Genomic DNA, 57671 nt, shown 5'->3' with positions numbered 1-57671 from the left:
AACAATTATCTTCTAGAATGCAAGCTAAAGTAGTAGAAGAGATAGAAATTACTCCAGAGGAAGTTCGTCAATGGTATGCTAAGCTTTCTGAAGATGAATTACCAGTATTTGGTGATGAGGTAGAAATTTCTCAGATTGTAAAAGTTCCTGAGCCTTCAGAAAAAGAGGTTAAGGAAGTTGTAGATAAATTAAATGAGTATAAAAGAGATGTAGAGGAGAATGGAGCTAGTTTTGCTATAAAACAAACATTATATTCTGAAGATCCAGGAAAAAATCAAGATGGAGGAATTTATAAGATTTCCAAAAGCTCTGGATTTGTTCAAGAGTTTAAGGATGCTGCATTTAGTTTAAAGCAAGGAGAGATATCTGAGCCTTTTAAGTCTGATTTTGGATATCATATTGTTTTTGTTGAAAAAATAAGAGGACAAGAAAGAGATGTGCGTCATATATTACTGCGTCCAGAAATATCTCAGGAAGCTATTGATGATACTAAAGCAGAATTAGATAGTATAAGAACTAAGGTTATTGAAGGGAAATTTACTTTTGAAGAAGCTGCTCGTAATTTTTCAGATGAAAAAGAAACTCGTTTTGATGGTGGGGTTTTAAGAAATCCACAAACATTTGACACGAAGTTTGAGCTTACCAAAATGGATCCTACATTATACAGTCAAATTAGTCCTTTAGAGGGAGATGAGATTTCTCAGCCATTAATGGAAGAAACAAGAACAGGAGTTCAGTTTAAATTATTAAAAGTAGCTGAAAGATATAAATCTCATAAAGCAGATTACTCTCAAGATTATGTAAAAATTAAAGAGCTTGCTTTAAAAGAAAAGCAGTTTGATGAGATTGGGAAATGGATGGACGAGAAGATAAAAGACACATACATAAGTGTATCTTCAGGAAGTAGAGACTGTGATTTTGCTAATAATTGGTTAAAGAAATAATAATCCATGTCTGACGTTGCCGCTGTAGAAAACCTAGTTAAGAAGCATAAAGCCTTAAAGCAAGAAATTGCAAAAGTGATTATTGGGCAAGAAGAAGTTGTCGATGAAATTTTATTGGCGATATATTCTGGAGGGCACGCCCTTTTGATAGGTGTTCCTGGGTTGGCGAAAACGTTAATGGTTAATACAATTGCGACTGCCTTAGGTTTAGATTTTAAGAGGATTCAATTTACTCCAGATCTTATGCCTAGTGATATTTTAGGAAGTGAAATTCTCGATACAAATAGAGAGTTTAAGTTTCTTAAAGGACCAATTTTTGCTAATATTATCTTAGCAGATGAGATTAATCGTACGCCTCCTAAAACGCAAGCTGCACTTTTAGAGGCAATGCAAGAAAGATCGGTTACAGTAGCTGGACACCAATACCAGTTAAATTTACCATACTTTGTTTTAGCAACACAAAATCCAATTGAGCAAGAAGGAACTTATCCGCTGCCAGAGGCTCAATTAGATCGTTTTATGTTTGCCATCGAACTTGGTTATCCTTCTTTTGAAGAGGAGGTCGCTGTAGTGAAAGCAACAACTATAGATGTAACTACAAAAGTGAAGCCTTTATTTTCAGCTTCAGAAATTATAGAAATACATCATTTAATTCGCCGTGTTCCTGTAGCAGATAATGTTGTGGAATACGCAGTGAGATTAGTAGGTAAAACTAGACCTAATTCAGAATTGGCTACAGATTTGGTTAATGAGTATGTAGACTGGGGAGCGGGACCTAGAGCTTCTCAGAACTTAATTCTTGCGGCAAAAACACATGCGCTAGTAAATGGTAAATTCTCTCCAGATATAGAAGATGTACAAGCTGTGGCGACTGGAATTCTAAGACATAGAATTTTGAGAAATTATAAGGCCGATGCTGAAGGGTTGTCTGTTGAGAAAATCATAACTTCCTTATTTTAATCTAATCGTTTTACTTCATTTAAAAAAGCTTATTTCTTAATGATAAGCGGGGTTTTTCTATAAAATAGAATATATTTTTTTAACAAAATACTACGACTTTGGTAGTCAATCTATTTATTTACTAAGGGGTTCTAATTTTTAGAGTTCATATTTTGACTATATCATAAAAAACGATATTTTATTTTACATTAAATTTATTGAAAATTATTTTTTCATGAATTATTTCTAAAATAAGATAGACTCCTGAATGTTTTCTTAAAAACTTTAATAACTCTTTGGTTTTTCGTATTTTCGCAGGACTTTCAAATTAAATAATATACAAAATAATATGGCTTTTGATATTGATATGATTAAGAAGGTTTATGCTACTATGGCTGAACGAGTAGACAAAGCTCGTGAGCTAACAGGTAAGCCACTAACCTTATCGGAGAAAATTCTTTATTCTCACCTTTGGGAAGGGAAACCAACAGAGGCTTTTACAAGAGGTAAAGATTATGTTGATTTTGCACCAGACAGAATTGCGTGTCAAGATGCAACTGCTCAAATGGCACTTTTACAGTTTATGCAAGCTGGAAAACCAAAAGTAGCGGTTCCAACAACGGTACATTGTGATCACTTAATCCAAGCGAAACAAGGTGCTGCACCAGATTTAAAGCGTGCAAATGAAACAAGTAATGAAGTATTCGATTTTCTTGGTTCAGTATCTAATAAATATGGAATTGGTTTCTGGAAACCAGGAGCTGGAATTATTCACCAAGTAGTTTTAGAAAACTATGCATTCCCAGGTGGAATGATGATCGGTACCGATTCTCACACTGTAAATGCAGGTGGATTAGGAATGGTAGCTATTGGTGTTGGTGGAGCTGATGCTGTAGATGTTATGGCAGGAATGGCATGGGAGCTAAAATTCCCTAAGCTAATTGGAGTAAAATTAACAGGAAGTCTTAACGGATGGACTTCAGCAAAAGATGTAATTCTTAAAGTAGCTGGAATCCTTACTGTAAAAGGAGGAACTGGAGCAATTATAGAATATTTTGGAGAAGGGGCAAAAAACCTTTCTTGTACTGGTAAAGGTACTATTTGTAACATGGGAGCTGAAGTAGGAGCTACAACTTCTACATTTGGTTATGACGATTCTATGGAGCGTTATTTACGTTCTACAGATAGAGCAGATGTTGCAGATGCAGCTAATGAAGTACGTGAATACTTAACAGGAGATGATGAAGTTTATGCTAATCCTGAGCAGTATTTTGATGAAGTTATTGAAATCAATTTAGATGAATTAAGACCACATTTAAATGGACCTTTTACACCAGATTTAGCTACTCCAGTTGGACAGCTAGGTGAAAAAGCTAAAGAAAATGGTTGGCCTTTAAAAGTTGACTGGGGATTAATCGGATCTTGTACAAACTCTTCTTATGAAGATCTAACAAGAGCTGCTTCTATTGCAAAACAAGCGGTAGATAAAAAGATTAAAGCGAAGTCAGATTTTGGGATTAATCCAGGTTCGGAGCAAATACGTTTTACTGCTGACCGTGACGGAATCCTAAAAATATTTGAAGACTTAGATGCTACAATATTCACAAACGCTTGTGGACCTTGTATTGGTCAATGGGATAGAAGTGATTTAAAAGGAGAAGAGAAAAACACTATTGTACATTCATTCAATAGAAACTTCTCGAAACGTGCGGATGGTAATCCAAATACGCACGCTTTTGTAGGGTCTCCAGAGATGGTTGCTGCAATTGCAATTTCTGGACGCTTAGACTTCAACCCGATGACAGACACACTTCTTAATGAAGATGGAGAAGAGGTAAAATTAGATGAGCCTAGAGGTATAGAGTTACCACCAGAAGGATTTGCTGTAGAAGATGCAGGATATGTAGAGCCTTTGGTTGATGGTACTGGAGTTAACGTTTCTGTAAGTCCAGATTCAGAAAGACTACAGTTATTAACACCTTTTGAGCCAATAGGAAGTGAAATTAAAGGAGCTAAATTGTTAATTAAAGCTTTTGGTAAATGTACAACAGACCATATTTCTATGGCTGGACCTTGGTTACGTTACCGTGGGCATTTAGATAACATTTCTAATAATATGCTTATCGGAGCTGTGAATGCTTTTGGTAAGAAAACAAACTTTGTGAAAAATCAATTAACAGGTGAGTTTGGAGGAGTTCCAGATGTAGCTCGTGATTATAAAGCAAAAGGAGTTTATTCTGTAGTAGTTGGAGATCATAACTATGGAGAAGGTTCTTCTAGAGAGCACGCAGCAATGGAGCCTAGACATTTAGGTGTTGCCGCTGTAATTGTAAAATCTTTTGCTCGTATTCACGAAACAAACCTTAAGAAACAAGGGATGTTAGGATTGACTTTTGCAAGTGAAAACGATTATGATCTTATTCAAGAAGATGATACTTTCAACTTTTTAGATCTTAATGAGTTTGCGCCAGACAAGCCTCTTACATTAGAGATTGTTCATGCAGATGGATCTAAAGATGTTATTAAGTTAAATCATACTTATAACAATTCTCAGATTGCATGGTATAATGAAGGATCTGCATTGAATCTTATTAAAAAAGAAAATGCTTCTTAGGTAAGTATTCAGAATATATATTTAAAGCTCTCGAGAAATCGGGAGCTTTTTTTTTGTAAGTACTTGATCATTTTATCGACTTTATTACTAACCAGTAACTTAAAATCATCAAAATGGCATGTACATGGTCACTAATAGACGTAAATCTTTTTAATATTCTATGTCCGCATAAGTTTGATAATTATAAAGAGGCACATGTTTTTCAGGAATATTCTAAGGAAGATTATATATATTTTGAAAAAGATAATTCAGATAAGATCTTTCTGATAGAAAGTGGAAAAGTGAAAATTGGTTACTATACAGAAGATGGAAGAGAGATTGTAAAAAGTATTCATGGAAAAGGAGATGTTTTTGGTGAAAAAGCAATTATAGGCGAAGAAAACAGAAATGAGTTCGCAATGGCATTGTCCGACACAAGTATCTGTTGTTTGTCTTTGGATACAATTTTGGACTTAATGAGAGACAATCAACACTTCAGCTTAAAAATATATAAGTTTATAGGACTTCGTTTTAAAAAGATTGAAAGACGCTTGTCAATACTGCTATTTAAAGATGCTAAATCTAGACTTGTAGAATTTCTAAAAGAACTTTCAGAGGAATACGGATATGATTGTAAATACACAGGGAATCGTATTATAAAACATCCCTATACACAAAAAGATATGGCTAGTTTACTGGGAACTTCTAGGCCTACTCTTAATTGTTTGTTTAATGATTTAAAGGATGAAGGACTGCTAGTTTATGATAGAAAAGAGATTATTTTATCTAAAAATCGAGAAATGTTAGCTAGCTAACATTTCTTGGGTTTTACAATTCATAACTTAGACTTATAATAATTAAATCAAAATGTTATGAAAAAAATTATAAGAAATGGTTTGGCAGCATTGCTTGTGGGATCTCTTTTGTTTGTATCGTGTAGTGATGATGACGATAATAATGGTGTAGATGTAGATACACTTACATTAAATATTGATGGCCTCGAAGACCTTGGAGCTGATTATATGTATGAAGGTTGGATTATAGTTAACGGAAGTCCAGTGAGTACTGGAGTATTTTCGGTGAATGCAGACGGAGAACTCTCTCAGACAGATTTTGCTATTGAAGAGTCTATATTGGACGCTGCAACTACATTTGTTCTTTCCATAGAGCCAACAAATGATTCTGATCCTGCTCCAGCAGATACTAAAATATTAGTGGGTGATTTCTCTAATGACAGTGCCTCATTAACAACAGGAATTGTGGGAGACTTCAGTGGAGCTACAGGTAGTTTTTTCCTAAGAACTCCAACTGATGAAACTGGAACTAATAACGGGAATGATGAAAATGGAATTTGGTTCGGAATTCCTGGTGCACCTCCTGCAGCAGGACTAGATTTACCAACACTTCCAGCTGGTTGGGTTTATGAAGGATGGGTTGTAGCAGAAGAAGGCCCTTTAAGTACGGGGACGTTTACAGAATTTGATGCTGTAGATAGTGGAAACCCTTTTAGTGGTACAGAGGCAAATGCTGGCCCACCAGTGCCAGGTGAAGATTTTTTCTTAAACGCACCTGATGGTTTTACTTTTCCTTTAGATGTGAGAGGGAAGACGGTTGTTATTTCTGTTGAGCCTTCTCCAGATAACTCTCCTGCGCCATTTACTTTAAAACCTTTGGCAGGAGCTGCAGGAACAGAGACTGCACCGACTACACATGATTTAGGGTTGAATTTAGGTAGTTTACCTACAGGATCTGTAACTAGATAAATTAACGTAATATTAAATATATCATTGCTGAAAAAGTGTACTTTCATAAATTGTGAAGGTGCACTTTTTAATTTATAAGTTTTGAAGATAGATAAATCAAAGATTAGTAATTTACTTTTCCTAGTACTAATATTAGTAATTTTATTTACTCCTATTGGTACGCATGTTAAGGTTTTTGTTAATAGAATTTTTGCTTTTACACCAGGGATTGAGTCTGTTGAAAGTCGTGAAGTACTGAAGGACTATAATTGGAAGTTGCTTAATCAGAATGGAGAGCATTTTAATTTAGAAAGTGCTAAAGGGGAGATTTTATTGATTAATCTTTGGGCTACTTGGTGTCCTCCTTGCATTGCAGAAATGCCTTCTTTTCAAAAATTGTATACCGATTATGGTGATCAGGTTACTTTTTTGTTTGTAAGCAATGAGAAGCAAGAAGTAACAACAAGTTTTGTTGAAAAGCATAATTATACTTTTCCTGTTTATAGCGCTTTAGCAAATGCACCAGCACAATTATCATCAAGCTCTATTCCGGCTTCTTACCTTATAAATAAGAGCGGTGAGATTGTTATAAATGAAAAAGGAGCAGCTAATTGGAACAGTGATAGCGTGAGGGAGCTTTTAGATAATCTAATAAAAGATTAGTGCTATAATCTTTCTATCGCTTCATTTATTTTATGAAACAGCGTTACGTTATCAAATTTCTCAGAGAGCTCTAAGTTTATGATTTGATGCCCTAGAACCCAAATATCATGCTTTTTATCAGTATTGATGCAATCATTTAACTCTTCTAGATAAGTTTCTACTAGTTCTTTTGCTGGGCTGATTGTAAAATAAGAAAGGAAAATAATATTCTCATGATGATTGGCTATGTTTTGAAGCCCATGAATAGGAAGTGTTTGTCCCAGATAAATAGATTTGTATCCACGGAGCATAATTTCATAGTTCAAATAAAGAAGTCCAATTTCATGAATTTCATTATCAGGAAGAAATAAAACAAACACCTTGCTATTATTTGTTGGATTAGCTTGCTGAAGCTTTTCGGTGTTTATAATAATCTTCTGTTTGATAAGATGTGTTATAAAGTGCTCATGAGCGGGCGTTATTGTAGCCGTTTGCCATAACATTCCCAATTCTTCTAAAAAAGGAATGAATACATCAAAAAATACTTCACGAAAAGATCTCTCTGCTAAAAGGTTATTATAAACAGCATAGAAAAGTGCTTGATCAAAATTCATCATAGCCATTTTCAAATCATTTAAAATATGGCTTTCATTAGTGTTTTTAGAAGAGATTTCTCTTACCAATATTTGAATATCAGCATCAGAAATTTTAGCAATTTTAGATATTTTATATCCGTTGTTATATAATGAAGTTATGTTTAAGAGTTTTTGTAAATTTTTCAGAGAGTAAAACCTAATATTAGTTTCAGTTCTTTCAGGCTCTAATAAGTTGTAGCGTTTTTCCCATATACGTATGGTGTGAGCTTTTATACCTGAAAGATTTTCTAGGTCTTTTATACTGAAATTTTCCTTTACAATGTTCATGCTAAATAAGAAATTCTTTAAACAAAAGTAATGATTTTATAGATTCGATGACTAGCTTTGTCGTAAAAAAGTATCAGCCTACTAATTAGGCATATTTTAGGTGGATTATTTCTTTAAAAAAATGTTATTTGTAGGGATAATCTTTTAAAAATTAAAGATATTTGCGAAAATGAAAATTTAAACTTTTCAAAAGATTATTTTTTAAGAATTTTTAAATATATATATGGTCAAAATATTAATTACAGGAGCAGGAGGACAACTAGGATCTGAACTTACAGCAGCTTTAGCAGATAAGTACGGAGGGGATGCTATTATTGCTACAGATATCAACGAGGCTGCAAAAGCGAAGTTTGATTACTGTACTTTTGAAGTATTAGATGTTTTAGATAACGATCGTTTAGAAGCTCTTGTTGAGAAATATAAAATAACTCAAGTGTACCATTTGGCAGCTATTTTGTCTGCTGTAGGAGAGAAGAATCCATTGTTTACTTGGAAATTAAATATGGATAGTCTTCTAAATATACTTGAGCTTGCAAAGGCAGGGAAGATAGATAAAATATATTGGCCATCTTCGATTGCTGTTTTTGGGAAAAATACACCTATGGATAATACACCTCAAGATTGTATTATGGATCCAACTACAGTATATGGAATCTCAAAACTTGCTGGTGAACGTTGGTGTTCTTATTACTTCGAAAAGTATGGAGTAGATGTGCGTAGTATTAGGTATCCTGGTTTAATTGGATATAAATCTGCTGCCGGAGGTGGAACTACAGATTATGCTGTAGAGATTTTTGGAGCTGCTATAAATAATGAAGAGTTTGAATGTTTCTTGAAGGAAGATATGTATTTGCCTATGATGTATATGCCAGATGCAATTAAAGCGACATTAAATCTTATGGACGCTCCTAAAGAGGATATCAGTGTACGTTCTTCATATAATGTGTCTGCGGTTAGTTTCTGTCCAAAAGACATGTATTCTGTGTTGTTAAAATACTATCCTGATTTTAAAATTAAATATAATCCAGATTTCCGTCAAGAAATTGCGGCTTCATGGCCAGATAGTATTGACGATACGAGAGCTAGATTAGACTGGGATTGGCAGCATGACTATGATCTTGAAAAAATGGCTAAAGATATTTTAAGTCATATGGTAGCTGAAAAGGCATAGTCTTTTTTAATTATCAACTATTTACATGATTTTGTTTGATTATTTCAATTTATAGCCTAACATTTTCTAGTGAATTATTTTTGCAGTGAGTTTGAAAAATAGTTCACTAGGAAATTTAATATAGGCATTGAAAAAACAAATAAAAAGAAGCGCTAGAATAACAAGGTATGTTGTTTATAAAGAGACTCTAATAGATATAAGAGAACATTTTTGGTCTTTTATTGGAGCCTTTATAGGAATAGGTTTGATGGCTTTTTTTCATAGTGAGTCTTTAACAGACTATGAAAATTTATTTTTAATAGGATCTTTCGGAGCGTCTAGTGTACTCGTATATGGATCAATACAAAGTCCATTTGCGCAACCAAGAAACTTAATTGGAGGTCATGTTATATCTGCTTTAATAGGTGTTACAGTATTTCAAATAATGCCAGATATCATTTGGATTACCGCGCCTTTAGCGGTAGCACTTTCGATAGTATTAATGCAAATAACCAAAACATTGCATCCTCCAGGAGGTGCAACAGCTCTTATTGCTGTAATAGGGTCTGAAAAGGTTAAAAGTCTTGGGTATATGTATGTGGTTTCTCCAGTTCTTACAGGTTGTCTTATTTTGTTATTAGTAGCTTTAATATTCAATAATATAACTTCAAGCAGACAATATCCTACTGACAGACGGTATACACGTATTTTTAGGTTAAAAAAGAAGATAATAAACAAAAAAATCCTTAAAAAAGTAGGGCTAGCTTCTTAGGTATTCAATTTTATAGAGAAACATTTCAGCCATTTTTTCGGCACGCCATTTCGCTTCATCAGCCTTTTTTCCACTGAAGTTTTCTTCAATAGTTGCAAAAAAAAGAGATTTCCAACGATCAAAATGTTCCTTAGAGACTTGAAGTTTTGCATGTGGAGCAAATGGACTTCCGTAGTAAGTATGATTATCTAATAATACAGTTTCCCAAAATGTGTACATTTTTTCTAGATGAATAGGCCATCTATCCTGAATGATATTATTAAAAATATCTTTTAGTAAATCATCTTTTCTAACTCTATCATAAAAATCATTGACAAGGAGTTTTACATCTTCTATGTTACTGATATCTTTTTTCATCTTTGTTTTATAAGGATGACAATTAATTGATATTAAGGATTGTTTTATAAATGCACAATCTTTTAGTTAGAGTGCCATGTAATTTATATCTGCAAAAGTACGTCTTCATTATTCAAGGTAAAAGTAAAGTGATGAATGTATTTCCTATGTATTGAAAATAGTTCGTATTTAATCTAGACAACTGTTTAGTAGGTTACTTAAAATGATTCTAAATATCATTAGGTATCAATTAGTTAACTTATTTTTTTTGTAATTTAACGATAGAATATGGTTCTATGCCCGTTGACGGATATATTTCTTACTGTATGATTAAAGTCATGTTCTAACAACTATTTCCCCCGTAATTTTATACATATACATTTAATTAATTATTAATATATGCCTATTAAAAGTTATATAGTACTTCCGTATGATGGGGAAAAAGAAGCCTTAATAAAAGACTTACAATTAATTTCTGGTTGCGAAATAGCAGAAGCTTCAAATGAAGAGATTTTGCTCTTAGTAACAGATACAGAAAATGAGTCTGAAGAAGATCTGCTCAAAGTTAAATTAGAATCCATCCGAAGCTTAAAATTTTTAGCAATGGTATCTGGATATAATACTCCATAAATTATATTGTTTATGAAAACAACAACAAATCGTAGAGAGTTTTTAAAGAAAATGGCGATGGTATCCGCAATGGCAACTGCGGCAACCATGTTTCCAGGAATTATTTTTGCAGAAGATCAAGTAGCAGGCTTAGAGGGAATAGGAGATGTAGAGTGGAAAAAAGCACCTTGTAGATTCTGCGGAGTGGGATGTGGTGTTCTTATTGGTACAGAAAACGGAAAAGCAGTAGCTGTAAAAGGAGACCCTGCATCTTCAGTGAATAAAGGACTTTGCTGTGTGAAAGGGTATCATTCTATCATGGCACTTTATGGTAAAGACCGATTGAAAAAGCCACTTATAAATAAGAACGGTACTTTTGTAGAGGCTAGCATGGAGGAAGCGTTAGATTTAATTGCTTCTAAAATGAAATCGACTATTGAAGAATACGGTAAAGATTCTGTTTCTATATATGGTTCTGGGCAATGGACAATTCCTGATGGATATGCAGCTTCAAAATTGTTTAAAGGTTGTATCGGAACCAATAACGTGGAGGCAAATGCAAGACTTTGTATGTCTAGTGCGGTAACTGGGTTTATGACTTCCTTTGGAATTGATGAACCGATGGGGTGTTATGATGATATAGATCATGCGAATGTTTTTTTCCTTTGGGGAAATAATATGGCAGAAATGCATCCAGTTTTGTTTTCGAGAATCTTAGATCAAAGATTAAAGAGAGGAGTTAAGATTGTAGATTTTGCAACAAGAACTACCAGAACAAGTATGGCGGCAGATAAGTCGATACTCTTTAATCCGCAGACAGATTTGGCGGTAGCAAATGCTATTTGCTATGAATTGATAAATAAAGGAAGGGTAAATCATTCTTTCGTTGATAAGCATTGTGTTTTTAAGAAAGGAAAAGTTGATATGGGTTATGGGTTAGAGGATAACTATTCCTTTAAGGATGAACCAGAACTCATCGATTTAGAATCATATAAAGAGTTTCTTGAAGACTATACACCAGAGAAAGTTTCTAAATATTCTGGGGTTTCCGTAAAAGACATAAAGTATATGGCTTCTTATTATGCTGACCCAAATACAAAGGTGATGTCGCTTTGGTGTATGGGACCTAATCAGCATACAAGAGGAACCTGGATGAATAACCTTATATATAACATCCATTTACTAACGGGAAAAATATCTACTCCTGGTAACAGTCCTTTTTCACTTACAGGACAACCGAGTGCCTGTGGTACAGTAAGAGAGGTGGGAACATTAACACATAAACTTCCTCATGGAGTGGTAACGAATAAAGAACATCGTGAGTTTGCTGCTGAAATATGGGGAGTTCCTGTTGAAAATATTTCACCGAAACCAACATATCATACCGTAGAGATGTTCCGAGCTTTAGATCGTGGAGATGTGAGGTTTATGTGGATTCAAGTAACCAATCCGATGGTAACGATGCCTAAATTGAAGCGCTATCGTGATGCTACAAAAAAGGAGGGAAGATTTATTGTTGTTTCAGATGTTTATCCTACACCAACCACAGAAATAGCAGATGTTATTTTGCCTTCAGCAATGTGGATTGAGCGTGAAGGAATGTACGGAAACTCGGAAAGGCGTACCCAACATTTTGATCAAATGGTAGCTCCTCCGGGAGAGGCGATGAGTGATACATGGCAGCTTGTGGAGATAGCTCGTAGAATGGGGTTCGAAAAGCAATTTAATTATAATAAAGAAACTCATATAGAGGAGATTTATAATGAATATAGAAAGCACCATGCTGGAAAGAAACATAATATGGCTCCTTATGAAGTTTTAAGAGAAAATCCAGGAATGCAATGGCCTTATGTAGATGGAGAGTCTACAAAATGGCGATTTAATGAGAAGTATGATCCTGCTTGTAAGGAGGGTAGTGGGTTTGATTTCTACGGGAATCCAGATGGAAAAGCTATCATATGGCAGCGTCCATATGAGCCTGCTCCTGAGGTTCCAGATGAAGAATACCCATATTGGCTTTGTACAGGAAGGGTGGTAGAACATTGGCATACTGGCTCTATGACTCGAAGAATTCCTGTATTACACCAAGCAATGCCGCATTCTTATGTAGAATTGAATCCAGCAGATGCGAAGCGTTTGGATATTGTAACTGGAGATTTGGTAAAGTTGACAACTAGAAGAGGGGAGATTACTATTCCTGCAGCTATTAATCTAAGAGGAGTGCCAGCTCCAATGCAGGTATTTGTGCCTTTCTTTGATGAGAATATGTTAATTAACGATCTTACATTGGATGCCTTTTGTCCAATATCAAAACAGCCAGATTATAAGAAATGTGCAGTAAAAGTTGAAAAAGCATAAATTATGAAGAGACTTGGAATCATCATATTTTTTTCACTTTTATTCATAGCATTTATAGTGATATGGAATAAGAGTTATTGGTCAGGACTCGAAGAATCGTATGTTCCTGTGGTGAATAAATCACATCATTCATATCTCCCTATAGATAGAGGTGTATTTAGTGGCTCAGAAAAAGGATTAAAGTATGCGATTATGCCTTACGATTCTGCTCATATGCGTTCTTTAGATACTTACTATGATAATAGAGCATATGATGGAGCGCCACCTTCTATTCCTCACCCTGTTGCTGAGGAGAGAAGTGCAGGAGGAGTAACTTGTTTGCAGTGTCATAAATCTGGAGGTTTTGTAACAAAGTATGATGCATACGCGCCTATAACACCACATCCAGAAATGGTAAACTGTAGACAGTGTCATGTTGTTAAAAATACAGAATCACTTTTTGTGGCTACCGAGTTTACGGAGAAAGAACATGCTTCTGTAGGAGATAATAATGCTCTTTTAGGAAGTCCACCAGTTATTCCGCATCATATACAAATGCGAGAAAATTGTTTAGCATGTCATGCTGGGCCTGCAGCTCCGAAAGAAATAAGAGTAACACATCCTGAGCGTGTAAATTGTATGCAATGCCACGTACTAAAATTACAAGAAGGAACGGATATGGAAATGTTTAATGCTAAAATTAATCTACCATGAGACATTTTTATAGAATAGTAGGAGTGGCGGTTTTATTACTGATGGTTTTATCTGGATGTAATAAACATAAAGAATCCGAATACCATTCCGTTATAGAAAAAATAGAAGGGGAGAGTAAGAATTATCATGGAACTACAATTTCTTCAGAGAAGTATATTGAAGAAATGGATTTGATAGAAATTACAGAGGGAGAGCATACTTTTTTAATTCCAGAACGAAAGCAGAAACTAACAATGTATGCATGTACAGAATGTCACTCTAAGCCATTGGAAGAATTAAAAAGTAAAGGGGGAGAACTCCCAAAATCACATTGGGATATAGATATTGTTCATGGGAATGCTAATACTATGAATTGCCTGACTTGCCATAATAGTAAGAATATGGATAACCTGCAGAGTCTTACAGGGCAAGATATAGACTTTAATAAAAGTTACCAGGTATGTTCACAATGCCACACCACTCAGTTTAAAGATTGGAAAGGCGGAGCGCATGGAAAAAATATCAGTGGATGGGCGCCTCCAAGAGCAATAAACAGTTGTGTTAATTGCCATAATCCACATCAGCCAAAATTTAACCAACGGTTACCTGCAATTTTTAACACAAAGAAAGAATTGCAACGTAAATAAAATATACGCATAAAACCTATAATACACCAGCAAATATGAGTACAGAAAAAAAATGGTTTTCATTAGACTTAGGAAAGAAGGAAGAAGCATCCTCCAGTTGTGGTTGTGGAAAATCTGGAGGTTGTGGGTCTCATAAGGAGGATGATACATCGAAACCAGATGGTTTTGATCAAGTTTTTGATGTTCCTATGAGTCGACGTAGTGCTTTTAAAAAGCTTACTGCTAGTTTAATGATTGGTGCTGGAGCGGTACAAACTGCTTGTAGTGTTACCTCTGGTGATGAAGCAAAAGAGAAATCTCAGATAGAATGGGAAGAGCAGTTTAAGGGGAATTATAAATTAATGACTGAAGATGAGAAACAAGCTACCGTAAATAGATTGGTTAGATCTTATGAATTGAGAAAAGGCGACAAAATAAGCATGTCTTCTAAAGATGCAGAACCAGATGTATTATTTGGTTATGCGTTTAATATCTCTAAGTGTCAAGGTTATATGGACTGTGTAAGTGCTTGTGTAAAGGAAAATAACCAAGATCGAAAATCAGAAATGCAATATATCCGTATTCATGAGATGAAAGACGGTAAAGGTTTTAAGTTTGATGAGGCGGATGATAATTATTATCATGAAGTCCCAGCTGCTGGGCATTTTTACATGGGTACGCAATGCTTCCATTGCGATAATCCGCCGTGTGTTGAAGTTTGTCCAGTACAGGCTACATGGCGAGAAAAAGATGGTTTAGTAGTTGTTGATTACGATTGGTGTGTTGGTTGTCGCTATTGCATGGCTGCCTGCCCTTATGATGGAAGAAGGTTTAATTGGAGTACTCCAGAAGTTCCCGCTGATGAGGTGAATGAAAATCAACATTATTTGGGGAATCGCTTGCGTAAAAAAGGAGTGATGGAAAAATGTACTTTTTGTGTGCAGAGATCTCGTGCTGGGAAAAATCCAGCTTGTGTGGATGCTTGTCCAACAGGAGCTCGTGTATTTGGGAATCTATTGGATCCTAATAGTACGATCCGATGGGTTATTGAGAATAAAAAAGTATTCCGATTAAAAGAAGATTTAGGTACAGAGCCTAAGTTTTGGTATTATATGGACTAAAAATAGAAGAATTCTAATGGGAACTTTTAGAGTGTTTAAGAGCTTGGTAAAGGATAGCTTGGATGTAATAACCCAGGGGTCTTTAAAATATCATATTTGGATGGGAGTGCTAACATTTGTAATGTTAGTAGGGATGTATTGTTATTCTATTCAAATAGAAGAGGGGTTGAGTGTAACTGGTATGCATGATCGTGTAAGTTGGGGACTGTATATTTCTAACTTCACTTTTTTGGTTGGGGTTGCAGCAGCAGCTGTTATGTTGGTGATGCCAACTTATATTTTAAAAGATGTAGATTTCAAGCAAGCAGTATTAATAGGAGAGGGCTTAGCTGTTGCGGCACTTATTATGTGTTTGGCTTTTGTTGTAGCAGATATGGGAGGTCCATCGGTGCTTTGGCATATGATCCCTGGAATAGGGGTGTTTAACTTCCCTAATTCTATGCTTACTTGGGATGTTATCGTATTAAATGGATATCTTTTTATAAATATTACAGTGCCCTTTTATATTCTTTTTAGACATTATCAGGGGAAAGAAGCGAAATCTAAAGTGTATGTGCCTGGAGCTATGCTTTCTGTTTTTTGGGCAGTAGGAATTCACTTAGTGACTGCCTTTTTGTATCAAGGGTTACAAGCAAGACCTTTTTGGAATAATGCATTATTAGGTCCTCGCTTTTTAGCATCAGCATTTGCTGCTGGACCTGCACTTATCATTTTAATATTAGCAGCTATAAGATCGTCTACCGATTTTAAAATAGCAGATAAAACGATTCATAAAATTAGTGTGATTGTAGTTGTTGCTGCCCAGATAAACTTAATAATGTTAGGGTCGGAGCTTTTTAAAGAGTTTTATGCTCCTACACATCATAGTGAGAGTGCTTATTATTTGTTTTTTGGACTTCATGGTAAAAATGCTTTGGTGCCATGGATTTGGACTTCTATTTGTTTGAATTTATTAGCAACAGCAATGCTTACTATTCATAAGTTGAGGAATAATTTTAAGGTGTTGTACTTTTCTTGTTTCATTCTTTTTATAGCTATTTGGATTGATAAAGGTTTTGGTTTAATCATTCCAGGCTTCATTCCGGGGCCTTACGGTAAAATAGCGGAATACACTCCAACAGCCATAGAAATAGGCGTTACATTAGGAATATGGTCTTTAGGAGCTTTTATATTTACTATTTTGGCTAAAACATCTATTGCTATTGAAACTGGGAGACTAAGATATAAGACTAAAGAACTTGTAAAGAAGGGGCATTATGACCAGAATCTAGTTGATGCTGATAAATAAGTAGCTGTTAGACTAAGTAAGTTTATATTTTATCTACGGAAGAAAATAAAGAGAAGTTACTGTTGAAAATCATTCATTAGGTAATGAATTTATATGAAAAAAGCTCAGAAGTTAATTCTGAGCTTTTTTTGTACCGGGAATGGGAGTCGAACCCACACGCCCTAATGGACACATGGCCCTCAACCATGCCTGTCTACCAATTCCAGCATCCCGGTGTTTACTATTTAAATAAAATGAAAAAAGTTAAGCAAACTGCTTAACTTTTTCATTTAGTGACCCGACTGGGGCTCGAACCCAGGACCCCAACATTAAAAGTGTTGTGCTCTACCAACTGAGCTATCGAGTCTAAAAAAATAACAGTCAAAATTTGACTGTGCAAAAATATAAAATAAGTTAACTTTCCAAAAGGAAATTAACTTAAAAAAGTAACAGTTTGTTTTCTTTTATAAAGATATACATAATTTGTTACTTAGTGACCCGACTGGGGCTCGAACCCAGGACCCCAACATTAAAAGTGTTGTGCTCTACCAACTGAGCTATCGAGTCATTACGTAATGTTAAAAGTACGTTGCTAACTTTTCCTGTTAGCGGGTGCAAATATAAGATGATTTATTTATTATTCAAGCCATTTTTACTATAAATTTGTCTTTTTTTTGAGTTGAATATGTAAATCAGTGAAAATTAATAAATTGTAAAATAAATGATTCAGGTTTTAATAGGATATATGGGTAGTGGGAAATCTACAATTGGTAAAATATTAGCAAAAAAGAACGATTTAGCGTTTATAGATTTTGATGAATATATCGAAAAAAAGGAAGGTTTATCTATTCCTGAAATCTTTTCGCAGAAGGGTGAGATATATTTTAGAAAGAAAGAAACATTGTATCTATCAGAATTATTGAATGCAAAACCTGATGCTGTAGTTTCTTTGGGAGGAGGAACACCGTGTTTTGGGAACAATATGGATGTTGTCTTAAACGCTACGGAAAATGTATTTTATTTAAAGCTCTCTGTAGATGTTTTAGAAAAGCGTTTAAAACATGAAAAGGCGCAAAGACCGCTTATAAAAGATATAGCAGATGCTGAATTATCTGAGTTTATTAGAAAACATCTTTTTGAGAGGAATTTCTATTATTTAAGAGCACATCATATTATTTCCGTAAATGATGAAACTCCAGAGGAGATAGTGCATAAGATTGAAGAAAAACTAGCCTAAATAAACGGCATCATTTCCCTTTTCGAAAACAACATCTACATGTTCTTGTAGTGAGGTGGAAAGGGAAATTCCTTTAAAATCAGCTTTTACAGGGTATCTTTTATGATTTCTATCAACAAGAACTACGGTTTTAAGTTTTTTTAAGGGAACATTCAAAAAATGTTTTACTCCATAAATAAGTGTTCCACCAGAATTTAAAACATCATCCACAAGAATAACAGCTTTGTTTTGATATTCTTCTTCAGTAAGAGATGTTTTAATTGGACTAAGGAGGTTTTCTTTGTCAATATTAACTTCGCAGAAAGTAGTTTTGATATCTGATATTTCTGTAATGGCAGTATTTATTTTTTTTGCAAACTCAAGCCCGCTTGAAGCAATTCCAGCTATGATAATCTCTTCTTCATCAACATAAGTCTCATAAATTTGATAAGCTATACGCTTAATTTTATGTTCGATTTCGTTGTGGTTTAGAATCTTATTCTGTTGAGTTGTCATTACAAATATTTTTTATCAAAGATAATAAAGTTTGGTAGTAAATAAGTGATCAAAATTCAGTTTCCAATTTGTAGTGTTCAGTAAAAAAGTTATCGGTAGACCAACTCTTTAATTTTGTGTTTGTTTCACTATAAATCAACGTTTATACTCAATTTCTGTTATTCAATAGGAAAGCTAGTTTCTGCTCCATCTTCTTTGTAGTCATCTATATCTCTACGATCTTTTTTTGTAGGTCTTCCAGTTCCTTTTTTGCGATAGTAATCCTTAGAATATTTTAAAAGGTCAGCATGTTCAAAGGCTTCTTTTGGAGTAATGTCTTTTCTGTATATATCTACTATTTTGGCACCCACGCGACTATCTGGAAGATCTAAAACTTTGATTTGATAGTTAATTTGATTTTTGCGAAGTTCTATTTTATCAGTAGGAAAAACATCGCGAGATGGCTTTACTTTCTGATCATTTATTTTTACATGTCCCTTCTTACAGGCTTCGGTAGCAATACTTCTAGTTTTAAAATACCGAATACACCATAAATACTTATCAATACGCATATCACTAATTTAAAAAATTTCGTTAATGGTTGAAGCAAAAATACTAGAAAATAGTATCTTGCGCACCTGAATTTATGGAATATATTAATATACATAATAAAATCAAATTTGATGAAGATTAAAATTTTAATGCCTGTTTTGTTATTTACGTGTTTGTTTTTTGCATGTAATAATGATGACGATGATAGTGGGACAACAATAGAAGTAAGAGATGTAGCTGAGGTTGAGGCTGAAGATGATGCAGAATTACAATTGTATTTACAAACTCACTTTTATAATTACGAAGAATTTGAAAGCCCATCTGCAGATTTTGATTATAAAATAGTTTTTGATACGATTGCTGGAGATAATATTGATAAAACTCCTCTAATAGATCAAGTGGAGGAGGAGATTATAGAATTTCAAGATGTAAATCATACATTATATTATTTAATAGCAAGAGAAGGTGTTGGGGAGAGTCCTTTATTGGGGCATCAAGTAGTAACAAGATATGAGGGAAGCTTAATGACAGGAGAGGTTTTTGATGCTTCTAATGTAGAAACTGTGTTTAGTACTTTAGGGGTTATTACTGGTTTTGGAGCTGTTTATCCAAAATTAAAAACTGGAACTACATATACAGATAATCCAGATGGAACGATTGATTGGGTTCAAGACTACGGAATAGGAGCAGTATTTATGCCTTCCGGTTTGGGTTACTTTAGTACTGCTCAATCTGGAATCCCAGCATACAGTCCGTTAATTTTTAAAATGGATTTATTACAATTTAATGAATTAGATGAAGATGTTGTGTTAATTTCATCTACCCAGTCTAGCTCTTCTCCAGATGGAATTCCAAGTCATTTAGAAGATGTAGACGGTGATGGAGATCCTAGAAACGATGATACAGACGAAGATGGAATTGCAAATTACCAAGATGCAGACGATGATGGAGATGGAGTTTTAACTAAATATGAATATGATTACGATGAAGATGGCGTTGTAGATGATTCTGACGGAGATGGAATTCCAGATTATTTAGATCCAGATCCACGTGTTGGAGGATAATAAGTTTAGAAATAATAGAACAAAAAAAATCCAGCGATATCGCTGGATTTTTTTTGTCTAAAGAATTTATGTGAATTATAATTTCACTGATAAACTCAATATAAGTTGAGATGGTCTAGTGTCGATTCTTCCAGTGCCTTCTAAGCCAGTAAACTCAGCTTCGTTGTCACTAAAACCTCTTTCGTAGCGAAGGTCAACTCCTAGTTTTTCTCCTAGATTTACACCAACACCCATATTAAGTCCTACTGTAAAATCATTTTCTACGTCTTCTAATTCAACATCATCAAGGTCTGTATCTAATATGTATTGTAATGAAGGACCAGCAAAAATATGAACAGGTCCAATTAGATTCCATCCAACCAATAGAGGCGCATCTAATTTACTCATATCAAATTTACCATCGTATGCATTATTTTCATACTTAGATTTTGTTTTTGTATAAACTAATTCTGGTCTAAAATATAGTGTGCCAAACTCAAGCTTTCCAAATCCTCCGATATGGAAACCTACATTAGTATCCGATCCTATGTCTTGAACTCCGTATGCATCAGAGATATCTCCGTTAGAATTAAAGTTAAGTCCTCCTTTTAGTCCGAATCCAGATCCAGATTGTGCAAAACTTGTAAAACCTGCCAATAGACAGATAATTAAAAGTGTCTTTTTCATTTTTGTTATTTTTAAGTGGTTTCTAAGATTGTAAACTGAAATACTTTCTGTTTATTTTCTTTTTAACACTTTTGTAACAGCTTTAACAATAGCTTCACTATTTAGGCCGTACTTATCCATTAATTGAGCTGGAGTTCCACTTTCTCCAAAAGTATCTAGAGTAGCAACAAACTCCTGCGGTGTAGGGTTGTTTAACGCTAATGTTCTAGCTACACTCTCTCCAAGTCCTCCTAAGAAGTTATGCTCTTCAGCAGTAACAACACAACCAGTTTTTGCAACAGAAGCAATAATAGCCTCTTCATCTAAAGGTTTTATAGTGTGGATGTCTAAGATATCAGCAGAAATTCCTTGCTTAGCAAGTTCTTCACCAGCTAAGATAGCTTCCCATACAAGATGACCTGTAGCAATAATGGTAACATCAGAACCGTCATTAATCTTTACAGCCTTTCCGATTTCAAATTTTTGATCAGCAGGAGTAAAATTTGGAACAGCAGGACGTCCAAAACGTAAATAAACAGGCCCTTCATGTTCTGCAATAGCAATTGTAGCTGCCTTTGTTTGGTTAAAATCACAAGGATTGATAACAGTCATTCCAGGAAGCATTTTCATTAATCCGATATCCTCTAAAATTTGATGTGTAGCTCCATCTTCACCAAGCGTTAATCCAGCGTGAGAAGCACAAATTTTTACGTTTTTATCAGAATAAGCTATAGATTGTCTTATTTGGTCGTATACCCTTCCCGTAGAAAAGTTAGCGAAAGTGCCTGTAAAAGGAATTTTCCCACCAATAGTTAATCCTGCGGCAATTCCCATCATGTTTGCTTCAGCAATTCCGATTTGGAAAAATCTCTCAGGATTCTCTTTAATGAAATCTGCCATTTTTAAAGATCCCACTAAATCAGCACAAAGAGCAACTACATTAGGATTTGTACGTCCTAATTCTGTTAGTCCAGCTCCAAATCCACTTCGTGTATCTATTTTTTCTGTATATGTGTATTTTTTCATCTCTTTAATTTCTTTGTTTACAATTAGTTTTTACTGCAATGGATTAATAATCTCCTAATGTCTCAGGATTTTGAGCCAATGCTTTTTCTAATTGCTCATCGTTTGGTGCTTTACCGTGCCATGCATTAGATCCCATCATGAAATCTACTCCATTACCCATAATAGTGTGTAATAAAATACAAACAGGTTTTCCTTTTCCAGTACGAGTTTTTGCTTCCTTAAGAGCTGCAATAATTGCTTCAAGGTCATTACCTTTTTCTACAACCATAACATCCCAACCAAAAGCTTCAAATTTAGCTTTGATATTTCCCATAGGAAGTACTTCATCTGTAGAACCATCGATTTGCTCACCATTAAGGTCGATCGTAGCAATATAATTATCTACTTTTTTACCAGCAGCATACATAATTGCTTCCCAATTTTGTCCTTCTTGAAGCTCTCCATCTCCATGTAAACTATAAATTAAATGATTGTCATTATTTAATTTTTTAGATAAAGCAGCTCCAATTGCTACAGACATTCCTTGTCCTAAAGAACCAGATGCGATTCTAATTCCAGGTAATCCTTCATGTGTAGTTGGATGTCCTTGTAAACGAGAATCTAAAAGTCTGAATGTATTTAATTCTTCCACAGGGAAGTAACCTCTTCTTGCTAATACGCTATAGAAAACTGGAGAAATATGACCATTGGATAGGAAAAATAAATCTTCTCCAACACCGTCCATTTTAAAGTCGGTGTCAATCTCCATTACTTCGTTATACAATGCTACAAGAAACTCTGTACATCCTAAAGAACCTCCAGGGTGTCCTGAGCTTACTTTATGCACCATCCTTACAATATCCCTTCTTACTTGGGTTGTTAATTCGTTTAATTTTTTTGTATCTGGCATCTGTAATTGTTAATTAATTATCATAAACAAAAATAAACCTTTAATAGACTATAGCAAAGTAATTAAGCACACATATTCTATATATTTGTTTTAAATGTAAGGTTTTAGGTGTTCTTTATGAAGAAATAGCAACTTTGTTGATTATCTTTGCAAATTCGAAATTAAGACATACGTTATAAAGATAAATGGATTGCTTTAGAATTGACTTTTATAAACTCGATTCTAAATATCCAAATACCCTAAAGAATAATGGATTTTAAGATACATGGAAAAGATGCCGGAAGTAAGGCAAGAGCAGGAGTAGTAACAACTGATCATGGAGCGATAGAAACACCTATTTTCATGCCAGTGGGAACTGTTGCAACAGTAAAAGGGGTGCATCAAAGAGAATTAAAAGAAGATATCAATCCGGATATTATTCTAGGAAATACATATCATTTATACCTACGTCCTAAAACATCTATTATTGAAGCCGCAGGTGGTCTTCATAAATTTATGAATTGGGATCGAAATATTTTAACTGATAGTGGAGGGTATCAAGTGTATTCTTTATCAGCAAATAGAAAGATTAAAGAAGAAGGAGTGAAATTTAAGAGTCATATTGATGGTTCTTATCATTTTTTTACTCCTGAAAATGTAATGGATATTCAAAGAACCATCGGAGCAGATATTATCATGGCTTTTGATGAATGTACTCCATATCCATGTGATTATAATTACGCAAAACGTTCTATGCATATGACACATCGTTGGTTGGATCGATGTATAAAACGTTTTAACGATACACCTGATAAATATGGATATGAGCAAACGCTTTTTCCTATTGTTCAAGGGTCTACTTATAAAGATTTAAGAAAACAATCTGCTGAATATATTGCAAATTCTGGAGCTAAAGGAAATGCTATTGGTGGACTTTCTGTAGGTGAGCCTGCGGAAGAGATGTATGCGATGACAGAAGTTGTTTGTGATATCCTTCCTGAAGATAAACCTCGATATTTAATGGGGGTTGGAACTCCAATTAATATATTAGAAAATATAGCATTGGGAGTCGATATGTTTGATTGTGTGATGCCGACGAGAAATGCTAGAAACGGAATGTTGTTTACGGCACACGGAACTATAAATATAAAGAATAAAAAGTGGGAAGCAGATTTTTCTCCTATTGATGATATGGCTATTACTGATGTTGATACATATTATACAAAAGCATATTTGCGACACTTATTTGCTGCTAATGAATACCTTGGTAAGCAGATTGCAACAATTCATAATTTAGGATTTTATTTATGGTTGGTTCGTGAAGCAAGAAAACATATCTTAGCGGGAGATTTTACGCAGTGGAAAGATATGATGGTTAAACAAATGGATAAAAGGTTGTAATTTTTTTATTGAATAGAAATTAGTAAGTTTTAAGTTAACTGCTGTTTTGCATAGCGTAGTCGAGATATAAAAACCTAAAACCCCGAAACAAAGAGCAAGTGAAGATTATAGATTGGTATATTCTAAAAAGGTATTTGGCTACCTTTTTTGTGATGATTATGTTGTTTGTTCCTATCGGAATCATGATCGATGTATCTGAAAAAATCGATAAGATGATAGTTAATGAAGCGCCAGCTTCTGCTATTTTGGAATATTATATTGATTTTACATTCTATTTTGCAAGCTTACTTTTTCCTATTTTCCTTTTCTTGTCTATTATATGGTTTACCTCCAAATTGGCAAATAACACAGAAGTGATAGCCATTTTAAGTTCTGGGATATCTTTTTGGCGATTTCTAAGACCTTATTTTATTGGAGCTTCTATTATAGCTGTGTTTTCATTTGTAATGGGGATGTTCATTGTGCCTAAAGCAAGTGAAGGTTATAACGATTTTAGGATAAAATACTTAAAGGGAGGTCGTGATAAAGATCGTGAAACAAATAATATATTCAATCAGATTAATGATAATGAATATATCTATGTGAGTAGTTTTTCTCCTAGTACTAAGATTGGGTATAATTTTACTTTAGAGCATTTTGAGGGCAATGAACTTACTTATAAGATAAAAGCAAGTAACATCCGTTGGATTGAAAAAGATAGTACCTACCGTTTGGCAGGATATGTAAAGCGAAACGTAGGGGAAAATGATGATATACTGGAGAAGAAAAACCGACTCGATAGTTTATTTGAATTTGATCTAGACGATTTAACACCTGTTTCTTATGTTGCTGAAACAAAAAATTTATTTGAGTTAAATGATTTTATAGAGCAGCAACGAAAAAAAGGAGCTGCAAATATTAATACCTATTTAGTAGTAAAATATAAGCGATGGAGTTTGCCTATTTCTGCATTCATTCTTACCATTATTGCCGTTTCTGTATCTTCTATGAAGCGTAGAGGTGGAATGGGAGTTAATCTAGCCGTAGGAATTTCATTGGCTTTTATATATATATTCTTTGATAAAGTTTTTGGTACCATGGCAGAGCAATCCGATTTTAATCCGCTTCTGGCTGTTGCCATTCCTAACATTTTATTTGGTTTCCTTGCTATCTACTTATTAAATAATGCTAAACGATAAACTTAGAAATTATCTCCATTTGCACTTAATAGTGTTCATTTGGGGGTTCACAGCTGTGCTTGGTGCACTAATAACCATCGATGCAATTCCATTAGTATGGTTTAGAATGTTATTGGCAACTTTTTTTGTGTGGCTCTACGTAGCTTTCAAAAAAATATCCCTTCGAGTGCCCAGAAAGGCCTTGATTACATTTGTTATTGCAGGAATTGTAATAGCGTTACATTGGATTACCTTTTTTAAAGCTATTAAGGTTTCTAATGTTTCTGTAACCTTGGCAACCATTTCTACAGGTGCTTTTTTTACTGCTATTTTAGAACCAATTATTTATAAACGAAAAATGATTTGGTATGAAATTGTTTTTGGACTAATAGTAATAGCGGGGCTTTATATTATATTTAATGTAGAAACCCAATATGTCCTCGGAATAGGGCTAGCGCTTATATCGTCCTTGCTCTCTGCTACTTTTTCATTAATAAATGGTAAGCTGGCAAAACAGTATAAACCATCTGTAATCTCTTTTTATGAGCTAGGAAGCGGCGTTGCATTTATAACATTATATTTATTAATATCTGGGGGCTTCTCTCCAGAATTTTTTATACTTTCGACATCAGATTGGATGTATTTATTGTTATTAGGAAGTATTTGTACAGCATATGCTTTTATAGGATCTGTAAAAGTTATGAAGCTAATAAGTCCTTATACAGTAATGCTTACCATTAATTTGGAGCCTATCTACGGAATTATATTAGCCTTTATTATTTTGGGAGAATCCGAAAAAATGAGTGAAGGTTTTTATATAGGAGCATTAATTATTTTGTCTACAGTACTGGCAAACGGTATTTTAAAGAATTCGTTAAAAAGAAAAGCGCTAGTAAGGCAGGCTAAATAGTTTAAAGTTTTATATTTGTAAGCTAATAAAATTATCAAAACAGACTCATGGAGTATTTAGATTTTGAGTTACCAATTAAAGAGCTTGAAGAGCAATTAGGTAAATGTAAAGTTCTAGGATCAGAAAGCGATATTGACGTTTCTGATACCTGCAAGCAATTAGAAAAGAAATTAGAAAAAACCAAAAAGGATTTATATAAAAATCTTACTGCTTGGCAGCGAGTACAATTGTCTAGGCATCCCTCAAGACCTTACACATTAGATTATATCAAAGCAATTTGCGGAGATACATTTTTAGAACTTCACGGTGATAGAAATGTAAAAGACGATAAAGCGATGATTGGTGGTCTTGGAAAAATTGGAGACCAGACTTATATGTTTATCGGTCAGCAGAAAGGTTTTAATACTAAAACTCGCCAATACAGAAATTTCGGTATGGCAAATCCTGAAGGATATCGTAAAGCATTGCGATTAATGAAGATGGCGGAGAAGTTCGGGATTCCTGTAGTTTCTTTAATCGATACTCCTGGAGCATATCCTGGAATTGAAGCTGAAGAAAGAGGGCAAGGAGAAGCTATTGCAAGAAATATATTGGAAATGACACGCCTTAAAGTACCAATTATTGTAATGATTATTGGAGAAGGTGCTTCTGGAGGAGCTTTAGGAATAGGTGTTGGAGATAAAGTAATGATGTTAGAGAATACTTGGTATTCTGTAATCTCTCCAGAATCTTGTTCATCTATCTTATGGAGAAGCTGGGAGTATAAAGAACAAGCAGCAGATGCGCTTAAATTAACGGCTACTGATATGAAGAAATTACATCTCGTAGACGATATTATTAAAGAACCTCTTGGAGGTGCGCATTCTGATAGGGAGACTACTTTTAAAACGGTTGCAAAATATATTACAACTGTTTATGAGGAGTTAGAAAAGTTATCCCCAAAAGATTTGGTTGCACAACGTATGGATAAATATGCAAATATGGGTGTCTTTAAAGGTTAGACCCTTGTATTTGTTACCTTAATGTTAATACCGAAGTTTACGCTTCGGTTTTTTTTACCTTTATTAACAAGAAATGAAAGTTATCAACAGTTAAATTGTTTATAGTCAGTTAAAAACCTACTATGCTATTTAACCTCTTTTCAGATTACAATTATATACATTCGCATTCATGGAAAAAGTAGAGCCAAGACAGGGAGTAAGAGTTGATAAATCTAATGTGATTCAGCTGGAGAAAGGGAAAATACCTCCGCAAGCCATTGATTTAGAGGAGGCTGTATTGGGAGCTATGATGATTGATAAAAAGGGAGTTGATGAAATTATCGATATACTTCATCCAGATGCTTTTTACAAAGAGGCTCATAAATATATTTATGAAGCTGTAGTTCAGCTCTTTGAAACTTCCGAGCCGATTGACTTATTAACAGTTTCCGCTCAATTAAAACGAAACAAAAGAATTGAAGCTGTTGGAGGGGATTTTTACCTCATTCAGCTGACAAAAAAAGTGGCTTCTTCGGCGCATATTGAGTTTCATGCGCGTATTATCTTACAGAAATACATCCAACGTAGCCTTATAAAAATATCAAGTGAGATTATTGAAGATGCTTATGATGAAGGAACTGATGTTTTTAATCTTTTAGATAATGCTGAGGCTAAATTATACGAAGTAACACAAGGAAATATTAAGAAATCTTCTGAATCTGCACAGAGTTTAGTTATTCAGGCAAAAAAGAAGATTGAAGAGATTTCTAATAAAGAAGGGCTTAGTGGAATCCCATCTGGATTCGATAAGCTTGATAAATTAACTTCAGGTTGGCAGCCAAGTGATTTAATTATTGTGGCGGCAAGACCTGGTATGGGTAAAACGGCATTAACGCTTTCTATGGCGAGGAATATTGCTGTTAACTCAAATATTCCTGTAGCATTCTTTTCATTGGAGATGTCCTCTGTACAGTTAATTACTCGTTTAATTTCTTCTGAAACAGGATTATCTTCAGAAAAGTTAAGAACTGGTAAATTAGAAAAGCATGAGTGGGAGCAGCTTAATGTGAAGGTTAAGTCGTTAGAATCTGCGCCGTTATTCATTGATGATACGCCATCATTATCAATCTTCGATTTAAGAGCAAAAGCACGTCGTTTAGCATCTCAGCATGGAATCAAGATGATAATAATTGACTACTTGCAGTTAATGACCGCTGGAGGGAGTCAGAAAGGAGGAAATCGAGAGCAAGAGATTTCTACAATTTCTAGAAACTTAAAAGCATTGGCAAAGGAGCTTAGTGTTCCTGTAATTGCGTTATCTCAGTTATCGCGTGCTGTGGAGACTCGTGGAGGGAGTAAGCGACCGTTACTTTCCGATCTTCGTGAATCTGGAGCGATTGAGCAGGATGCCGATATTGTATCTTTCATCTACCGTCCTGAATATTATAAAATTGATGAGTGGGATGATGATGAAAGAAGTCCTACACAAGGGCAAGCAGAATTTATTATTGCAAAACACCGTAATGGTGGATTAGAGAACATCCGACTTAAATTTATCGGGAATCTTGGTAAGTTTGATAATTTAGATGATTTCGACTCTCCTTTTGAATTTCAATCAAAAATGAATTCAGGAGATGAAAATCCATTTACAACAAAAGAATTGCCAAGTGCAAAAGAAGCTTTTGGAAGTGCAATGAATGATGATTTTGAAGAAGACGATATGCCGTTCTAAATGGTAATATAAATATAGAATTATAAAAAATGACTGGAGCTTTCTCTGGTCATTTTTTGTTTGTGAGCTAGTCAGTTTTTAGCATCTAGTGCATAGCAGTTTATATGATGTAGTTATTTGATGTTTCCTTTGTTGATTATTTCAGCAGAGATTTAAAATTTTAATTTGCCAACACCTAACACCCATATATAACATAAACACTTTGCTTTATAGAAAAAAATAACTTGCTGTGCCTACCAATTATAGTATTTTTGAAGAATGGTATAAAGACATTGATTAAATGAAGGACGATATAAGATCACTTTTAAATATTATTGTTAGGGCGTCAATTGAAGCTGGAGCTGAGATTCTTAAGATATATGATCAAGATGATTTTGGGATTCAGCAAAAAAACGATGCGTCTCCGATTACTCTAGCAGATAAAAATGCAAACGCAGTTATTAATAAACACCTTAAACCTACCGAGATTCCAATAATCAGCGAAGAGAATAATATAGCTGAATTTGAGGAAAGAAAATCATGGAGCCGTTGTTGGATTGTAGATCCTCTTGATGGAACGAAGGAATTTATTAAGAGAAATGGAGAGTTCACGGTGAATATTGCGCTAGTAGAAAATGGATTGCCTATAATGGGTGTTATCTATGTGCCTGTTTCTGGAGATTTGTATTTTGGAATTGTTTCAGAAGGAAAAGCCTATAAAATAAATACATTCAATTTTTCAATTGATTTCCTTGATAAGGCTACTCCATTGTCAGGAAAAGAGAGAAATACTTCAGTAGTGAAAGTGATGGGGAGTAGGTCTCATTTATCTTCAGAAACGGAAAAATACATCAACAAAATCAAAGAATCAGGCAAGGAAGTATCTTTTGTGTCTATCGGAAGTTCAATAAAATTTTGTTATTTGGCGGATGGGAAGGCGTCTATCTATCCTAGATTTTCACCAACTATGGAGTGGGATACATGTGCTGGCGATGCTATTTGTAGTGCTTTAGGACTAAAAGTAGTAGATGCTGTTTCAAAAAAACGATTATTGTATAATAAAAAAGAGTTGGTAAATCCTTCTTTTATTGTAAATTAAATGCAAGATAAATCAAGAAAAAGACATATTGCTAAGGCGATAACTTGGCGTATTGTAGGAACAATAGATACGATAATATTATCGTGGATTATTTCTGGAGATCCCTTTACGGGATTGAAAATTGGATTAGCTGAGGTGGTCACAAAAATGGTGCTTTACTATTTTCATGAACGGATATGGTTTAAAGCCAATGTCCCAGATAGTAAAAGGAGGCATTTATTTAAAACTATTACTTGGCGTTTGTTGGGAACTCTAGATACAATGATATTAGCTTGGGTTATTTCTGGCGATCCTTTTACGGGATTAAAAATTGGAGGAGCCGAGGTTATTACGAAGATGATTTTATATTACTTCCATGAGCGAACTTGGTATAAAATAAACTTCGGTTTAAATAAAAGAAAGAATAAGATTTAATTGATGGAGCAACATATTTTTCCATATAACTTTAAGATAACTCAAGAGGATAGAAATTTATTAAATGGACATCGCTCTTTGCTTATTTGGTTTACAGGATTATCGGGTTCTGGAAAGTCTACGGTGGCAGATGCGCTTGAACAAAAATTAAATTCTGAAAAAATTAGAACTATTATTTTAGATGGAGATAATATTAGAGGTAGACTTTGTAAAGGGTTGGACTTTAGTGCAGAAGCGCGCTCTGAAAATGTGCGTAGAGTTGCAGAAACAGCTAATTTATTACTCCAATCTGGGGTTGTAGTTTTAGCAAGCTTTGTATCACCCTACAAAAAAGATAGAGAATATGTAGAAAAGACAATAAAACCTAATATATTTGTCGAAGTTTATATGAATACCAGTCTTGAAATTTGTAAAAAAAGAGACCAAAAGGGATTGTATAAAATGGCAGAAAAGGGAGAGATAAAAAATCTTACAGGGGTAAATGCTCCTTATGAAGCTCCAGAAAATGCCGATATTGAAATTACAGAAAACGACAGCGCAGAAGAAGCTGTTGCAAAGATATATTTAGAAATTAAGGATCAGTTAGAACTCAAATAAGAATGAGTAAGTATTATTTAAATTATTTAGACGAGTTAGAATCGGAAGCCATTTACGTAATGCGTGAAGTTTGGGCACAGTTTGAAAACCCTGTAATATTATTTTCAGGGGGAAAAGATTCTATAGTGGTAACCCATTTAGCAAAAAAAGCATTTTACCCAGCAAAGATTCCATTTGCATTGATGCATGTAGATACGGGGCATAATTTTCCTGAAACGATTAAGTTTCGTGATGATTTGATAGCGAGTCTTGGTGTGCAATTAATTGTAGGTTCGGTTCAAGAATCTATCGATGAAGGGCGTGTTGCTGAGGAGAAAGGAAAAAGTGCAACTAGAAATGCATTGCAGATTACCACATTATTGGATGCTATAGAAGCGAATAAAGTGGATTGTGCCATTGGTGGTGGACGTAGAGATGAGGAAAAAGCGAGAGCTAAAGAACGTTTCTTTTCACATAGAGACGATTTTGGGCAATGGGATCCTAAAAATCAGCGACCAGAATTGTGGAATCTCTTTAATGGGAAGCAATTTGAAGGAGAGCATTTTCGTGCCTTTCCAATAAGTAACTGGACGGAAATGGATATTTGGAATTATATCAGCAGAGAGAATATAGAAATTCCTTCTCTTTATTTTGCTCACGAAAGAAAAGTAGTTTGGCGAAGTAATTCATGGATTCCACATTCTGAATTCTTGCAATTAGATGATAATGAAGAAGTGGTGACTAAGAAAATCCGCTTTAGAACATTAGGAGATATTACCATTACTGGAGGAATAGAAAGCGATGCTGATACAGTAGAGAAAGTAGCGCAAGAAGTTTCTGCAATGCGACAAACAGAAAGAGGAAATCGCTCTGATGATAAGCGTTCAGAATCCGCCATGGAAGACAGAAAGCGACAAGGGTATTTTTAGTTGGGTCTTAAGCTCTATGCAATATGCTAATTTGCATTAGGCTTGTAATTATGTATGAGAGATTTTAAAAAGTATAATGTTTGGAATGTTAGTCATGAATTTACCTTAGAAATATATAAGGTGACTAAAGGGTTTCCAACGGAGGAAAGATTTCAATTGATATCTCAAATGCAACGAGCAGCTTATTCGATACCATCAAACTTTAGTGAGGGTTGTGGTCGAGGATCTGATAAAGATTTTAATAGATTTATTCAAATCTGTTTAGGGTCAGCGCATGAGTTGGAGTATTTTATTCTCCTTTCTAAGGATTTAAAGTATATTTCTAAAGATATTTTTGATATGCTGACTTTAAAAATTAATGAAATAAAAAGTAAATTATATAATTTAAGCAAGAAGCTAATAGCTTAACACCTAGAGCTTATTGCCTAAAGCCTGAAATAATGCAAATAGATAACAATCAATTATTAAGATTTACAACTGCTGGGAGTGTAGATGATGGAAAGAGTACTTTGATCGGAAGATTATTATTCGATTCAAAATCTATATTCGAAGATCAGTTGGAGGCTATAGAAACCACTAGTAAGAAAAAAGGACATGCAGGGGTAGATTTAGCTTTGTTTACGGATGGCCTTCGCGATGAAAGAGAGCAAGGAATTACCATCGATGTGGCATACAGATACTTTACCACTCCAAAGCGTAAGTTTATTATTGCAGATACACCTGGGCATATTCAGTACACACGAAATATGATTACGGGAGCGTCTACAGCAAATGCAGCAATAATACTGGTAGATGCGCGTCATGGAGTTATTGAGCAAACTAAACGTCATGCATTTATTGCGTCATTACTACAAATTCCACATCTTATAGTTTGTATCAATAAGATGGATTTGGTAGATTTTAAAGAAGATGTTTATAATGATATTATTGCTCAGTTTGAAGAATTTTCATCTAAATTACTAGTGAAAGACGTACGCTTTATTCCTATCAGTGCTTTGTTGGGCGATAATGTTGTTAATCGTTCTAAAAACATGGACTGGTATCAAGGATCTCCTTTACTAGATACATTAGAAACAATGCATATTAGTAGTGATATTAATAAGGTGGATGGGCGTTTTCCTGTGCAAACGGTATTGAGACCACAGAGTGAGGAACATCGTGATTATAGAGGTTATGCAGGGAGAATTTCTAGCGGAATCTTTAGAAAAGGAGATGAGGTTACGGTAATGCCTTCAGGATTTACATCTAAAATTAAATCTATAGATACCTTTGAAAAAGAATTAAACGAAGCATATGCACCAATGTCGGTTTCTATTACTTTAGAAGATGATATTGATATCAGCAGAGGGGATATGATTGTTCGCACCAAAAACAAACCAGAGTCTTCTCAAGATTTAGAGGTGATGTTATGTTGGTTGAATAATGAATCGGCAAAACCGAGAACAAAATATGTAGTTCGTCACACATCGAATGAGCAGATGGCAATGATCAAAGAGGTGATTTATAAAATTGACATCAATACGTTAGCTAGAAAAAATGATGATAAGGAGCTTCATATGAATGATATTAGCAAAGTAAAAATAAGAACTACAAAACCTTTAATGTACGATTCTTACCGTGAGAATAGAATGACAGGAAGCTTAATTTTAATAGATCCAGCAACCAATCAAACGGTAGCTGCAGGAATGATTGTATAGCTCTTAGAGTTTAAAATACATAAAGTAGGCAGGAAAGTGAGCGTTATGCTAGTCACTTTCCTGCCTATTTGTTTTTATAAATAATGGAAACCTTATAGTTTTTTTAACTTTATTCCTATTTCTGTTATTGAATATTATGAATAAGAAGTTCTATTTTTACGAATAATTAGAATTGATTAGAGAAATAATTTTGCGATTATTTGTATAAAATGTTAGTAAAAGGGTTTCTTAACATCAATAAACCTACAAAAATAAATAGATGAAAGATAAATATAAAATTGCAGTAATAGGCCTTGGTTATGTGGGGCTTCCTTTAGCAGTAGAATTTGCTAGAAAAGAGTTTTCAGTAATAGGTTTTGATATAAATACAAAACGAGTATCAGGATTAAAAGAAGGAAAGGATGTTACTGATGAAGTTGCAGATGAAGATTTGCAAAGTGTCCAGGGGATTACGTATAGTTCCGATGAAAGTGATTTAGAAGATTGTAACGTATATATAGTAACAGTTCCTACGCCTGTAAACGACTTTAAACAGCCTGATTTAACGCCTTTAATTTCTGCAAGTACAATGGTGGGGAAATATCTTAAGAAAGGAGATATTGTAATCTATGAATCGACTACATACCCAGGATGTACAGAAGAAGACTGTGTGCCTGTTTTGGAGGCGTCAAGTGGACTAGTTTTTAATCAGGATTTTTTCTGCGGGTACTCTCCAGAACGTATTAATCCAGGAGATAAAGAGCGTAGACTGCCAAATATCATGAAAGTAACTTCCGGAAGTACTCCAGAGATTGCAGAGGAAGTAGATAAATTATATAACGCTATAATTACTGCAGGAACGCATAAGGCATCAAGTATTAAAGTAGCAGAAGCTTCTAAAATTATTGAAAATACACAGCGTGATATTAATATTTCATTGGTAAATGAATTAGCGCTAATTTTTGATAGAATAGGAGTTGACACTGTAGAAGTATTAGAGGCAGCAGGTACAAAATGGAACTTTTTACCTTTCCGCCCAGGGTTAGTAGGGGGGCATTGTATTGGTGTAGATCCATATTACCTAACGCACAAAGCAGAACGATTAGGATATCATCCGCAGGTAATATTATCAGGACGACGCATTAATAACGATATGGGGATTTTTATAGCTAATAAAATCGTTAAATTGATGGTGAAAACTCAGCTCCCTGTAAAAAATGCAAAAGCATTGGTGTTAGGAATAACCTTTAAAGAAAATTGTCCTGATGTTCGAAACTCAAGAGTTATAGATGTTATTGAAGAATTAGAAGGTTTTGGATTGAATGTAGATACCTATGATCCTTTTGCAGACAAAGAGGAAGTGAAAAAGTATTATGGTGTAGACTTAATAGATGAAATTACAGAACGTTACGAAACTATTGTTTTAGCTGTTGGTCATAATCAGTTTTTAGAATTAGATTTTGAAAAATTAAAATCTAGCCCCCGAACAGTTATTTATGATGTAAAAAGTTTTTTACCTAAAGAATTGGTAACAGAAAGATTGTAGTAGATTTGAAGTATGATAGGGAAAAGTGGTAATACAATTTTAATAACAGGAGGTGCTGGATTTATCGGTTCTCATGTAGTGCGCTTGTTTGTAAATAAATACCCCAACACACAAATTGTAAATCTTGATGCGTTAACCTATGCTGGGAATTTGGAGAATCTAAAAGATTTGGAAGGTGCTTCTAATTATACTTTTGTAAAAGGAGATATTACTGAAGCTAATTTTATTAACGATTTATTTCAGCAATATAAGTTTGATGGAGTTATCCATTTAGCAGCAGAAAGCCATGTGGATAGATCGATTACAGATCCCTTAGCCTTTGTTAAAACAAATGTTATTGGGACAATGAATCTTTTAAATGCAGCAAAAGATTTATGGAGAGAAGACTATGATGGAAAGCGTTTTTATCATGTTAGTACTGATGAAGTATATGGATCTTTAGGGGAAACAGGTTTGTTTACAGAAGAAACATCCTACGATCCAAATTCACCTTACTCTGCATCTAAAGCAAGTTCAGACCATTTTGTTAGAGCTTATGGAGAAACTTATGGATTACCATATGTTATTAGTAACTGCTCAAATAATTATGGACCAAATCATTTTCCTGAGAAGTTAATTCCACTTTTTATAAATAATATCATTCAGAAACAAGCATTGCCAGTATATGGTGATGGAAATTACACACGCGACTGGTTGTATGTTTTAGACCATGCAATTGCTATTGATTTAGTGTTTCATAAAGGTAAAAATCACGAAACATATAATATAGGCGGTTTCAATGAGTGGAAAAATATAGACTTAGTGAAAATCCTCTGTAAATTGATGGATGAGAAATTAGGAAGGGTGAAAGGGGAGTCTGAAGCATTGATAACATATGTAAAAGATCGCCCAGGTCATGATTTACGCTATGCTATCGATGCTAGCAAGATAAATAAGCAGTTAGGTTGGGAGCCATCAGTTACTTTTGAAGAAGGGTTGGTAAAAACGATCGATTGGTATTTAGATAATAAAGAATGGCTTAGAAATGTTACTTCTGGAGAATATCAGAGATATTATTAAAAGCAGTATGAGGTTTCGTAGTCGCCCAAAGTCTATTAAAAGATAGGTGAGTGTGCTTCGACAAGCTCAGCATGACAATGATTGAGGGGCTTATTCTGGAGTTGCTCGAAGAGAGTTAGTTAGAGTTTGTCAACCTGAGCTTGTCGAAGGTAAGCTAGAAGGTATGGTAAAGAAGGGATTAGTGCTTCAGTAAGCACAACATGACAATGATTGAGGTGTTATTCTGGGTTTACTTGAAGAGAGTCAGTTAGAGTTTGTCAACCTGAGCCTTTCAAAGGTATGGTAAAGAAGGGATTAGTGCTTCAGTAAGCACAACATGACAATGATTGAGGTGTTATTCTGGGTTTACTAGAAGAGAGTCAGTTAGAGTTTGTCAACCTGAGCCTGTCAAAGGTATGGTAAAGAAGGGATTCGCGCTTCAGTAAGCACAATATGACAATGATTAAGGGCCTTATTCTGGGGTTACTCGAAGAGAGTTAGTTAGGGTTTGTCAACCTGAGCTTGTCGAAGGTAAGCTCAAAGGGATGGTAAAGAAGGGATTCGTGATTTAGTAAGCATAACATGATAATGATTGAGGGTGTTTTCTGGGGTTACTAGAAGAGAGTTAGTTACATTAGTCAACCTGAGCCTGTCGAAGGTAAGGTCGAACAGCAAGTAAAGTTTTTATATGTCTTAATAAGCTCACATAACATAGAAACACAGAATACTGCTAAATAAATAGTTTAACAGCATAACTTAGTAACAATATAACAAAAAAATGAAAGGAATTATTCTCGCTGGAGGTTCAGGGACTAGATTACATCCGTTAACATTGGCGGTAAGTAAGCAGCTTATGCCAGTTTACGATAAGCCTATGATTTATTATCCGCTATCTACTTTAATGAGTGCGGGAATTCAGGAAATTTTGATTATTTCAACTCCAAAAGATTTGCCGTTATTTAAAGATTTGTTAGGAGATGGAAAGAAATACGGTTGTCGTTTTGAATATGAAACTCAAGATAATCCAAATGGATTAGCAGAAGCTTTTATTATAGGAGCGGATTTTATAGGTGATGATAAAGTGGCATTGATTCTAGGAGATAATATATTTTATGGGACTGGGTTAAGTGAGTTACTTAAAGAGAATAATAATCCAAATGGTGGCATAGTTTACGCATATCATGTAAATGATCCTGAGAGATATGGAGTTGTAGAATTTGATGACGAAGGAAGAGCAATTTCTATAGAAGAGAAGCCAATAGAGCCAAAATCAAATTATGCTGTTCCTGGGGTTTATTTTTATGATAATGAGGTGATAGAAATAGCGAAAAATATCAAGCCAAGTAAAAGGGGTGAGTTAGAAATAACAGATGTAAATAGAGTATATCTCGAACAAGGAAAATTGAAGGTTAGTATTATGGATCGTGGTACGGCATGGTTAGATACAGGTACTTTTCAATCGCTGATGCAGGCTTCGCAGTTTGTAGAGGTGTTGGAAGAGAGGCAAGGCTTGAAAATAGGTTCGATAGAAGCTACCGCTTATGAAATGGGGTATATAAATAAGGAACAGTTTATAGCTTTGGCAGAGCCGTTAGTAAAGAGCGGTTACGGAAAGAAATTATTAAGTTTGCTGAAATAATAATGGAGAATGTGCTTCGATAAGCTCAGCATGACATTGATTGAGTTGTTATTTTTGAATCTATTTTGATGTAAGTTGTTACTCTGAATTTATGAAACGTTGGCAAGCAAGAAAATGTGCTTCGACAGGTTTAGCATGACAATGATTAGGCTTTATTCTAAATCTATCTTATTGTATATTGTCATCCTGAGCTTGTCGAAGGCCAGGTCGAAGGACTATTAATACATCTAAATATTAAAAATATGAAAATCTATTATGTATATCTTTTGGAATGCTCAGATGATTCATATTATATTGGTATGACCTCCAATCTCAATAAAAGACTATACGAGCATAATGTAGGAATATATCCTTCTGCTTATACATACAATCGAAGACCCTTAGAGATCAAATGGTTTGCTGAATTTACAAATGTTAATATAGCAATTGAAAAAGAAAAACAACTTAAGGGTTGGAGTAGAAGAAAAAAGAAAGCTTTAATAGAAGAAAATTGGGATAATTTAGTGAAGTTCTCTAAAAACTATACAGAATATGGTAAAGATGGAGATGGTGCTTCGACAAGCTCAGCATGACATAGATTGAGTTGTTATTTTTGAATCTATTTTACTGTAGATTATCACCCTAGTTTATGAAATGTTGGCAAGCAAGGTAAGGTGGTTCGACAGGTTCAGTATGACAATGATTAGGCTTTATTCTAAATCTACTTTATTCTAGATTGTCATCCTGAGTTTATGAAATGTTGGTAAGTAAGACAATGTGCTTCGACAGGTTCAGTATGACAATGATTAAGCTTTTATTCTAAATTTATTTTATTGTAAATTATCACCCTAAGTTTATGAAATGTTGGTAAGCAAGAGAATGTGCTTCGATAGGTTTAGCATGATAATGATTAGGCTTTTATTCTAAATCTATCTTATTGTAGATTGTCATACTGAGTTTATGAATGGTTGGTAAGCAAGAGAATGTGCTTCGGCAGGTTTAGCATGACAATGATTAGGCTTTATTCTAAATTTATTTTATTGTAGATTGTCATCTTGAGCTTGTCGAAGGCCAATTAAAGCAGTCGAATGTGTATGTCAGCCTGAGCTTGTCGAAGGCCAGGTCGAAGGACTATTAATACATCTAAATATTAAAAATATGAAAATCTATTATGTATATATTTTGGAATGCTCAGATGATTCATATTATATTGGTATGACCTCCAATCTCAATAAAAGATTATATGAGCATAATGTAGGAATATATCCTTCTGCTTATACATACAATCGAAGACCTTTAGAGATCAAATGGTTTGCTGAATTTACAAATGTTAATATAGCAATTGAAAAAGAAAAACAGCTTAAGGGTTGGAGTAGAAGAAAAAAGAAAGCTTTAATAGAAGAAAATTGGGATAATTTAGTGAAGTTCTCTAAAAACTATACAGAATATGGTAAAGATGGTGCTTCGACAAGCTCAGCATGACATAGATTGAGTTGTTATTTTTGAATCTATTTTGATGTAAGTTGTCACTCTGAGTTTATGAATGGTTGGTAAGTAAGAGAATATGTTTCGGCAGGTTTAGCATGACATAGATTGAGTTATTATTTTTGAATTTATTTTGATGGAAGTTGTCACTCTGGGTTTATGAAATGTTGGTAAGTAAGAGAATATGCTTCGACAAGCTCAGCATGACATAGATTGAGTTGTTGTTTTTGAATCTATTTTGATGTAGGTTGTCGCTCTGGGTTTATGAAATGTTGGTAAGTAAGAGAATGTGCTTCGGCAGTCTCAGCATGACATAGATTGAGTTGTTATTTTTGAATCTATTTTATTGTAGATTATCACCCTGAGTTTATGAAGTGTTGGTGAGCAAGAGAATATGCTTCGACAGGCTCAGCGTGACATAGATTGAGTTATTATTTTTGAATTTATTTTGATGGAAGTTGTCACTCTGAGTTTATGAAGTGTTGGTAAGTAAGAGAATATGCTTCGGCAGTCTCAGCATGACATAGATTGAGTTATTATTTTTGAATTTATTTTGATAGAAGTTGTCACTCTGAGTTTATGAAGTGTTGGTAAGTAAGAGAATATGCTTCGGCAGTCTCAGCATGACATAGATTGAGTGTTATTTTTGTATCTATTTTATTGTAGATTATCGCCCTGAGTTTATGATGTGTTGGTAAGCAAGATAATGTGGTTCGAAAAGTTTAACATAACATTGTTTAGGCTTTTATTCTAAATTTATTTTATTGTAGATTGTCATCTTGAGCTTGTCGAAGGCCAAGTGAAGCAGTCGAATGTGTGTGTCAGCCTGAGCCTGTCGAAGGCTAGGTCGAAGGGATGGTCGAAAAGCAAGGGCAAAAGGAGGATTTTTAAGTTTTAAACGTTAAGGTGTTAAATGAAGATTACAGAAACAAAACTAAAAGGTTGTTTTATAATAGAGCCTAAGGTCTTTAATGATGAAAGAGGTTATTTCTTTGAAAGTTTTAATAAAGATCAATTTAATAAAGCGATAGGACAAAAGGTTAATTTTGTACAGGATAACCAATCTTTTTCTAAAAAAGGAGTGGTAAGAGCATTGCATTATCAGGTAGGAGAACATGCGCAGGCGAAATTGGTAAGAGTTTTACAAGGAAAAGTATTGGATGTAGCTGTAGATTTAAGAAAAGACTCTAAAACATTTGGGCAACATATTGCAATGGAACTTTCTGCAGAAAATAAGAAACAATTATTTATTCCAAGAGGATTTGCCCATGGTTTTATTACGCTTAGTCAAACGTCAGAGTTTTTCTATAAATGTGATAATTATTATGCTAAAGAATCTGAGGGAGGTATAATTTATAATGACCCTAGAATTAATATTGATTGGGGTTTAGATAAAGAAGAATTATTATTATCACCTAAGGATATGGAATTACCAGAGTTAAAAAATGCACGACTATGATTAAAGTATTAGTAACAGGTGCTAATGGTGAGCTAGGTAGAACTATTCAGAAATATAAAGACAATTATAAAGGTGTTGAATTTATTTTTTGTGATTCAAAGGAATTAGATATTACCGATAAATATTCAATAGTGAGTGTTTTTAACCAGTATAAGTTTGATTACTGTATAAATTGTGCTGCATATACAAATGTGGAGCAAGCAGAGGCAAAACCTGAAAAAGCTTTTTTAGTAAATGCTGAGGGAGTTAAAAATTTAGCTCAAGTTTGTAAATCACATAAAGTAACGTTGGTTCATATTTCAACAGATTATGTGTTTGATGGTAGTAAATCAACACCTTATAGGATAGATGACCTTCCGAATCCTATTAATGAATATGGAAAATCTAAGCTTAGAGGGGAGCAATTTATTCACGAGCAATTAGAAGAGTATTTTATTATTCGTACTTCATGATTGTATAGTAAAGAATTTGGAAAGAATTTTTACAGAACAATTTTAGAAAAAGCAAAAAAAGAAAAAGAACTTTTTATTACCGATGCTCAAACTGGCTGTCCAACAGATACTCAGAGCCTCATGGGGCATATTTTGATGCTAATATTACGAGAGGATAGAGAAAAGTATTACGGGATTCATCATTTTTGTGATGAAGAAATTTTAACATGGTTGGGTTTTGCAAAAAAAATTATTAAAGAAAATCATCTCAAAGGCTTGAAAATCACTAAAAACAATTGTTATAAGACCTTAGCGACAAGACCAAAGTATAGTGTGTTAATGCAAAGCTTATGATATTGAGAAAGAAATCACTTGGTTAAATAGGGGATTATTGTATTTTTGCTCTTTTAAAAGCAATCAACTAAGATGAAAATAGATGATTTTAAGATAGCCATCATAGGTTTAGGCTATGTTGGACTTCCCTTAGCGGCAGAATTTGCAAAAAAAGGATTTGATGTATTAGGTTTTGATATAAATTCTACTAGAGTTAATCAACTTAAAAATAATGAAGATGTAACTGATGAGGTTTCTTCTGAAGATTTGATTAAAGTTTCTGAGAAAATTAATTACAGTTCTCAAGAATCAGACTTGTCTTCATGTAATGTTTATATAGTCACAGTGCCTACTCCAATTGATAAGTTTAAGCAGCCAGATTTAACTCCGATAATTTCTGCAAGTAAGATAGTAGGAAAATATCTGCTCCAAGATGATATTGTTATATATGAATCCACTGTTTACCCCGGTTGTACAGAAGAAGAGTGTGTTCCTGTTCTAGAAGAAGTGAGTGGACTTAGGTATAACGAAGGATTTTATTGTGGGTATTCTCCTGAAAGAATTAATCCAGGAGATAAAGAACGTAGAGTTCATAATATTGTTAAAGTTACTTCGGGGAGTACTCCAGAAATAGCTCAGGTTATTGATGATCTGTACAATGTAATTATAGAAGTAGGAACTCATAAGGCTTCTAGTATTAAAGTAGCAGAAGCGTCTAAAATTATAGAGAACACACAAAGAGATTTGAATATATCATTGATTAATGAATTGGCCTTAATCTTTGATAGAATTGGTATTGATACATTAGAAGTGTTAGAGGCGGCTGGGAGTAAATGGAATTTTTTGCCATTCAGACCTGGTTTAGTAGGAGGGCATTGTATAGGAGTGGATCCTTATTATTTAACCCATAAGGCAGAAAGTTTAGGGTATTATCCAGAAGTTATATTGTCGGGAAGAAGGATTAATGATAATATGGGAGTTTTTATAGCTAATAATGTAGTGAAGCTTATGGTTAAACATGAGTTGCGAGTTAAAAATGCTAAAGTCTTAATTTTAGGAGTTACTTTTAAAGAAAACTGTCCGGATGTTAGGAATTCTAGAGTTGTTGATGTAATTGATGAATTGATAAGTTTCGGAGTAAAAGTAGATACATATGATCCTTATGCAGATAAAGATGAGGTTAAGAAATATTATGGAGTTGATTTGGTAAATAAATTGAAGTCCAAATATGAAGCAATTATATTAGCTGTAGGTCATAATGAGTTTAAGATGTTAGATTATAAAGCTTTAAAATCTAATGATAATACTGTGATTTATGATGTTAAAAGTTTCTTGCCAAAAGAATTAGTAACGGATCGCTTATAATTGGAAATCACATTATGGATAAGGTTAATTATTTTGTACACGAAACAGCGGTTATAGATGGAGGGTGCATAATAGGTGCAGCTACTAAAATATGGCATTTTTCTCATATTATGTCTAATAGTATTTTAGGGAAAAAATGTAATATAGGACAGAATGTTGTCATTTCTCCAGAAGTTGTTTTGGGAGATAACGTTAAGGTTCAGAATAATGTATCTATTTATACAGGAGTTATTTGTGAAGATGATGTGTTTTTAGGACCTTCAATGGTTTTTACAAATATTATTAATCCTAGGAGTGCTATTGTTAGAAAAGATAGTTATACGGAGACATTAGTTAAAAAAGGTGCATCTATTGGAGCTAACGCTACTATAGTTTGCGGGAACTCTATAGGTAGATATGCTCTAATTGGAGCAGGGGCTGTTGTAACTAAAGAAGTTCCAGATTATGCATTATTAGTGGGTAATCCAGCAAAGCAAATTGGATGGGTTAGTGAGTATGGTCATCGTTTAGATTTTGAAGAAAGTAATAAGGCTGTATGTATAGAGAGTAATCAAGAGTATATCTTGGAAAATGATTCGGTTAAACGTATAAAGTAATTATTGATGAAAATAGATTTTGCTAATTTAGGTTTAGCTTATAAAGAGCATAAGAAGGAGATAGATGCTGCAATAGCAGAAGTTATCGATAATTCAAGTTTTATTATGGGTGAAGTTGTAACTAATTTTGAAACTAATTTATCAAAATATACAGGCGCTTCACATAGTATTTCTTGTTCGTCTGGGACGGATGCATTGCTATTGGCTATGATGGCGATAGATATCCAGCCAGGAGATGAAATAATCACAACACCATTTACTTTTATTGCTACAGCGGAAACCATTGCGTTTTTGAAGGCAAAGCCTGTTTTTGTTGATATTGATGAGGAAAGTTATAATATAGATCCATCTAAAATTGAAGCCGCAATTACTTCAAGAACAAAAGCTATTATGCCAGTTTCGTTATATGGACAAGTGGCAGATATGGATGCAATTAATGAAATAGCATCAAAGCATAATTTAGTTGTTATAGAAGATGCTGCTCAAAGCTTTGGAGCAACATATAATGGAAAGAAAAGTTGTAATGTTAGCAAGCTAGGTTGTACAAGCTTTTTTCCAGCCAAACCTTTAGGATGTTTTGGAGATGGTGGAGCGGTCTTTACAAACAATGATCATTTAGCTGAAAAAATAAAGAGTCTAAGGTTGCACGGTCAAACAGAACGTTATTATCATAAATATATTGGTATGGGAGGGCGTTTAGATACGCTCCAGGCTGCTGTGCTGGATGTTAAACTTTCTCATTATAGTAAAGATGTAGAAAGAAGACAGTATGTTGCAAACCTATACACACAACTATTAAAAGCATCAGATGTGATAGTCCCTATTGTTCAGGATAATAAGACCTCTGTTTGGGCTCAATATTCAATACGTGTAAAAAATAGAGAAGAAGTACAAGAAGAGTTGAAGCAAAACGGTATTCCTACAGCTGTTCATTACCCAAGGCCGTTGCATTTACAAGAGTGTTTTGAATATCTCAATTATAAAGAAGGAGACTTTCCTATTTCTGAAATAGTTTCAAAAGAGATTATGAGTATTCCTATGAATCCTTATCTAACTGAAGAAGAAATTAAATATATAACAACCAACCTTTTAAATTTATTATAAAGAATGAAGAATTTTGCATTAATTGGAGCAGCAGGTTATATTGCTCCTAGACACATGAAAGCTATTAAAGATACAAATAATAATCTGTTAGCAGCCTATGATAAAGGAGATAGTGTTGGAGTTATAGATTCTTATTTTCCAAATGCAGATTTTTTTGTTGAATTTGAAAGGTTTGATAGACATATAGAAAAGTTAAAGTATGAAAAGGATACTTATTTAGATTATGTGAGTATCTGTTCTCCAAATTATTTACATGATGCTCATATTCGTTTTGCTTTAAGAAGTGGGGCAGATGCAATTTGTGAGAAGCCTTTGGTGTTGAATCCTTGGAATATAGATAAGCTTCAGAAAGTAGAAGAGAATACAGGGAAAAAAGTATTCAACATTCTACAATTAAGAGTGCATCCTAGTATTATTGCGTTAAGAGAAAAAGTAGCAAATTCTAAGAAAAATGAAAAGTTTGAAGTAGATTTAACTTATTTGACGTCTAGAGGACATTGGTATCATACTTCTTGGAAAGGAGATGTTAATAAGTCTGGAGGAATTGCTACAAACATAGGAGTCCACTTCTACGATATGTTGTCTTGGATATTTGGAGATGTTCAAGAAAATATAGTACATGTGCATGAACATGATAGAGCAGCTGGTTATTTAGAGTTTGAAAACGCAAGAGTGCGTTGGTTTTTATCAATAAACGCAGAATATCTCCCTAAAGAAGTAAAAGAAAAAGGGAAAACTACTTTTAGGTCTATTACAATTGATGGTGAAGAATTAGAGTTTAGTGGTGGTTTTACCGACTTACATACGCTAGTTTATAAAGATATTTTAGAAGGGAAAGGTTACGGATTAGATGCTGCTAAAACAGCAATTAATATTGTTCATAATATCAGAAATTCAAAGCCAGTTGGGTTGAAAGGGGAATGTCATAAATTTTTAAAATTATAGGGTGATGAATTTATTAATAACGGGTGGGGCTGGATTTATAGGATCCCATGTAGTGAGGTTATTTGTTAATAAATATACTAATGTGCAGATTGTAAATCTTGATGCATTAACGTATGCTGGGAATTTGGAGAACCTAAAGGATCTGGAAGAAGCTTCTAATTATACTTTTGTAAAAGGAGATATTACCGAAGCTAATTTTATTAACGATTTATTTCAGCAATATAAATTTGATGGGGTCATCCATTTAGCAGCAGAAAGCCACGTGGATAGATCAATTACAGATCCCTTGGCTTTTGTTAAAACAAATGTTATTGGGACAATGAATCTTTTAAATGCAGCAAAAGATTTATGGAGAGAGGATTATGATGGAAAACGTTTTTATCATGTAAGTACTGATGAAGTATATGGATCTTTAGGGGAAACAGGTTTGTTTACAGAAGAAACATCCTACGATCCAAATTCACCTTACTCTGCATCTAAAGCAAGTTCAGACCATTTTGTTAGAGCTTATGGAGAAACTTATGGTTTACCATATGTTATTAGTAATTGCTCAAATAATTATGGGCCAAATCATTTTCCTGAGAAATTAATTCCACTTTTTATAAATAATATCATTCAGAAACAAGCATTGCCAGTATATGGTGATGGAAACTATACACGCGACTGGTTGTATGTTTTAGACCATGCAATTGCTATTGATTTAGTATTTCATAAAGGTGAAAATCACGAAACATATAATATAGGCGGTTTCAATGAGTGGAAAAATATAGACCTAGTGAAAACACTCTGTAAATTGATGGATGAAAAGTTAGGAAGAACGAAAGGGGAGTCTGAAGCATTGATAACATATGTAAAAGATCGTCCAGGTCATGATTTACGCTATGCTATCGATGCTAGTAAAATAAATAAAAAGTTAGGTTGGGAGCCGTCAGTTACTTTTGAAGAAGGGTTGGCAAAAACGATCGATTGGTATTTAGATAATGAAGAATGGCTAAAAAATGTTACTTCTGGAGAATATCAGAAGTATTATGAGAAGCAATATAATTAACAATCTAAAACTCAACATTAACTTATAATCATAACACAATGAAAGGAATTATTCTCGCCGGTGGTTCAGGAACAAGGTTACATCCATTAACCTTATCAGTAAGTAAGCAACTTATGCCTATTTATGATAAACCAATGATTTATTACCCACTTTCAACGTTAATGAGAGCAGGAATTAACGAGGTGTTGATTATTTCTACACCGAAAGACTTACCTCTTTTTAAAGACTTATTAGGGGATGGGAAAAAATATGGATGTTGTTTTGAATATGCTGTACAAGAAAATCCCAATGGATTAGCAGAAGCATTTATAATAGGAGCGGATTTTATTGGAAATAATAAAGTAGCGCTCATTCTAGGAGATAATATATTTTATGGGACTGGATTAAGTGAATTACTCAAAGATAATAATGATCCTGAAGGAGGTATAGTTTATGCCTACCATGTGCATGATCCTGAACGTTATGGAGTTGTTGAGTTTGATGAAGAAGGTAGAGCAGTATCAATTGAGGAGAAACCTACAGAGCCTAAGTCAAATTATGCAGTGCCAGGAATTTACTTTTATGACAATGAGGTAGTTGAGATTGCTAAGAATGTAAAACCTAGTCATAGAGGAGAGTTAGAAATTACAGATGTAAATAAAGTATACTTAAAAAAGGGTAGACTGAAAGTTAGTATTATGGATCGAGGAACGGCTTGGTTAGATACAGGTACTTTTCAGTCGTTAATGCAGGCCTCACAGTTTGTAGAAGTGATAGAAGAGCGTCAAGGTCTTAAAATAGGTGCCATAGAAGGAGCTGCTTATGAAATGGGGTTTATAAGCAAGGATGAATTTATTGCGTTAACCGAGCCTTTGATGAAGAGTGGTTACGGAAAGAATTTATTGGGATTATTGAAAGAGCAAAGGTAGATGGAAATTACAGAAACTAAGTTAAAAGGATGTTTTGTTATTAAACCTCGTGTTTTTGAAGACGAGAGGGGATATTTTTTTGAAAGTTTTAATAATAATCAATTTAATAAGGCGATAGGAGAGAAGATTAACTTTGTACAAGATAATCAATCTTTTTCGAGAAAAGGAGTTGTAAGGGCATTGCATTATCAGTTAGGAGAGCATGCGCAGGCAAAATTGGTTAGAGTTTTGCAAGGTGCAGTTTTAGATGTTGCAGTAGATATACGAAAAGGGTCAGAAACTTTTGGTGAATATGTAGCTGTGGAATTATCTGCAGAAAATAAAAAACAATTATTTATTCCGAGAGGTTTTGCACATGGATTTGTTGCATTAAGTGATACAGCAGAATTCTTTTATAAATGTGATAATTATTATAATAAAGAAGCAGAGGGAGGGATAATTTATAATGATTCTTCAATTAATATTGATTGGGTCTTAGATAAAGAAGAGCTTTTGCTATCACCTAAAGATATTGTATTGCCAGAATTGAAAAATGCACGATTATGATTAAAATATTAGTTACCGGAGCAAGTGGACAATTGGGACTAACAATTCGGGAGAATAAAGATAATTATAAGAACGTAGAATTTGTTTTTTGTGATTCATATGAATTAGATATTACAAATGAAAATTCTATAGTTAAAGCTTTTAAAGAGCACAGACCAAATTATTGTGTTAATTGTGCAGCTTATACCAATGTTGAGCAAGCAGAAAAAGAGCCTAAGAAAGCATTTTTAGTTAATGCTGATGGAGTTAAATACTTGGCAGATGCTTGTAGAATATATAATATTACTTTAGTTCATATTTCAACGGATTATGTTTTTGATGGTGAAAAAAGTGAGCCTTATTGTGTGGATGATATAACAAACCCTATAAATGTATACGGTAAATCTAAGCTACAGGGAGAGTTATATGTTAAAGAGAGTCTGTTAAAGTATTATATTGTAAGGACTTCATGGTTGTACAGTAAAAATTTTGGTAAAAACTTTTATAAAACAATTTTAGAAAAAGCTAGAAAGGGAGAGAGGTTATATATTACTGATAATCAGGAAGGGTGTCCGACAAACACTGAAACTTTATCAAATTTTATAATATATTTAATTTTGATGGATAAACGATATGGTATTTATCATTTTAGTGATAAGGAGAGAATGACATGGTATGGATTTGCAAGAAAAATACTTAAAGATAATTCTTTTAATTCAATAGAAGTGATAAAGGATAATAGTTACAAAACAGTTGCTAAACGTCCTAAATACAGTATTCTAGGATGATAACTTTCTTAAAAGATAAACTACTTGAAAACAATTTATTTTTCTACCTTACGCTTTTATTAATTCCTATTACTGTTGGTTTAAGTAGTATTACGCTAGCTTTGTCTTTTATCTATGGACTTATTGCCTTTTTAATTAATAGAAAAGATGTCACCTTAGAAATAAAACGTTATTTTATTATATCCTGCGTTTTGTTTTTGTATCTGATTTTTAGCGCTTTATATTACGCAAATAAAGATGGTCCTAGTTTAAATATTTTGCTCAAATATTTACCTGTTTTATTTATACCATTTTACGATTTAAGCATTAAAAAAAGAACAAATTTAAGAACAAGCACAGATTGCTTTATTTATTTATTTGTAGGTATTTTGATTTCTCTAATAATTGGAGTTTTTAGACTTTGTTATTATGGCTATAGTTTTAATTATTCTAATATTGAGGATATTTTAGGTATACACCCTGTATATATCTCGATGTTTATCTTAATTTGTATTAATTATCTGTTTTACAGGAATGATAGCTTTAAGTTTTTTCTAATATTACTTTTCATAACCTCTATAATATTAATTAGATCTCGTACATCAATATTAGTTTTAGTGATAATTATTGGATATAATTTTCTTGTTTCCTTAAAGAGTAATTATCAAAAAATTATTATAGTCTTTATTAGCATTATAGTCTTTGTGATTTTAGTTTATTATCTTAATTATGTAGACCATACAAAAACATCCTTTTTATGGGCATTAAATGAGCGTTTTCAGATATGGGAGTCATCTTTTTACTTATTTACAGAGAGGCCAATACTTGGTTATGGTTTGGGTAATGAGTATTATGAGTTAAGTCAGTCCTTTTTTATTGAAACTAAATATAATTTAATGGACGGTAGAGTCAATAGTCATAATATATTTTTATCTCAGTTAATTCAAACAGGAATTATAGGCCTTTTGTTAATGATAACAGTGTTTGTTTATCCTTTACTTGGGAAAATTAATAAATTTGAGTATTTAGGTTTTTTAATGATAGTTTTTATTTGTGGTTTTACAGAATCCTATATGTATAGGCATTGGGGGGTACTACCAATTTTAATTTGTGGATTATATGTTAGTAGCTCGTTTAAGAAATACAATAATAATTAGTGTTATATTTTCCTTCTGGGGGTCATTATATTCGCAAACTCAAGAAATATTGAAATCTGATTTACCAATCAGAGATTTTGAATTAGTGAATGATACTTTATATTATACCCATAAAGATTTTGTGAAAGTTTCGGTTGAAGGAAGAAACATTAGAAATATTTATCTAGGGGGATATATTTTACACTTTAGTATATCTGATCATATTTTAAGTGGATTAGCAAACAACTATAAAATTGATCTTGGGGCTATTAGAAGATATGATTTTTTAAAATCAAAGTATACGCATATTTATCATATCACAAAAAGATCTCCAATAATAAGTTATGACTACTATTCAATAGAGAAAGATCCATTGTCTATTATAGTGTCTTATAAAGATGGAAGTTTAATTTCATATGATAGTAAAGGAAATAAAGTTGATATGTTTAGAGAAGGTGGAAGTATAATAAGGCAGGTTACTAATATTAATGGGGTGCTATATTATTGTAATGATGGAGGGGAATTATATAAGATTATAAATGGGGAAAGTGAAAAGTTATTTGCATCGGCAAATAAAATTTTGGGCTTTATTTCAAAAGGTAATTATATCTATATGTATAATGATAATGGTCAGATTATTAATATTAATATGGAAGATTTGAGTCATAATACAATTCAACTTGAAGATAATATTATAATGGATATTTGCTTTATTAATAATGCAAAAATGATTGTAGCAGACTGGGATGGTTATATATTTGTGTTAGACATATCTAAAAACAAAATCGAGAATAAAGTAAAAGCTCATAAAGATATTATCTATAAGATTCAGCGGATAAATGATTCATTATTTGCTACTTCATCAAGAGATAAAAAAATTAAAAAATGGAATATAAATAAGCTATAGTGGAGATTAATTTTTTTTCTAAGACATATATTAATTTGATAAAAAACTTTTTATCATTATCTATTCTTAATGTAGTAAACCTTATTACTCCATTAATAACTTTACCATATTTAATAAGTGTAATGGGGGTAGAAAATTATGGAAAGTATGCTTTTACTTATTCCATAATAATATATATACTTCTTATAGTTAATTTTGGGTTTAATTTTTCAGCTACACAAGATGTATCTGTTAATAGAAATGATAAAATATATTTATCTAAAGTTTTTAGTGAAGTTTTATGTATAAGGATATTGTTAGCAGTTTTCAGTATCTCAATTGTATTATTAGTAACTCTTACTACTAGTAGGTTTGAAGAAATTGGATTGCTTTTATTAAATGGATTGGGTATTGTTCTTGGAACAATTCTTACGCCATCTTTTTTGTTTCAAGGAGTTGAAAAGATGCAATTTGTTACTATAGGAGCTGTAATACCAAAGTTAGTAATGATATGCACAATTTTTTTTGTAATTAATGGAGGTGATGATTTAAGCTTATTAATGAATATTCAAAGCTTAGGATTCATAATATCAGGAGTAGTAAGTTCTTTTATAGCTCATAAAACTATAGGCGTTAGGATTTTAAAGATAGAATTGGAAGGGGTGATAGATCGGTTGAAGGGAAGTCGTAGTTTGTTCTTTTCAACTTTGGGAATGAGTCTTTATAGAGAATCAGGAACGATTATAATAGGAGTGTTTTTGAATTATGAGATAGTTGGTTTTTATTCTGCAGCAGAGAAGATTGTAAGGGTTATTCAAGGGATATTGAATCCTGTAGCCCAAAGTCTTTTCCCCTATATTGCGCATAGATTTAGTGAAGAGAATAATGTTAAGGTAAAAGTAGCTATTTTATTAAGAATAATTAAGAATTACGCTTTAGTTTTGTTTTGTTTTGTATTATTAATAATTACGGTATTACCATCAATAATAATATATTTTACTGATGACAAATATCTCTTATCAATTTTGGATATTAAATTATTAAGCCCTTTAGTTTTTTTTGGATGTTTAAGTTATGTAGTAGGTATAGTAGGCTTAGTAAATTTAGGATATGAAAAATATTTTGTAAAAGGAGTCTTCATGGCTGGCACTTTAGCCATAATACTTGCAGTAATAGGGGTTAATTTATTTGATGATAAAGGAGTTGCTATTGCTATTTCTGTTTCAGAAACTTTTTTATTTTTTTACCTTTTTAAAAAATTATATAGTTTAAAATGAATAAAAGCCCATTAGTCCATATTATAATTCTTAATTGGAATTCTCCAGAGGATACAATTGATTGTTTAAGATCACTAAGTAAGATTGAATATCGTAATTTTAAAGTTGTATTAATAGACAATGCATCAGGAGATAATTCAGTCCAAGAGATTACAACTTATTTAAGTAATGATGAGTATTATTTGAATTATGGTAAGATAGATTTAGGTTTAAACCTAGAAAGAAGTACTTCTGATAGAGACTACTTAAAGCATGAGAAGCTTGTAATGGTTTTAAATAAGGAAAATTCTGGTTTTGCAAAAGGAAGTAATATAGGTATAGAATTAGCCATTAATGAAGATTGTGATTATGTACTTCTTTTAAATAACGATACAGTGGTTGAACCAAATTTTTTAAATGTTTTATTAAAGCATAAATTAGAAAATCCAGAATATGCTGCTTTAACACCTCAAATTCGTTATGAAGGTAGAAAAGACTATATTTGGAATTGTGGAGGGAGGCTTATTTTGTGGGGTTTCTGGAAAAAATATTATTATGATAATACTAATATTAATACAATAGAAGAGGAAAAAGACCTTAAGTTAATTACTTTTGTAACTGGTTGCGCATTGTTATTTAATCCGAATGAGCTTGGAAAGTTAACAGAAGATTATTTTTTTGGTGAAGAAGATTTTGAATTCTCTTTGCGTTTAAGAAATATGAATAAAAAGATGGGATGTGCAATGAATTCTTTGATTTATCATAAAGTGGGGGGTAGTCTAGAAGATGTAAATGCTAAAGGGAAACGCTATATACATTTATTAAATAGATTTATTAATACAAGAAAGAATAATATGAATGTCTCATGGTTTTTTCTAGTAGTAGTAGCTTTAAATTATAACTTCATTTATTTAATAATAAAAGAAAAAATGAGTTTAGTTAACGCAAGTAAATTTACATATAATTTATTTTTAGATGCATTGAGGTTAAATAGAGTTACACATAAAAAATTTATAAATACTATATTTAAGCACAAATGGTAATATTACTATTCGCTATATTATGTGGTCAATTTTATATGTACGCTAAGGTAGATAAGTTAATATATGGTACTTATTATACGCCTGCAGTAATGTTAACTTTCCCTTATTTATTAGTCTTACTTTCTCATATATTATTACATCGCTATTTATTTTTCAAACAAATTTCTGGATTAAGTGTTTTGTTTTGGAATGTAGGGACATTTATATTTTGGATTGTAGGGGTGTTCAATGCTAAGATCTTCTTAAAGAAAACAATTAAGAATCCTTTTGAAGGAATTAGAGGTTATAATATACGTATTAAAGGACTTCATACAATTGTATTAATAATCGCTTATTTTTTTATTTTCTTAATGTTATGTTCCTTGTTTTTAAATGTTAAAAAATATGGAATTACAAACATATCAAATGAAGAGTTCGCAACTAGCTTTGCTGGTGGAGGCATTTTTGGTTACAGTTTAATAATGCTAAGGTATTTATTAATTTATTTAGTAATTAAAGTAAAGAAAAGGGAGCTCTTCTCAATTGTTGCTATTTTTTTGATTTTAATCTTTAATTTATTATACCAAGTTAAAGGATGGTTATTATTACCCGTACTTGCTGGATTAATAGTAAGATATGGAATGTTAAATGATAAAAAAGGTATATCTAAGAAAATGTTAAAAAAAATCATCTTAATAGCTTTATTTGGATTTTCATTTTTTGCTATTTCATATTATTTTAGTTTAGGATCGAAAGTTAAGTTTAGCTTCATTTTTACACATTTTTTTAATTACTTGTGGTCTGGATTAATAGGCCTTAGTGAGTACCTGAAATCTGATTTACAAATAGGAGGGAAAGTTTATAAAATTTTTAATCCACTTAACAGTTTGATAAATAATCTCTTAGGAGATCCTGTAATAAATCCTATAAATTCAAATTTTTTAAATATTTATGAGCTTTACTTTAGAGGGAGTAATGTATCAAATTTTTTTGGGACAATATATATAAACAGTGGATTGTTCAATTTTTTCTTGATAATTTTTATTTTTTCACTTGTTAATTATGGATGCTTCATCTTTTATTTATTGAAAAAAAATATTTTTAGCTTAATTCTATATTCTTTTTTGGGGATAGGCTTATTTTTTGGGTGGTTCGATTTATATTATCAGAATATTATCTTCTATGTTTTTATTTTGATAAGCTTATTTTTTAATGTGTTAATCTCTAGAAATTTTATAAAAAGATGAAAATTTTAATTATAGCACCAATTAACTCAATTCATACTATCAGATGGATTAATGGTTTGGTGAATCACGTAGACGAACTACATATAGCTAGTTCTCATAAATTAATTGATAAAATAGATGATAGAATAATATTTCATAAACTAAAGTACAAAGCTCCATTAGGCTATCTTTTGAATTATAATAGGTTAAGAAGAATTATAGAAAAGCAAAATTATGATTTGATACATACACATTTCTTGTCTGGTTATGGAACCTTATCTTTTCTTTCTGTTAATATTAAGAAAAATAGACATATACTATCTATGTGGGGGAGTGATATTTATGATTTTCCTAATAAAAGCTTTTTACATAAGGAGTTAATATGGAGAGTGACAAAAAATGCTACAGTATTAACATCAACAAGTAATGTTATGAAAGAACAATATTTAAAATTGTACAATTACCCTAAAGAAAAAATTAAAGTTGTACCATTTGGAGTTGATATTGATTTATTTACGGGGAAAGCAAAAGAGAATAGTGATAAGTATACTATAGGAATTGCTAAAAATATTGAAACTAAATATGGAATTCAATATTTAATAGAAGGGTTTAAAATTCTTAATGATAAATATCACGATGCTGAACTTCATATCATAGGAGATGGTTCATTGTTAAATGAAATGAAAAATTTATCAAAGAGTTTGGGTGTAGATGAAAATGTTATTTTTCATGGACGGGTTAGGAATGAGTTGCTACCAAAATATATGTACTCTTGGGATGTTTGTGTAATCCCTAGTATAATGGATAGTGAAAGTTTTGGAGTCTCTGCTGTAGAAGCATCTGCATGTAGTTTACCTGTGATTGCCTCTAATGTTGGGGGGTTACCTGAAGTTGTTCAGAACGATAAATCTGGAATAATAATACCAGCAAAGAATTCTCAAGCTATTGCTGATGAGTTAGAATATTTATATTTAAACCCTGATATTTTAAAAAAAATGGGATTAGCTGGTAGGAAAATTGTAGAGGACAAATATAATTGGGATAATAATGTAAAAGAGATGTATCATATTTATTTGGAAACGATTAAAAATCAAATTAAATCATAACGATTTTAGTAGTGCGTTTTTGAATAATAAGAAACTTAATATATGAAAGTAATTACCATAGTTGGAGCAAGACCACAGTTTATAAAAGCAGCTGTAGTGAGCAGGGAGTTTGCAAAAAGTAAAGAGATTAAAGAGATTATAGTTCACACGGGGCAGCATTTTGACACGAATATGAGTGACATATTTTTTGAAGAAATGCAAATACCAAAACCCGACTACAATCTCAACATAAATGGGTTGTCTCACGGAGCTATGACAGGTCAAATGTTAGAGAAAATAGAAGAAGTGTTGCTAAAAGAGAGGCCAGATTGGGTTTTGGTTTATGGAGATACTAATTCTACCTTAGCAGGAGCGCTAGCGGCTAAAAAGTTACATATTAGAGTAGTACATGTGGAGGCAGGCTTACGTTCTTTTAATGATAAAATGCCAGAAGAAATTAATAGAATTTTAACCGATAGGATAAGTAACATTCTATTTTGCCCAACAAATACAGCGCTTAAAAATTTGAAGAACGAAGGATACGATAACCTAAATGCAAAAGTGGTTTTGTCTGGAGATGTAATGGAAGATGCAGCTATTTTTTATAAGAAATTAGCTAAAAAACCTAAGAACGTAGATTTGGAAGATGATTTTATTTTAATTACGCTTCACAGAGCCGAAAATACAGATGATGAAGTTAAACTTAGGGAGATTTTTGAAACATTAGAGGATGTAGCTAAAAATACACAGATAATTTTTCCTTTACATCCTAGAACTAAAGTGAAACTAAAACAATATAATATTGATTTAAAAAATATCACAGTCATAGAGCCAGTAGGGTATTTAGAAATGGTTTACTTATTAGACAAGACAAAATTGGTTATAACAGATAGTGGAGGGTTACAAAAGGAAGCCTTTTTCTTTAACACTCCATGTGTAACATTAAGAGATGAAACCGAATGGGTAGAGCTTATAGAGAATAATGTTAATATATTAGCGGGTTCAAACTCAAAAAAAATTAAAGATGCTATTGGGATATTGAGTCAACGAGAATTAGTTTTTAATATAAACCTGTATGGAAATGGTCTTGCAGCCAAAAATATTGTAGATACACTATGGGAAAGAACATCTGGATAGTAAATCATTATGCGCTACCACCTAATATGCCAGGAGGGACTAGGCATATTGATTTATGCAAACGATTAGTCAAGAAAGGCCATACGGTAACTATTTTTGCATCAAGTTTTCATTATCAAAAACTTCAAGACTTTAAGCAATACGAGAATGAGAATTATATTGAAGAAATCATAGAAGGGGTTAATTTTGTATGGTTTAAAACATTTCAGTATAAGAAAAATAATTGGAAGCGTTTTGTTAATATGCTTTCGTATACAAAGAAGTTTGTAGATTATGTGAAGAGAAACAATCGTATTCAAACTCCTGATATTATAGTAGGATCCTCAGTCCATTTGTTTTCAGTATATGGTGCCTATAAAGCTTCAAAAATTAAAAAGGCTAAATTTTTTATGGAAGTTAGAGACATATGGCCTCAAACTTTAATAGATTTAGGTGTAAATAAGTATCATCCATTAATATTGTTGTTTTCTAAGTTAGAAACTTTTTTATACAAAAAGGCTGAAAAAATAATAACTCTATTACCTGCTTCAAAGCAATATTTTATAGGAAAAGGTGTTCCTGAGGATAAAATATATTGGCTACCTAATGGAGTAGATACAGGTAAATTTGATAATATTTATCCATTGAAAAAGAATTCGAAATTTACAGTTTTATACGCAGGAGTAATTGGACGTGCTAATAAATTGGAATTATTGATAGATGCAGCAAGTGAGTTAACGAACTCTAATAGAAATGATGTATTCTTTAAAGTTATTGGGCAAGGTCAAGAAAAACAACGTTTAGTAAATACCGTTGAAGAACGGAAATTAAAAAATATTGAATTTTTAGATGCTATTAATAAGAATGAAGTTCCACAAGAATTAGTCAATGCTGATGTGCTGTTTTTTGGGTTAGAAGATTCTCCTGTATTTAAGTATGGGATTAGCTCAAATAAATTATTTGATTACTTAATGTCTGGCAAGCCCATAATTTTTTCATGTAAAGCAGGAAACGATCCTGTACAAGAAGCAGATGCAGGTATTTCTATTCCACCTAATTCTCCAGTAGATTTATTAAATGCAATAAGTGAGCTACAAAATAAAAGAGAACAAGAGTTAATTCAGATGGGAGAGCGAGGTCGTAAATATGTTATCAAACATCATGATATGGATAATTTAGTAGATAAGTTTGAAAAAATATTGATAAACTAGTTATTAAAGCATGTATAAGTCTTTTTTCAAACGATTAATCGATTTTTTAACCAGTTTATTATCTATTATAATTTTTATCCCAGTTATAATATTAGTATTTATTTTACTGTTATTAGTAAATAAAGGCAATCCATTCTTTATTCAAAAGCGTC

At 33.0% G+C, this 57671-nt stretch carries 57 protein-coding genes, 3 tRNA genes and 1 pseudogene (2 of these 61 running past the window's edge); 51 read left to right on the top strand and 10 right to left on the bottom strand.

Annotated features, from left to right (window positions below; all coding sequences use genetic code 11):
- From JM658_RS08900 to JM658_RS08875, 6 genes are all read left to right on the top strand, one after another.
- Positions 1 to 944, top strand: the 3' portion of a protein-coding gene (locus JM658_RS08900; RefSeq protein ID WP_236958906.1) for a peptidylprolyl isomerase. It extends 523 nt beyond the left edge of the window; only the last 944 of its 1467 coding nucleotides appear in the window; the start codon falls outside the window, past its left edge; the stop codon is at positions 942 to 944.
- Between the two features lie 6 nt (positions 945 to 950).
- Positions 951 to 1904 (top strand): AAA family ATPase, encoded by a 954-nt coding sequence (locus JM658_RS08895; RefSeq protein WP_236958905.1) that lies wholly within the window; start codon positions 951 to 953, stop codon positions 1902 to 1904.
- A gap of 328 nt (positions 1905 to 2232) precedes the next feature.
- Positions 2233 to 4497 carry an aconitate hydratase gene (locus JM658_RS08890; RefSeq protein ID WP_236958904.1) on the top strand — a complete coding sequence of 755 codons (2265 nt, stop codon included), beginning with the start codon at positions 2233 to 2235 and terminating at the stop codon, positions 4495 to 4497.
- A 113-nt stretch (positions 4498 to 4610) separates the two neighbouring features.
- Positions 4611 to 5291, top strand: coding sequence for a Crp/Fnr family transcriptional regulator (locus tag JM658_RS08885; RefSeq protein WP_236958903.1), 681 nt, complete (start codon positions 4611 to 4613; stop codon positions 5289 to 5291).
- A 57-nt stretch (positions 5292 to 5348) separates the two neighbouring features.
- Positions 5349 to 6239: an anti-sigma factor gene (locus tag JM658_RS08880; RefSeq protein ID WP_236958902.1), complete on the top strand. Its 891-nt coding sequence runs from the start codon at positions 5349 to 5351 to the stop codon at positions 6237 to 6239.
- Positions 6240 to 6320: 81 nt separating this feature from the next.
- Positions 6321 to 6881 (top strand): TlpA family protein disulfide reductase, encoded by a 561-nt coding sequence (locus JM658_RS08875; protein WP_236958901.1) that lies wholly within the window; start codon positions 6321 to 6323, stop codon positions 6879 to 6881.
- A gap of 2 nt (positions 6882 to 6883) precedes the next feature.
- On the opposite strand, the gene JM658_RS08870 is transcribed toward JM658_RS08875, so the two are convergent.
- A complete protein-coding gene (locus JM658_RS08870) occupies positions 6884 to 7783 on the bottom strand; it encodes a MerR family transcriptional regulator (RefSeq protein ID WP_236958900.1) in 900 nt (299 codons plus the stop codon).
- 223 nt (positions 7784 to 8006) lie between these two features.
- Here JM658_RS08870 and JM658_RS08865 point away from each other — a divergent pair, with 223 nt between their 5' ends.
- Together JM658_RS08865 and JM658_RS08860 are read left to right on the top strand one after the other, a co-directional pair.
- Positions 8007 to 8954, top strand: coding sequence for an NAD-dependent epimerase/dehydratase family protein (locus tag JM658_RS08865; protein WP_236958899.1), 948 nt, complete (start codon positions 8007 to 8009; stop codon positions 8952 to 8954).
- Positions 8955 to 9081: 127 nt separating this feature from the next.
- Complete coding sequence (locus JM658_RS08860) at positions 9082 to 9705, top strand: HPP family protein (RefSeq protein WP_236958898.1); 624 nt, start codon at positions 9082 to 9084, stop codon at positions 9703 to 9705.
- Here the strand turns inward: JM658_RS08860 and JM658_RS08855 are convergent.
- Positions 9694 to 10062 carry a group III truncated hemoglobin gene (locus JM658_RS08855; protein ID WP_236958897.1) on the bottom strand — a complete coding sequence of 123 codons (369 nt, stop codon included), beginning with the start codon at positions 10060 to 10062 and terminating at the stop codon, positions 9694 to 9696. The two genes, JM658_RS08860 and JM658_RS08855, sit on opposite strands and share 12 nt — an antisense overlap.
- A 378-nt stretch (positions 10063 to 10440) precedes the next feature.
- Here JM658_RS08855 and JM658_RS08850 point away from each other — a divergent pair, with 378 nt between their 5' ends.
- From JM658_RS08850 to dsrP, 6 genes are read left to right on the top strand one after another with little or no spacing between them, the layout of a single operon-like run.
- Entirely contained in the window at positions 10441 to 10671 is a 231-nt protein-coding gene (locus tag JM658_RS08850; protein ID WP_236958896.1) for a hypothetical protein, read from the top strand.
- A gap of 12 nt (positions 10672 to 10683) precedes the next feature.
- On the top strand, positions 10684 to 13008 hold the full coding sequence (locus JM658_RS08845; protein WP_236958895.1) for a molybdopterin-dependent oxidoreductase: 2325 nt from the start codon (positions 10684 to 10686) through the stop codon (positions 13006 to 13008).
- A gap of 3 nt (positions 13009 to 13011) precedes the next feature.
- Positions 13012 to 13701 carry a nitrate reductase cytochrome c-type subunit gene (locus JM658_RS08840; protein ID WP_236958894.1) on the top strand — a complete coding sequence of 230 codons (690 nt, stop codon included), beginning with the start codon at positions 13012 to 13014 and terminating at the stop codon, positions 13699 to 13701.
- Entirely contained in the window at positions 13698 to 14327 is a 630-nt protein-coding gene (locus JM658_RS08835) for a cytochrome c3 family protein (protein ID WP_236958893.1), read from the top strand. Before JM658_RS08840 ends, JM658_RS08835 begins: the two co-directional genes overlap by 4 nt.
- A 35-nt stretch (positions 14328 to 14362) precedes the next feature.
- The gene (locus tag JM658_RS08830; RefSeq protein WP_236958892.1) at positions 14363 to 15427 is read left to right on the top strand and encodes a 4Fe-4S dicluster domain-containing protein; all 1065 of its coding nucleotides are present in this window, start codon (positions 14363 to 14365) and stop codon (positions 15425 to 15427) included.
- 16 nt (positions 15428 to 15443) lie between these two features.
- Positions 15444 to 16715 (top strand): sulfate reduction electron transfer complex DsrMKJOP subunit DsrP, encoded by a 1272-nt coding sequence (dsrP, locus tag JM658_RS08825; RefSeq protein WP_236958891.1) that lies wholly within the window; start codon positions 15444 to 15446, stop codon positions 16713 to 16715.
- A gap of 131 nt (positions 16716 to 16846) precedes the next feature.
- On the opposite strand, the gene JM658_RS08820 is transcribed toward dsrP, so the two are convergent.
- From JM658_RS08820 to JM658_RS08810, 3 genes are all read right to left on the bottom strand, one after another.
- Positions 16847 to 16930 (bottom strand) — tRNA-Leu (locus tag JM658_RS08820).
- A gap of 58 nt (positions 16931 to 16988) precedes the next feature.
- Positions 16989 to 17061, bottom strand: a tRNA-Lys gene (locus tag JM658_RS08815).
- Between the two features lie 127 nt (positions 17062 to 17188).
- Positions 17189 to 17261 (bottom strand) — tRNA-Lys (locus tag JM658_RS08810).
- A 154-nt stretch (positions 17262 to 17415) separates the two neighbouring features.
- Here JM658_RS08810 and JM658_RS08805 point away from each other — a divergent pair.
- Positions 17416 to 17931 (top strand): shikimate kinase, encoded by a 516-nt coding sequence (locus tag JM658_RS08805; protein ID WP_236958890.1) that lies wholly within the window; start codon positions 17416 to 17418, stop codon positions 17929 to 17931.
- On the opposite strand, the gene JM658_RS08800 is transcribed toward JM658_RS08805, so the two are convergent.
- Positions 17923 to 18426, bottom strand: a complete 504-nt coding sequence (locus JM658_RS08800) for a phosphoribosyltransferase domain-containing protein (protein ID WP_236958889.1) — start codon at positions 18424 to 18426, stop codon at positions 17923 to 17925. The two genes, JM658_RS08805 and JM658_RS08800, sit on opposite strands and share 9 nt — an antisense overlap.
- Positions 18427 to 18584: 158 nt before the next feature.
- A complete protein-coding gene (locus JM658_RS08795) occupies positions 18585 to 18977 on the bottom strand; it encodes an RNA-binding S4 domain-containing protein (RefSeq protein WP_236958888.1) in 393 nt (130 codons plus the stop codon).
- 111 nt (positions 18978 to 19088) lie between these two features.
- Here JM658_RS08795 and JM658_RS08790 point away from each other — a divergent pair, with 111 nt between their 5' ends.
- Complete coding sequence (locus JM658_RS08790; RefSeq protein ID WP_236958887.1) at positions 19089 to 20021, top strand: FKBP-type peptidyl-prolyl cis-trans isomerase; 933 nt, start codon at positions 19089 to 19091, stop codon at positions 20019 to 20021.
- A 75-nt stretch (positions 20022 to 20096) separates the two neighbouring features.
- Here the strand turns inward: JM658_RS08790 and JM658_RS08785 are convergent, their stop codons facing one another.
- Genes JM658_RS08785 through JM658_RS08775 form a run of 3 tightly spaced genes read right to left on the bottom strand, consistent with a single transcriptional unit; the run spans position 20097 to position 22581 of the window.
- Positions 20097 to 20687: a porin family protein gene (locus JM658_RS08785; RefSeq protein WP_236958886.1), complete on the bottom strand. Its 591-nt coding sequence runs from the start codon at positions 20685 to 20687 to the stop codon at positions 20097 to 20099.
- A gap of 51 nt (positions 20688 to 20738) precedes the next feature.
- Positions 20739 to 21692 (bottom strand): transketolase family protein, encoded by a 954-nt coding sequence (locus JM658_RS08780; RefSeq protein ID WP_236958885.1) that lies wholly within the window; start codon positions 21690 to 21692, stop codon positions 20739 to 20741.
- A gap of 43 nt (positions 21693 to 21735) precedes the next feature.
- Positions 21736 to 22581: a transketolase gene (locus JM658_RS08775; RefSeq protein ID WP_236958884.1), complete on the bottom strand. Its 846-nt coding sequence runs from the start codon at positions 22579 to 22581 to the stop codon at positions 21736 to 21738.
- Between the two features lie 249 nt (positions 22582 to 22830).
- Here JM658_RS08775 and tgt point away from each other — a divergent pair, with 249 nt between their 5' ends.
- The 35 genes and pseudogenes from tgt to JM658_RS08600 all read left to right on the top strand — a co-directional run.
- Positions 22831 to 23961, top strand: coding sequence for a tRNA guanosine(34) transglycosylase Tgt (gene tgt, locus JM658_RS08770; protein ID WP_236958883.1), 1131 nt, complete (start codon positions 22831 to 22833; stop codon positions 23959 to 23961).
- Positions 23962 to 24059: 98 nt separating this feature from the next.
- Positions 24060 to 25139 (top strand): LptF/LptG family permease, encoded by a 1080-nt coding sequence (locus JM658_RS08765; protein ID WP_236958882.1) that lies wholly within the window; start codon positions 24060 to 24062, stop codon positions 25137 to 25139.
- Positions 25126 to 26028, top strand: coding sequence for a DMT family transporter (locus JM658_RS08760; protein WP_236958881.1), 903 nt, complete (start codon positions 25126 to 25128; stop codon positions 26026 to 26028). The genes JM658_RS08765 and JM658_RS08760 overlap by 14 nt, the downstream gene beginning before the upstream one ends.
- 47 nt (positions 26029 to 26075) lie before the next feature.
- A complete protein-coding gene (locus JM658_RS08755) occupies positions 26076 to 27029 on the top strand; it encodes an acetyl-CoA carboxylase carboxyltransferase subunit alpha (RefSeq protein ID WP_236958880.1) in 954 nt (317 codons plus the stop codon).
- 169 nt (positions 27030 to 27198) lie between these two features.
- On the top strand, positions 27199 to 28740 hold the full coding sequence (gene dnaB / locus JM658_RS08750; RefSeq protein WP_236958879.1) for a replicative DNA helicase: 1542 nt from the start codon (positions 27199 to 27201) through the stop codon (positions 28738 to 28740).
- Positions 28741 to 29020: 280 nt separating this feature from the next.
- Entirely contained in the window at positions 29021 to 29818 is a 798-nt protein-coding gene (gene cysQ, locus JM658_RS08745; RefSeq protein WP_236958878.1) for a 3'(2'),5'-bisphosphate nucleotidase CysQ, read from the top strand.
- Entirely contained in the window at positions 29819 to 30232 is a 414-nt protein-coding gene (locus JM658_RS08740; RefSeq protein ID WP_236958877.1) for a DUF2061 domain-containing protein, read from the top strand.
- A gap of 3 nt (positions 30233 to 30235) precedes the next feature.
- A complete protein-coding gene (gene cysC, locus JM658_RS08735; protein WP_236958876.1) occupies positions 30236 to 30829 on the top strand; it encodes an adenylyl-sulfate kinase in 594 nt (197 codons plus the stop codon).
- A 2-nt stretch (positions 30830 to 30831) separates the two neighbouring features.
- Positions 30832 to 31737 carry a sulfate adenylyltransferase subunit CysD gene (gene cysD / locus JM658_RS08730; RefSeq protein WP_236958875.1) on the top strand — a complete coding sequence of 302 codons (906 nt, stop codon included), beginning with the start codon at positions 30832 to 30834 and terminating at the stop codon, positions 31735 to 31737.
- A gap of 54 nt (positions 31738 to 31791) precedes the next feature.
- A complete protein-coding gene (locus JM658_RS08725) occupies positions 31792 to 32145 on the top strand; it encodes a four helix bundle protein (RefSeq protein WP_236958874.1) in 354 nt (117 codons plus the stop codon).
- A 32-nt stretch (positions 32146 to 32177) separates the two neighbouring features.
- The gene (cysN, locus tag JM658_RS08720) at positions 32178 to 33434 is read left to right on the top strand and encodes a sulfate adenylyltransferase subunit CysN (RefSeq protein WP_236958873.1); all 1257 of its coding nucleotides are present in this window, start codon (positions 32178 to 32180) and stop codon (positions 33432 to 33434) included.
- Between the two features lie 259 nt (positions 33435 to 33693).
- On the top strand, positions 33694 to 34959 hold the full coding sequence (locus JM658_RS08715; protein WP_236958872.1) for a nucleotide sugar dehydrogenase: 1266 nt from the start codon (positions 33694 to 33696) through the stop codon (positions 34957 to 34959).
- A gap of 12 nt (positions 34960 to 34971) precedes the next feature.
- A complete protein-coding gene (gene rfbB / locus JM658_RS08710; RefSeq protein ID WP_236958871.1) occupies positions 34972 to 36018 on the top strand; it encodes a dTDP-glucose 4,6-dehydratase in 1047 nt (348 codons plus the stop codon).
- A 757-nt stretch (positions 36019 to 36775) separates the two neighbouring features.
- Complete coding sequence (gene rfbA / locus JM658_RS08705) at positions 36776 to 37636, top strand: glucose-1-phosphate thymidylyltransferase RfbA (RefSeq protein WP_236958870.1); 861 nt, start codon at positions 36776 to 36778, stop codon at positions 37634 to 37636.
- Between the two features lie 242 nt (positions 37637 to 37878).
- Positions 37879 to 38208 carry a GIY-YIG nuclease family protein gene (locus JM658_RS08700; RefSeq protein ID WP_236958869.1) on the top strand — a complete coding sequence of 110 codons (330 nt, stop codon included), beginning with the start codon at positions 37879 to 37881 and terminating at the stop codon, positions 38206 to 38208.
- A 565-nt stretch (positions 38209 to 38773) separates the two neighbouring features.
- Positions 38774 to 39097: a GIY-YIG nuclease family protein gene (locus tag JM658_RS08695; RefSeq protein ID WP_236958868.1), complete on the top strand. Its 324-nt coding sequence runs from the start codon at positions 38774 to 38776 to the stop codon at positions 39095 to 39097.
- 916 nt (positions 39098 to 40013) lie between these two features.
- Positions 40014 to 40559: a dTDP-4-dehydrorhamnose 3,5-epimerase gene (gene rfbC / locus JM658_RS08690; protein ID WP_236958867.1), complete on the top strand. Its 546-nt coding sequence runs from the start codon at positions 40014 to 40016 to the stop codon at positions 40557 to 40559.
- A pseudogene (rfbD, locus tag JM658_RS08685) lies at positions 40556 to 41344 on the top strand (dTDP-4-dehydrorhamnose reductase). Before rfbC (JM658_RS08690) ends, rfbD (JM658_RS08685) begins: the two are co-directional and overlap by 4 nt.
- Positions 41345 to 41416: 72 nt before the next feature.
- Positions 41417 to 42688, top strand: coding sequence for a nucleotide sugar dehydrogenase (locus JM658_RS08680; RefSeq protein ID WP_236958866.1), 1272 nt, complete (start codon positions 41417 to 41419; stop codon positions 42686 to 42688).
- Between the two features lie 14 nt (positions 42689 to 42702).
- Positions 42703 to 43284, top strand: a complete 582-nt coding sequence (locus JM658_RS08675) for an acyltransferase (RefSeq protein ID WP_236958865.1) — start codon at positions 42703 to 42705, stop codon at positions 43282 to 43284.
- A gap of 6 nt (positions 43285 to 43290) precedes the next feature.
- The gene (locus tag JM658_RS08670) at positions 43291 to 44388 is read left to right on the top strand and encodes a DegT/DnrJ/EryC1/StrS family aminotransferase (protein WP_236958864.1); all 1098 of its coding nucleotides are present in this window, start codon (positions 43291 to 43293) and stop codon (positions 44386 to 44388) included.
- 3 nt (positions 44389 to 44391) lie between these two features.
- On the top strand, positions 44392 to 45333 hold the full coding sequence (locus JM658_RS08665; RefSeq protein WP_236958863.1) for a Gfo/Idh/MocA family protein: 942 nt from the start codon (positions 44392 to 44394) through the stop codon (positions 45331 to 45333).
- A gap of 4 nt (positions 45334 to 45337) precedes the next feature.
- Complete coding sequence (rfbB, locus tag JM658_RS08660; RefSeq protein ID WP_236958862.1) at positions 45338 to 46381, top strand: dTDP-glucose 4,6-dehydratase; 1044 nt, start codon at positions 45338 to 45340, stop codon at positions 46379 to 46381.
- A 38-nt stretch (positions 46382 to 46419) separates the two neighbouring features.
- Positions 46420 to 47289 carry a glucose-1-phosphate thymidylyltransferase RfbA gene (gene rfbA, locus JM658_RS08655; protein WP_236958861.1) on the top strand — a complete coding sequence of 290 codons (870 nt, stop codon included), beginning with the start codon at positions 46420 to 46422 and terminating at the stop codon, positions 47287 to 47289.
- Positions 47290 to 47835: a dTDP-4-dehydrorhamnose 3,5-epimerase gene (gene rfbC / locus JM658_RS08650; protein ID WP_236958860.1), complete on the top strand. Its 546-nt coding sequence runs from the start codon at positions 47290 to 47292 to the stop codon at positions 47833 to 47835.
- Positions 47832 to 48602 carry a dTDP-4-dehydrorhamnose reductase gene (rfbD, locus tag JM658_RS08645; protein ID WP_236958859.1) on the top strand — a complete coding sequence of 257 codons (771 nt, stop codon included), beginning with the start codon at positions 47832 to 47834 and terminating at the stop codon, positions 48600 to 48602. The genes rfbC (JM658_RS08650) and rfbD (JM658_RS08645) overlap by 4 nt, the downstream gene beginning before the upstream one ends.
- On the top strand, positions 48599 to 49738 hold the full coding sequence (locus JM658_RS08640; protein ID WP_236958858.1) for an O-antigen ligase family protein: 1140 nt from the start codon (positions 48599 to 48601) through the stop codon (positions 49736 to 49738). The genes rfbD (JM658_RS08645) and JM658_RS08640 overlap by 4 nt, the downstream gene beginning before the upstream one ends.
- A gap of 49 nt (positions 49739 to 49787) precedes the next feature.
- Positions 49788 to 50624, top strand: a complete 837-nt coding sequence (locus tag JM658_RS08635) for a hypothetical protein (RefSeq protein ID WP_236958857.1) — start codon at positions 49788 to 49790, stop codon at positions 50622 to 50624.
- On the top strand, positions 50624 to 51880 hold the full coding sequence (locus JM658_RS08630; protein ID WP_236958856.1) for an oligosaccharide flippase family protein: 1257 nt from the start codon (positions 50624 to 50626) through the stop codon (positions 51878 to 51880). Before JM658_RS08635 ends, JM658_RS08630 begins: the two co-directional genes overlap by 1 nt.
- Complete coding sequence (locus JM658_RS08625) at positions 51877 to 52902, top strand: glycosyltransferase family 2 protein (RefSeq protein WP_236958855.1); 1026 nt, start codon at positions 51877 to 51879, stop codon at positions 52900 to 52902. Before JM658_RS08630 ends, JM658_RS08625 begins: the two co-directional genes overlap by 4 nt.
- The gene (locus JM658_RS08620; RefSeq protein ID WP_317207864.1) at positions 52896 to 54128 is read left to right on the top strand and encodes a DUF6337 family protein; all 1233 of its coding nucleotides are present in this window, start codon (positions 52896 to 52898) and stop codon (positions 54126 to 54128) included. The genes JM658_RS08625 and JM658_RS08620 overlap by 7 nt, the downstream gene beginning before the upstream one ends.
- Complete coding sequence (locus tag JM658_RS08615) at positions 54125 to 55213, top strand: glycosyltransferase (RefSeq protein ID WP_236958854.1); 1089 nt, start codon at positions 54125 to 54127, stop codon at positions 55211 to 55213. The genes JM658_RS08620 and JM658_RS08615 overlap by 4 nt, the downstream gene beginning before the upstream one ends.
- Before the next feature lie 42 nt (positions 55214 to 55255).
- Complete coding sequence (wecB, locus tag JM658_RS08610; RefSeq protein ID WP_236958853.1) at positions 55256 to 56329, top strand: non-hydrolyzing UDP-N-acetylglucosamine 2-epimerase; 1074 nt, start codon at positions 55256 to 55258, stop codon at positions 56327 to 56329.
- On the top strand, positions 56308 to 57519 hold the full coding sequence (locus tag JM658_RS08605) for a glycosyltransferase family 4 protein (RefSeq protein WP_236958852.1): 1212 nt from the start codon (positions 56308 to 56310) through the stop codon (positions 57517 to 57519). Before wecB ends, JM658_RS08605 begins: the two co-directional genes overlap by 22 nt.
- Before the next feature lie 10 nt (positions 57520 to 57529).
- Positions 57530 to 57671 carry the start of a sugar transferase gene (locus JM658_RS08600; protein WP_236958851.1) on the top strand. Its footprint extends 464 nt past the window's final position, so the window shows 142 of its 606 coding nt (coding positions 1–142); it begins with the start codon at positions 57530 to 57532; the stop codon falls past the right edge of the window.

This window comes from Joostella atrarenae (genome assembly GCF_021764745.1).
In the GTDB taxonomy this organism is placed as follows: Bacteria; Bacteroidota; Bacteroidia; order Flavobacteriales; family Flavobacteriaceae; genus Galbibacter; species Galbibacter atrarenae.
Note: the sequence above shows the minus strand (reverse complement) of the source record. Positions and strands in the feature narration are given on the sequence as shown.

Bases quoted from the DNA above. Each gene is read 5' to 3' on its own strand.
- JM658_RS08700 (WP_236958869.1), top strand. From the start codon at position 37,879: ATGAAAATCTATTATGTATATCTTTTGGAATGCTCAGATGATTCATAT.
- JM658_RS08790 (WP_236958887.1), top strand. From the start codon at position 19,089: ATGAAGATTAAAATTTTAATGCCTGTTTTGTTATTTACGTGTTTGTTT.
- JM658_RS08760 (WP_236958881.1), top strand. From the start codon at position 25,126: ATGCTAAACGATAAACTTAGAAATTATCTCCATTTGCACTTAATAGTG.
- JM658_RS08785 (WP_236958886.1), bottom strand. From the start codon at position 20,687: ATGAAAAAGACACTTTTAATTATCTGTCTATTGGCAGGTTTTACAAGT.
- rfbB (WP_236958871.1), top strand. From the start codon at position 34,972: ATGATAGGGAAAAGTGGTAATACAATTTTAATAACAGGAGGTGCTGGA.
- JM658_RS08695 (WP_236958868.1), top strand. From the start codon at position 38,774: ATGAAAATCTATTATGTATATATTTTGGAATGCTCAGATGATTCATAT.
- cysQ (WP_236958878.1), top strand. From the start codon at position 29,021: ATGAAGGACGATATAAGATCACTTTTAAATATTATTGTTAGGGCGTCA.
- JM658_RS08640 (WP_236958858.1), top strand. From the start codon at position 48,599: ATGATAACTTTCTTAAAAGATAAACTACTTGAAAACAATTTATTTTTC.
- JM658_RS08885 (WP_236958903.1), top strand. From the start codon at position 4,611: ATGGCATGTACATGGTCACTAATAGACGTAAATCTTTTTAATATTCTA.
- JM658_RS08715 (WP_236958872.1), top strand. From the start codon at position 33,694: ATGAAAGATAAATATAAAATTGCAGTAATAGGCCTTGGTTATGTGGGG.
- cysN (WP_236958873.1), top strand. From the start codon at position 32,178: ATGCAAATAGATAACAATCAATTATTAAGATTTACAACTGCTGGGAGT.
- rfbC (WP_236958860.1), top strand. From the start codon at position 47,290: ATGGAAATTACAGAAACTAAGTTAAAAGGATGTTTTGTTATTAAACCT.
- JM658_RS08795 (WP_236958888.1), bottom strand. From the start codon at position 18,977: ATGCGTATTGATAAGTATTTATGGTGTATTCGGTATTTTAAAACTAGA.
- cysC (WP_236958876.1), top strand. From the start codon at position 30,236: ATGGAGCAACATATTTTTCCATATAACTTTAAGATAACTCAAGAGGAT.
- tgt (WP_236958883.1), top strand. From the start codon at position 22,831: ATGGATTTTAAGATACATGGAAAAGATGCCGGAAGTAAGGCAAGAGCA.
- JM658_RS08670 (WP_236958864.1), top strand. From the start codon at position 43,291: ATGAAAATAGATTTTGCTAATTTAGGTTTAGCTTATAAAGAGCATAAG.
- JM658_RS08895 (WP_236958905.1), top strand. From the start codon at position 951: ATGTCTGACGTTGCCGCTGTAGAAAACCTAGTTAAGAAGCATAAAGCC.
- JM658_RS08620 (WP_317207864.1), top strand. From the start codon at position 52,896: ATGGTAATATTACTATTCGCTATATTATGTGGTCAATTTTATATGTAC.
- dsrP (WP_236958891.1), top strand. From the start codon at position 15,444: ATGGGAACTTTTAGAGTGTTTAAGAGCTTGGTAAAGGATAGCTTGGAT.
- rfbA (WP_236958870.1), top strand. From the start codon at position 36,776: ATGAAAGGAATTATTCTCGCTGGAGGTTCAGGGACTAGATTACATCCG.
- rfbD (WP_236958859.1), top strand. From the start codon at position 47,832: ATGATTAAAATATTAGTTACCGGAGCAAGTGGACAATTGGGACTAACA.
- JM658_RS08880 (WP_236958902.1), top strand. From the start codon at position 5,349: ATGAAAAAAATTATAAGAAATGGTTTGGCAGCATTGCTTGTGGGATCT.
- JM658_RS08615 (WP_236958854.1), top strand. From the start codon at position 54,125: ATGAAAATTTTAATTATAGCACCAATTAACTCAATTCATACTATCAGA.
- JM658_RS08755 (WP_236958880.1), top strand. From the start codon at position 26,076: ATGGAGTATTTAGATTTTGAGTTACCAATTAAAGAGCTTGAAGAGCAA.
- JM658_RS08675 (WP_236958865.1), top strand. From the start codon at position 42,703: ATGGATAAGGTTAATTATTTTGTACACGAAACAGCGGTTATAGATGGA.
- JM658_RS08800 (WP_236958889.1), bottom strand. From the start codon at position 18,426: ATGACAACTCAACAGAATAAGATTCTAAACCACAACGAAATCGAACAT.
- JM658_RS08890 (WP_236958904.1), top strand. From the start codon at position 2,233: ATGGCTTTTGATATTGATATGATTAAGAAGGTTTATGCTACTATGGCT.
- JM658_RS08840 (WP_236958894.1), top strand. From the start codon at position 13,012: ATGAAGAGACTTGGAATCATCATATTTTTTTCACTTTTATTCATAGCA.
- wecB (WP_236958853.1), top strand. From the start codon at position 55,256: ATGAAAGTAATTACCATAGTTGGAGCAAGACCACAGTTTATAAAAGCA.
- JM658_RS08780 (WP_236958885.1), bottom strand. From the start codon at position 21,692: ATGAAAAAATACACATATACAGAAAAAATAGATACACGAAGTGGATTT.
- cysD (WP_236958875.1), top strand. From the start codon at position 30,832: ATGAGTAAGTATTATTTAAATTATTTAGACGAGTTAGAATCGGAAGCC.
- JM658_RS08775 (WP_236958884.1), bottom strand. From the start codon at position 22,581: ATGCCAGATACAAAAAAATTAAACGAATTAACAACCCAAGTAAGAAGG.
- JM658_RS08850 (WP_236958896.1), top strand. From the start codon at position 10,441: ATGCCTATTAAAAGTTATATAGTACTTCCGTATGATGGGGAAAAAGAA.
- rfbB (WP_236958862.1), top strand. From the start codon at position 45,338: ATGAATTTATTAATAACGGGTGGGGCTGGATTTATAGGATCCCATGTA.
- rfbA (WP_236958861.1), top strand. From the start codon at position 46,420: ATGAAAGGAATTATTCTCGCCGGTGGTTCAGGAACAAGGTTACATCCA.
- JM658_RS08835 (WP_236958893.1), top strand. From the start codon at position 13,698: ATGAGACATTTTTATAGAATAGTAGGAGTGGCGGTTTTATTACTGATG.
- JM658_RS08865 (WP_236958899.1), top strand. From the start codon at position 8,007: ATGGTCAAAATATTAATTACAGGAGCAGGAGGACAACTAGGATCTGAA.
- dnaB (WP_236958879.1), top strand. From the start codon at position 27,199: ATGGAAAAAGTAGAGCCAAGACAGGGAGTAAGAGTTGATAAATCTAAT.
- JM658_RS08605 (WP_236958852.1), top strand. From the start codon at position 56,308: ATGGGAAAGAACATCTGGATAGTAAATCATTATGCGCTACCACCTAAT.
- JM658_RS08855 (WP_236958897.1), bottom strand. From the start codon at position 10,062: ATGAAAAAAGATATCAGTAACATAGAAGATGTAAAACTCCTTGTCAAT.
- JM658_RS08870 (WP_236958900.1), bottom strand. From the start codon at position 7,783: ATGAACATTGTAAAGGAAAATTTCAGTATAAAAGACCTAGAAAATCTT.
- JM658_RS08725 (WP_236958874.1), top strand. From the start codon at position 31,792: ATGAGAGATTTTAAAAAGTATAATGTTTGGAATGTTAGTCATGAATTT.
- JM658_RS08665 (WP_236958863.1), top strand. From the start codon at position 44,392: ATGAAGAATTTTGCATTAATTGGAGCAGCAGGTTATATTGCTCCTAGA.
- JM658_RS08845 (WP_236958895.1), top strand. From the start codon at position 10,684: ATGAAAACAACAACAAATCGTAGAGAGTTTTTAAAGAAAATGGCGATG.
- JM658_RS08625 (WP_236958855.1), top strand. From the start codon at position 51,877: ATGAATAAAAGCCCATTAGTCCATATTATAATTCTTAATTGGAATTCT.
- JM658_RS08805 (WP_236958890.1), top strand. From the start codon at position 17,416: ATGATTCAGGTTTTAATAGGATATATGGGTAGTGGGAAATCTACAATT.
- rfbC (WP_236958867.1), top strand. From the start codon at position 40,014: ATGAAGATTACAGAAACAAAACTAAAAGGTTGTTTTATAATAGAGCCT.
- JM658_RS08830 (WP_236958892.1), top strand. From the start codon at position 14,363: ATGAGTACAGAAAAAAAATGGTTTTCATTAGACTTAGGAAAGAAGGAA.
- JM658_RS08740 (WP_236958877.1), top strand. From the start codon at position 29,819: ATGCAAGATAAATCAAGAAAAAGACATATTGCTAAGGCGATAACTTGG.
- JM658_RS08680 (WP_236958866.1), top strand. From the start codon at position 41,417: ATGAAAATAGATGATTTTAAGATAGCCATCATAGGTTTAGGCTATGTT.